The sequence below is a fragment of the Romboutsia timonensis genome, assembly GCF_900106845.1.
Lineage (GTDB): Bacteria > Bacillota > Clostridia > Peptostreptococcales > Peptostreptococcaceae > Romboutsia > Romboutsia timonensis.
Genome location: NZ_LT629850.1, coordinates 33,433 through 91,103 on the forward strand (window position 1 = coordinate 33,433; position 57,671 = coordinate 91,103).

The following is a 57,671-nucleotide window of genomic DNA, read 5'->3' on the forward strand; positions in this document are numbered from 1 at the left end:
TTCTTTTCTTATAGTTAACATATTTATCACCTCATAAAGAGTATTGACAAAAATAAAAGAGCGTAGACTTTGTCTACGCTCTGAAATATTTAAGTAATAAAAGACCACATAAAAGTGGTCTTTTATTACTTAAATATTTGGATTTAAAGAAGCTATTTTAGTAACAGCAACATAAACTCTAGAAATTTCGTACCAAGTTTTAAAATCTACAACGCCTGTTTTTGGAAGACCGAAGATTCCTTGGAAGGTACTAACTGCTTCGGCAGTGCTATTTCCATAAACACCATCTTCTTTTACTTTTGGAATAGCAGGGTAAGAGTTTGATATTGCATTTAATTGATGTTGTATAGTTTTAACATATTTTCCGCTAGATCCAACCTGTAATGTATCTCCAGGGAATGATACAGGTACACCACTTACAACAGGTGCTTCTTCAAAGACTATTTCATCACCATAAAAATATCTTAAAATACTTTTATAATCCATTCCTTGATCTCCTAAGTCCTTACTTCCCCATTGAGTCATTTGATTAGGACATTGAGATTTTTTACCATCACAGTATTGAGCTAAAAGAGGCTGTCTAGCTGTTGGAGGTCTTTTTATAAATGTATTAAAAATATTATCAACAACAACATTTATAGTATCAAAGAAATTTCTATTGTTTATAAATTTATGATCATATGCAGTAGATGATGTTATTGTAAAGTTAAGTCCTTTATTTCTATACCATTCTGTAAAAACTCTATTTAGAGTAAATGATATTATAGCTATTACATTTGCATATATAGTTTGTTCTGGCCAAGTAGAATATATCTCAGATGAAGCTACATTTTTTATATACTCTTTAAATGGAATCCAGTAATTTGGAGCATAACTATCTTCAGGTAAACCATCATGAACAACTACAAATTCGGGAACAACAGGATTGTCTAAGACAACAAATCCTGTTGGTGGTGGTAAAGGCTTTAAATCACTTTCTGGTATTTTAGGAGGATATGTTCCGTACAAAGTATTTTCCTCTATATAATAAACATTCTCATTTTGTCTATAGTAAAAGTGTCTACGTCGTGTTTGAGTATTTAGAGGGACATTTTGTCTAGCCTCTACAGTAGGAAATACTTGAGTTCCATCGATAATAGCTGTTTCATATCCTTCTGAAATTACTTCTACAGTATATTGACTATAAGGTCTAACATCTGAAGGTTGTTGAGAATATTGAATGTCAGGTGCATCTAACGTGATACCAGTAACTTGACCGGAGTTATCAGTTTTTAAATTTTGATATATTTGAGTTTGTCTTTCTCCAGATTCAGGATTTTTATAAATATTTACAGTTGCATTTTCGATAGGCCTATTAGTTGCACTGTCAATAACACTAACTGTTAGGAAACCATCTTGCATATAATCACCTCTTCATATAAATAATACTTTTCTACATTCATACTATGAAGATAGCTATTATTTTGTTAAGGATAAATGGAAATAATATATCTATAAAATATAAAGAGAGGATTAATTTATGAAATTAGATCTATTAATATTGGCTATAGCACCAGTTGCAACAATTATATTATGGATATATTTGAAAGATAAATATGATAAGGAACCAATACGTGTACTAAGTAAGTTTTTTATACTTGGTATCTTAGTAAGTATATTAGCAATTTATGCAGAAGAAATACTTATAAAAATAAATATATTTACAGGAAAAATTAATATTTTTTATATGTCTTTTATAGTTGCAGGGTTAGTTGAAGAAGGATTAAAAGAGTTAGTGCTTATACCAAATTTACTAAAAGAAAAAAGCTTTAATGAAAGGTTAGATGGTATTATATACTCAGTATTTTTATCCTTGGGGTTTGCAACTATTGAAAATATTATATATATATTATTTGAGGATTCAATATCAGCTTTTGAAGTTGGAATCATAAGATCTATAATATCAGTTCCTGCACATATGATGTTTGCTGTAATTATGGGATACTACATTTCAAAATATAGATTTACTAGCTCTAAAGCTAAAAAAAGAAAATATTTAACATTATCTATAGTATTGCCTATTTTATTACATGGAGTTTTTGATTTTATATTGATGATACAATATAGATGGTCTATTATAGTGTTTATAGTTTATATAGTATATTTATGGAAAAGCAGTCTAGATAAACTAGATGAATATACAAATAATTCTAGAAAAAAATTTTTAAAAAGATATAAATTTATTAGGCATAAAAAGAGAAAGGACGATTAAAATTGAAGAAATTACCACAAAGATTTTTAGATGACATGAAAGAACTTCTTATGGATGAATATGATGATTTTATAAAAAGTTATGATGAACCTAAAACAACAGGATTAAGAATCAACACTTTAAAAATAAATAAAGAAGAATTATTAAATTTAAATTTATATAATTTAACACCGATACCTTGGGCAGATGAAGGATTTTATTATGATGAGGAAGTAGATAGACCAGGGAAAAGTCCACTACATGAATCAGGCGCATATTATTTACAAGAACCATCTGCAATGAGTGTAGTACCTCATCTTGATATAAAAGAAGGAGATAAAGTTCTTGATATGTGTGCTGCCCCAGGAGGAAAATCTACATATATATTATCGAAACTAAATGATACAGGATTATTAGTATCAAATGAGATAAATCCTACTAGAATAAGAGCACTAGGAGAAAACTTAGAGCGATTTGGGGCTAGAAATTGTATAATAACAAATACTGATTCTAATAATTTGAGAAAGTTATTTACAGGATATTTTGATAAGGTAGTAATTGATGCGCCTTGTTCAGGACAAGGTATGTTTAGGAAAGATGAAGTTGCCATAACGGATTGGAGTTATGCTAAGGTTTTAGAATGCCAAAGTATTCAAAAAGATATTATAAGAGATGGATATGATATGTTAAAAAATGGTGGAGTATTAGTATATTCTACTTGTACATTTGCAAAAGAAGAGAATGAAGATGTAATAAATGAGTTTATATCTGAATATAAAGATGCTAAATTAATTGAAATGCAAAGAATATGGCCGCATAAAGTAAGTGGAGAAGGTCATTTTGTTGCTAAAATTCAAAAATTAGAGAATGAAGATTGTAATGTAAAATATATAAAAATAAAGAATAACGATAAAGAAGTAAAGGATTATAGAGAGTTTGAAAAAAAATTCTTAAATATATCTATGGAAAGTAGATTTGATATAAGAGGAGAAAATTTATACTTACTACCTGAAGAACATCCGGATACAAAAAAATTAAAAGTATTAAGATATGGTCTGCACTTAGGAATGCTAAAGAAAAATAGATTTGAGCCTTCTCATGCATTATCTCATTATTTTAAAATGGAAGATGTAAAAAATGTAGAAAACTTTAGTATACAAGATAATAAAATTTTAGACTATCTAAGAGGAAATACTATAGAAACAGGAAAAAGTAGAGGATGGGTTTTAGTTTGTGTAGAAGGTATAGGTCTTGGATGGGGAAAAGAATCTAATGGTATATTAAAGAATCATTACCCTAAAGGATTAAGAATAAATTACTAAAATTATTTAATAAAATCTCCAATATAGTTCAATAATAAAATATAAAACTATTTTATGGAGGTAGGTTATGGAGATTTTAAGTGAAAATCAAGAGTATGCTATATCAAAATTTTTACAAAGATATGATTATGATGCAGTATTAGAGATACTAGAAGAAGCCGGAATTATAGATGGAGATTTATATTTTTTAATTGAATCGTGTCAGTACTCTGTTAATTTTGAATTTAAAAGAGCTTTAGAATCTATAGAAAAAATGAGTAGCCAGATGCTAACTAGAAGAGAAATAAAAAAATTGATAACTAATCTTAATAATTTAGAACAGGGGGAACCAGAAGATATATTATCTGAATTAATTGAGAATATAAAAATTCAAATTGTAAATGAAGAATATATAGATTTTTTAGGTAGACTTTATAGATTAAAAGAAGCATTATTTAAGTATATATTTGTAAGTACTAAAGAATCTAAAAGCTATAAAGTATCAATGCATGGATATATGGTATCAAAAAAAAATATACTATATACATTAAAAAAGAAGTATAATATTTATAGTGGGAACCTAATCAAAGGGGTAACTCAGTACATAAATAGACATGTGAAGAAAACTAAAAGAATGGAAAAGGTAGTAGAAATACTAAATAACGATAGGTTAGAAAGTTTGATAAGACTTAGAAATGAAAGCCCTGTAGGACATGGTTTTAAGGGTATAAGCAAAGAGGAAATTGAAAATATTTACGGAAGTCCTATGGAAGTTATGAGAGATTTAGTTAAAGCATGTGAACTTTTGGACTTAGGTATTAGTTCAAATAAATATGATGATATCAATGAGATGGCTGTCCATATGATAGGAAGCTATGAAAATCATTAATTTTAGAGGAGATGGTGTGAGTGAGTGAAAAGTTTAAGAAGGAGCTAATTGAGTGGATAAAAGTAATTGCAACAGCATTAGTATTTGCCTTTATAATAACTCAGTTTATAAGACCTACTTTAGTTAGAGGAGAGTCAATGTATCCAACATTAGTTGAAAATGACTATTTAATAATAAATAGAATGGCTTATAAAATAGGAGAACCAAAAGATGGTGATATAATAGTATTCAAAACTAACCTATTACAAGATGATGGAAAACCAAAAGACTTAGTTAAAAGAGTTATAGCTACAGAAGGACAACATATAAAAATAGAAGATTCTAAAGTATATGTAGATGATAAACTTTTAGATGAGCCATATATACATGATAATTATACTAGTGAAAACATAGATTTGATAGTTCCAGAAGGTGAAGTTTTTGCTATGGGGGACAATAGAGAAAAAAGTTTAGATAGTAGATATGAACAAGTTGGATTAGTTAAGGAAAAAGATATAATGGGAAAAGTTATGATAAGATTATTCCCATTTAATAAAATAGGTACTGTAAGTTAGGTAAGTATATGAGATTAGGTATATCTGCTCTTTTATTTAATTTAGATAAAGCTCTAGAACTTTGTAGAGAAGTTGATAGAATTAATCATATAGAAGTAGGCATAGATAATTTAGATGAATGTATTAAGTTAAGTAAATATAAAGGTGAGTTTGATAAATTAAATTTATCTTTAGGAATACATCTTCCAATGGAGCTTAATTCTTGTGAAAATATAAAATATATAAGAAAATCATGGATAGATTTTATAAATAAATTTGAAGATGGGCTGAAAGATTTAAATATAGAGTACTTTAATATGCATTTAGGTTATGTAATATCTGAAAGATTATATAAAAATAGAATAAAATACTTAGATAATAGTGTTTCATTTTTTGAAGAATTATTAAAAGTAAGTAATAAAAGGTTATCTATAGAGAATACATATTCTAAGAGTGGAGATCTTTCAAATATTGGATATATATGTGATGATTTTGAATATATATTTAATAAAATTAAAAGTCAAAATTTATGTTTTTGCTATGATACAGGTCATAACTTAATAAATAATAGTGACTATATCAGCAATTTAAATGATAGATTAGAGATAATTCATTTAAGTGACAATAATGGTATCGATGATAGTCATTTAGGTATAGGTAGAGGTATTTTGCGTGAAAATGAAATAAAAAGGTTATTAAGTGTTAATGCAAAGTACTTAATATTAGAAATTAATCATAACCATATAAAAGAAACTATAGATATATTAGATAAAATAAAAAAAGGGGTATGATATACCCCTTTTTAATATATTGAAAGAAGGGAGTATATGTTATGAGCATAATAAATATATGCATTAATAATGTGAATAGAGAGTATTACTTAGAAGAAGGCTCTTCAGGTATAGTTTTAGAAAATATAGTAAAAGACATAGAAAGTGAATATAAAGGATATATAACACTTGCAAATATAAATAATAAATTAAGGGAATTAAGCTATAAAGTAAAAGAAGACTGCAATATAAAATTTATAGATACAACAAATGCAGATGGTTCAAGAGTATATTCTAGGACAATGTCTTTTATATTTATAATGGCTTGTAATGAATTATTCGATAAAGCTAGAGTTACGATTGAACATTCTTTATCAAGGGGACTTTATTGTGAAGTTCATACAAATACAAAACTTCAAGATTTTGATTTAAAAAATATTAAAAATAAGATGCAAGATATAATAGATAAAAATTATAAAATAGAAAAAATATCTACAACAAAGTCAAACGCTATTAAGATATTTGAAGAGCATGGAATGTATGAAAAAGCTGAGTTATTAAGATATAAAGAACATGATGATGTAAAAATATATAAATGTAATAATTATATAAATCATTTTTATGGACATATGTTACCTTCAACAGGATATATAAAAACTTTTGATTTAAAACAGTATGAAAATGGGGTAATATTATTAGGTCCGAGTGAATCTGATAAAACAAAAGCTAAAGAGTATGTACCACAACCAAAGCTTGCAAATATTTATAAAGAAGCGGAAGAGTGGGCTAAGGTAATTGATGTAGATAAAGTTATAACTTTAAATAAAATAATAGAAAATAATCAATATGGAGAAGTTATAAGGACGGTTGAAGCTTTACACGAGAAAAAATTATCTCAAATAGCAGATATGATAAAAGAAAAGAAAAAAAGAGTTGTACTTATAGCAGCTCCATCTTCATCTGGAAAAACTAGTTTTGCTAATAGATTATGTATACATCTTAAAGTTAATGGACTAAATCCTGTATCAATCTCACTAGATGATTATTTTTTAAATAGAGAGGATACACCTTTAGATGAATTCGGTAAATATGATTTTGAATCAATATATGCAATAGATTTAGAGAAATTTAATTCAGACTTAAAAAGTTTATTAGATGGAAAAGAAGTAAATCTACCTAAATTTAATTTTAAAACAGGAAAAAGAGAAGAAAATTATAAAAAATTAAAAATAAAAGAAAATCAGCCTATAATACTAGAAGGGATACATGGATTAAATCCAATATTGACATCATCAATACACGATGAAGACAAATTTAAAATATATATTAGTGCTTTGACACAAATAAATTTAGATGATTATAATAGAATACCTACTACAGACTTAAGGCTTATAAGAAGAATGGTAAGAGATCATAACTTTAGAGGATATAGCGCTAAACACACTATTATGAATTGGGATTCTGTAAGAAGGGGAGAAAAGAAAAATATATTTCCATATCAAGAAGAAGCTGATATAATATTTAACTCAGCTTGTGTTTATGAGTTAGCAGTATTAAAAAAATATGCTAAACCATTGCTAGAAGAAATAAAAAGTGATGATGAAGCATATATAGAAGCCAATAGGCTTCTTAAATTCTTACAGTATTTTATTGAATTAGAAGATACATCAGATATACCTTCTACATCTATACTAAGGGAATTTATAGGGGGAAGTAAAATAGTAGATTAATGGGGAAGAGGGGCTATATTAGAATATTTATATATAATAATAATTATTATATATAAATATATTTTGATATACTCCTTTTTATATTACATAATATATTTATAAATATCATTTACTAAGGAGGAACTAATGAATAACTTATTAAAACAAGTAATAGATGAAAATAGAAAGTATACTAATTATGGACAAGTTGCTAGCTATATACCAGAACTAAAAAATGCAAAAAGAAGTGATTTAGGTATATGTATAATTGACAAGGATAATAAAATATACACAGCTGGAAATTATAATACTAAATTTACTATACAAAGTATATCTAAGCCTATAGTTTTAGCTATGGCTTTAATGGATAATGATTGGACAACTGTATTTTCTAAGGTAGGTATGGAGCCAAGTGGAGACCCATTTAACTCGATAATGAAATTAGAAACAAATGATACAAAAAAACCTTCAAATCCTATGATAAATGCAGGTGCAATAGTAACTACTTCACTTATAAAAGGTAGTAGTTTAGAAGAGAAAGAAGAAAGAATGTTACAGTTCTTTAGACGTTTAGCTAATAATGATAGCATTGGGATAAATTATGAAGTTTATAAGTCAGAAAAGCTAACTGGTGATAGAAATAGAGCCATGGCATACTTATTAAAGAATGATGGATTTATAGATGGTGACGTAGAAGAAGTACTAGATTTATATTTTAAACAATGCTCTATAGAAATAGATTGTGTAGATTTAGCAAGAATCGGAATAAATCTTGCAATGTATGGAATAGATATAGAAAGTAAAGAAAGATTAATTAGTGAAAAAGTTTCTAGAATGGTAAAAACATTTATGGTTACTTGTGGAATGTATGATGCATCGGGTGAATTTGCTATAAGAGTTGGCATACCTGCAAAATCTGGTGTTGGGGGAGGTATAATGGCTTCTGTTCCAGACATAATGGGTATAGGAGTTTATGGACCAGCTCTTGATAAAAAAGGAAATAGTATAGCTGGAGTTAAGGTTTTAGAAGATTTATCTGAAAAGTTAGAATTAAATATATTTTAAAATATGGAATTTTTTGACAACTCTAAAGCCTTCTTATATAATTAAAATGTAATTAAAAATATTTCAGGGGGTGGGGGAATGAGAGAAGTGCTTGTACTTAGAGATTTAGAATGTATAAAAGCTATTGCGCATCCGAAAAGAATAGATATTTTAAAAGCATTTAATAACTTACCGCTATCGGCTAAACAGTTATCTCAGATGCTTGATGAACCTCATGCAAAAATAAATTATCATATAAAAACTCTTTATAATGTGGGGATTTTAGAATTAGTAGAAGAGAAGATTAAATCGGGAATTGTAGAAAAATACTATTATCCAAAAGCAAAGAATATAGTTATAGATAAAAATGTAATAAATTTCTCTTTAAGAGAAGATGATGATGAAGCATTTTTATCAAAATTTGATGATATAATAGAATTATTTTATCAAGCTGCGGAAGAACAAGTATTAGAAGAAAAAAATATAGTTGATTATCATAATATATCTCTTACGCAAAATGAACTTATAGAACTTAACAATACTATAAAATATAAAATAGAAGAAATAATACATAAAAGAAAGTCAGAAGATGAAGAGTTACAATATGATATAGTTATGGTTTCGATACCAGTACAAAAAAAAGAAACATGTAATTTATGATAAGTATCAATGTTTATTGATACTTATTTTTTTGGGTATATTAGTAATATAAAAAATTAATTAATAAGGAGAGATTGAAAATGCTTGTAATAGGACCACATATTTCAATATCAAAAGGATTTGGTAAGGCAGCTCAAACAGCAGTAGATATTGGAGCAAATACATTCCAATTCTTTAGTAGAAATCCAAGAGGAGGAAATGCTAAAGAATTTGATGAAAAGGATATAGAAAAATTTCAAAAAATAAGAAAAGAATATAATTTTGGACCACTTTTAGCACATGCACCTTATACTATGAACTTAGGTGGATCAAAGGATGAAGTATATGAATTTGGAAGAAAAGTTATAAAAGAAGATATAGAAAGAATGGATTCTTTAGGAATAGAGTATATGTGTTTTCATCCAGGTAGCCACGTTGGTGGAGGGATAGATTTTGGTATACAAAGAATAGTAGATGCTTTAAATGAAACACTAACAGGAGAAGAAAATATAACTGTTCTTCTTGAAACTATGTCTGGAAAAGGAACTGAAATTGGATTTACTTTTGAACAAATCAAAAGAATAATAGATGGGGTAACTCATAATGAAAAGTTAGGTGTATGTTTAGATACATGCCATATATTTTCAGCAGGATATGATATAGTAAATGATTTAGATGGAGTTTTAGCTGAGTTTGACAGCATAATAGGATTAGATAGACTTAAGGCTGTACATTTAAACGATAGTATGATGCCTTTTGGAGGGAAAAAAGATAGACATGCAGTAATAGGAGAGGGTGAAATTGGTTTAAATGCTATAATAAACTTTATGAGTCATCCTAAATTAAATAAACTGCCTTTCTTCCTAGAGACACCTCTTGAGGATGAAGGTCATAAAAAAGAAATAGCTATGATAAAAGAAATATTGTCTGATAAATAGATTTTGATTATATAATAAAATAACCTTATAATATAATAAGAAAACATATTATAAGGTGGGATATATATGAGATTATTAGGTAAAACTAATATGAAGGTAAATAGGGTCGGTTTTGGTGGAATACCAATTCAAAGGATAACACAAGAAGAAACTAATAAAGTGATAAATGAATTAATTGATAAAAATGTCAATTTTATAGATACTGCAAGAGCTTATACTATAAGTGAAGAGTATATAGGAAATGCTATAGAAGGTAAAAGAGAAAAGTTTTTTATTGCTACTAAAAGTATGGCTAGAGATTATGAATCAATGAAGCAAGATATAGAAATAAGTTTGAAAAACTTAAAAACAGATTATATAGACTTATATCAAATTCATAATCTTAAGCCAGAAGAATATAAAACTATATTTGATGAAAATAAAGCATATAAAGCATTATTAGAAGCAAAAGAAGAAGGTAAAATAAAATATATAGGAATAACTAGCCATAGTTTAGAAACTATAGAAAAGTCAATAGAAGATGAAAAGTTTTCGACTATACAATTTCCATATAATATAATTGAAGATCAAGCGGATGAAGTTTTTAAAAAAGCTAATAAAAAAGATATAGGAATTATAGTAATGAAGCCTTTAGCAGGTGGAGCTATAGATGATGCAAAGTTAGCAATAAAATATATACTTTCAAAAGATTATATAGATGTAGTTATACCTGGTATGGAAAGTATTGAACAAGTTAGAGAGAATGTATCAGTGCTACAAGATACTAATATTACAAAAGATGATGAACTTAAGATACAAGAAATAAGAGATATTATGGGTAAAAGGTTTTGTAGAAGATGTGAATATTGCTTACCATGTCCATTAAAAATAAATATACCTCAAAACTTCTTGTTAGAAGGATACTATGCAAGATATAATTTAAAGGATTGGGCAAAGGAAAGATATAAATCGTTAGAAGTTAAAGCAAGTGCATGTGTAGAATGCGGATTATGCGAAACTAAATGTCCATATGAATTACCTATAAGGGAAATGTTAAAAGAGGTATCATCTAAGCTTGGTTAAAAATATAGAGTATAGATAATAATAAAGAGAACTTAAGTTTTAAGTTCTCTTTTATATATAAATTACTTTTTAGATATAACATAGGATACATCATACTCTGAAACAGGATAAAGTTCTATTTCAACTCTAGGATTATCCTTATCTATAAAGTCAAATAATAATACTGGTTTAAGCTGTTTATCATTTTTTATTATTCCACTTTTTTCTATACCATCACATATACTTTTAGGATAGTTGTGTAAGTCACCCATGCGTTTATTTGGGAAATATAACTTTAGTATAGTTATCAAGTCTTCTTCAATTGTATCACCAAAGTATTGTTGATTTATAAATCCAGCAATCATGTTTTCATAAGCTAAATATTTTGAATGTTTACCTGTTGATGGCATCCATGCCTGCCCATGGACATTGTGGAGTTTAAAGTTTGATTTACTAATAGGTCTACCTGGTATTGTTAATTTAATCAAAATATCACCACCCTTATACTCTAGTTATTATAAAACTAATATTTAATTAATGAAAGGTTTTTTATGAAGAAAGAAGAATTAAAAGATTTTTGTAAATCTATAGGAATAGATTGTGTCGGTATAGCTGGAGTAGGTCCCTACTACGATTTAGAAAAGATAATAAAACAAAGATTATTTAATGGATATACAACTGGTATGGAGGAACCTATTATAGAAAAGAGAGTTAATCCAAAAGAAACGATGGAAAATGTAAAATCTATAATAGTATGTGCATTTCCTTACTATATTGGAAATTTCAATGAAAGTAATTTATCAAAGTATTGTTATGGAGAAGATTATCATATAGTGGTTAAAGATATGTTGCAACAAATATGTAACCACTTATTAGACAATATAGATAATTTTGAGTATAAGATATTTGCAGATAATGGTCCACTAGTAGATAGATATTTGGCTTATTTATCTGGTATAGGATATTTTGGAATAAATAATAATATAATTACAGATGAATATGGTTCGTATGTGTTTATAGGATATATATTGACTAATTATGAGTTTCAAAGTGATACTCCGTTAGAAAAAACATGTATAAAATGTGGAAAATGTGTAAAATATTGTCCGGGAAATGCTCTTTTAGGAAATTATGAAATGAATCCTAAAAGATGTTTATCTTATATAACACAAAAAAAAGGAGATCTTGAAGAGGAAGAGGAAAAAGTATTGAAAGAAAATAAAAAAGTTTTTGGATGTGATATTTGCCAAGATATATGTCCTCACAATAAAAATATTCCAATAACCTCTATAGAAAGATTCAAACAAGATACAATTTTAAAGCTAGATGCTGAAGAAATTAATGATATATCGAATAAGGAATTTAAGAGAAGGTATGGAAATAGGGCATTTAGTTGGAGAGGTAAGAACATAATAAAAAGAAATATAAATATAGTTTCAGAGAAGCCGAATGAGTAAGAAGTCAAAGGCTTCTTTTTTTATTATAAACAATTTAAATGGAAAGATATTTTATATAATGAATAAAATTAGTATTAGATAACTCAACATTTACAAGCTATTAGTCATAGAATATATATATAGATAGAAGGGGGGAGGGTCAATGCTAAAATTTAACAATACATCTGAGATAGAACCTCTAGAAGGCATATTAGGTCAGGAAAGAGCTATAGAAGCTATGGAAATAGGATTAAAAATTGATAATCCAGCGTATAACATGTACTTAGCGGGAGATTCAGGAACAGGTAAAACAACATACGCTATGAATGCTTTAAATAAATACGCAGCTAAAAAAGGGAATCATAAAGATTGGTGCTATGTATATAATTTTGAAAATAACAGAGAACCATTAATAATTGGGCTTGAGAAAGGTCTAGGCAAAATATTCAAAAAAGATATTGAAAAGCTTATAGAAACTTTACTTGATGAACTAAGAGATGCCTTTGAAAGTGAAGATTTTGAAATAGGAAAAAATCAATTAATAGAAGAATATGAAATAGAAAAAGATGCATTACTTAAAAAGATAAAAAAATATGCGGAAGAAAAAGGATTTAAATTAAAAAATAGTAAAGTTGGTATGGTATTTATACCTATAGATGACAATAAAGAAGATGAAGAAGCTGAAGATGATGACTATACAGATGAAGAGTTCTATAAAGTAAAAAGAGAATTAGAAAATGCTGCAATACAAGTAGTATATAAAATTAGAGACTTAGAAGATGCAGCAAAAGAAGCATTATTAGAATTAGAAGAAGAAATTGCTAAATTTGTAATAGACCCTCATATTGAAGGTTTAATAGAGAAATATAATAGTTATGAGAAAGTTAAAGCGTACTTAAATAATATGAGAGATGATATATTAGAATATGTTTATTTATTCTATATGGATGAAGAAGAATTAAAAGATAAATATGATAAAGAACATTTCCTTAAATATAAAGTCAACTTATTTGTTGATAATGGAATTGATAGAGAAAATTCTAAAGCACCGGTAATAGTTGAAATAAATCCAAGTCCATCTAATTTATTTGGAAAAGCAGAGTATGATTACTATAATGGAAATGCAAAAACAGATTTTACAAAATTGATACCAGGAGCGGTTCACAAAGCAAATGGAGGATATTTAGTTTTATATGTTGATCAACTTCTAAGATATCCATTATCTTGGGATATGTTAAAAAGAGCTATTCAATCAAGACAAATAGGTGTAGATACACAAACATCAATAAAACCTGAAAATATGCCTATAGATATTAAAGTTATATTAATAGGAACTAATTATATGTACAATGTGCTTTATAACTACGACTCTGATTTTAGTAAGTATTTTAAAATATTTGTAGATTTTGACAATGAAATGGATAAAAATGAAAATAATGAAGATGGAATTGCTAGATTTATAGCATATCAATGTAACAAAAATAATTTAAAACATTTTACTTACGATGCTGTTGAAGAGGTTATAAAGTTTAGTACTAGAATTTGTGGAGATAAATATAAACTTTCAACTCAATTTAATAAAATAATGGAAATAATAGTTGAAGGTGATGTATGTGCTCAAATTAGAGATGCTGAATATGTAGATAAGTTTGATGTTCAAAAAGCTATATTAGAAAGAAAGAAAAGATTAAATAGAATAGAAAATAAGATGGATGAATCACTAGAAAATGGATTTACACTTATTGAAACTAAGGGAAGTAGAGTTGGTGTTATCAATGGATTGTCTGTACTGAGTACAGGTGAATATTCATTTGGAAGACCTTCTAGAATAACTGTGACAACTAGCCCAGGAAACAAAGGAATAGTTAATATAGAGAGAGAAGTTAATATGAGTGGACCAATACACAATAAAGGTGTTTTAATCTTAGGTGGATATTTAGCAGAGAACTTTGCTCAGGAATTCCCGCTTTCATTAAATGCAAATATATGCTTTGAACAAAATTACGGAGGCGTAGATGGAGATAGCGCAACAGGTGCTGAATTATACGCTTTACTATCATCATTAAGTAAAATACCTTTAAAACAAAGTATAGCTGCAACAGGTTCTATGAATCAAAAAGGTGAAATACAAGTAGTTGGTGGAATAAGTGAAAAAATAGAAGGATTTTATTCTGCTTGTAAAAAACAAGGACTAAATGATAATCAAGGTGTAATAATACCAAAAAATAATAGTAGAAACTTAATTTTATCTGATGAGGTAACAAATGCAATAGAAGAAGGTAAATTTACTATATATACAGTTGAAAGAGTAGAAGAAGCTATAGAAATATTAATGGATGTTAAATTTGATGAAGTAAAAAGACTAGTAATAGAAAGATTAAGAGAATTTAATGAGTTACAAAGTCCATCTAAAAAGTAGTTTTATATAAAATATTAATGGGTAAAATAATAAGGAGGTAGGAGTTATAAACTTTTACCTTCTTATTTTTATATAAATTGAAATATTACAACAAATTTTATTATATACACAATTATAGAATATTAAGACTTTTATTGTTTGTTAAAATTATAAGATTTATTATATAGTAGTCAAGATAGATAATAATAGCATAAATAAGAGGTTTAAGGGAGAATAATATGAAAAATATTAATAAAGTATTAGATATATTAGAAGAAACATATCCAGATGCAAAATGTGAACTAGATTACACTACACCATTTGAACTATTAGTAGCAACTATATTATCGGCTCAATGTACAGATGTAAGGGTAAACAAAGTTACAGGGGAGATGTTTAAAAAATATAATACTCCAATGGATTTTGCAAAACTTAGTATAGATGAAATACAAGAGGAAATAAAAACTTGTGGACTATATAAAAGTAAGGCTGAAAAAATAAAGTCTACATCAGAAAAAATATGTAATGAGTATAATGGAGAGGTTCCGGATAATTTAGAGGATTTAACTAAACTTCCTGGAGTAGGAAGAAAGACTGCTAATGTAGTACTTAGCAATGCTTTTGGACAAGATGCCATGGCAGTTGATACTCATGTATTTAGGGTTTCAAATAGAATTGGTATAGTTGATACTCAAACACCTGAAAAAACAGAGTTTGCTCTTATGGATGCCATACCAAAGAAAAGATGGTCTCACTCTCATCATTTATTAATATTTCATGGAAGAAGAATTTGCAAAGCTAGAAAACCAGAATGTGAAATTTGTCCAATAACGAAATATTGTAAATACTATAAGAACAACTTTTAGAAAGTAAGTTCTTAGAAATATGAATTTCTGATATAATTGTAAAGAAATATAATAGAGTGAAAAATAGGAGGACGAAATGTCAATAAATGTAGTTTTAGTAGAACCAGAAATACCTCAAAATACAGGAAATATAATAAGAACTTGTGCTGCTACAGGTGCAACTTTACATTTAGTAAGACCACTAGGATTTTCATTAGAAGATAAATATTTAAAAAGAAGTGGTCTTGATTACTGGGATATAGCAAATATACAATATTATGATAGTTTCGAAGAAGTTGTTGAAAAAAATCCAAATGGAACATTTTTCTATGCCACAACAAAAGTAGATCAAGCTCATTCTGATGTGAAATATGTTGATAATTCATTTATTGTATTTGGAAAAGAGACCAAAGGTTTACCTGAATCCCTTATAAAAGCAAACTTAGAAACATGTATAAGAATACCTATGTTAAACATTGAAAAAGCTAGATCTTTAAATCTGTCAAATTCAGTGGCTATAGTAGTATATGAAGCATTAAGACAACTAGATTATCCAGGAATGAGATAATTGCATATTTGCATTATAAAATGATACTAAAGGGGAAAATACTTATTGTATATGCCTAGTATCATTTTTTATTACCTGAATTGTATAATTAAATCAGACAAATATATAAACAAAAAAAGACACTTATGATATACTTAGTTAACCTACTAAAATCAACAAAAGGAGTACCAAAAATGTCTTTTAATCATATTAACATAAATCAGCTAACAAATCTAGAAGCAAATTACTATTTAGGCGTGAAAGCAAGAGCTTGCGCTCAAAGAATGAAAATTGGAAAAGATAAAGTTTACAGATATTACAAGCTATTTATGCAAGGACTTACTGTTCAAGAAATATATAATCAATACCTAATAAATAAATCTAGATGTGGAAGAAAGCCCATTGTATTAAGCAAAGAAAAATTAGATGATATCAATAATAAGCTAGAAAATGATTGGTCTTTAGATGCTATCGCAGGAAGAGATAAAATAGATGGAAAAGATGAAAAAATATCAACAAAAACATTATACAAATTAGCAAAACAAGGTGTAATAGATATAAATAAGTTGAGACGTAAGGGTAAAAATAACCCGAAGGGTCATAACGAAACAAGAGGTAAAATTAATACATGTAAAACAATTCATGAAAGAGATGAAAAGTATCCTAATGCTAAAACTAGTATAGAATATGGCCATTTTGAGGGAGATACTATTGTAGGAAAAGCTAGAAAATCAGCTATAGTTACTTTAGTAGAAAAGTATTCAAAATATATTGTATTACTTAAAGCAAGTAGAAAGAGTGAGGATGTTAAAGAAGCAATTTGCAAATGGCTATCATCTTTACATAAGTCGTGTATATCTACTATTACATTTGATAGAGGTAAAGAGTTTTCAAAATGGTCAGACATAGAAAAAGATAGTTCAGTTAATATTGAAATCTACTTTGGAGACCCTGGATCACCAGGTCAAAGAGGGCTAAATGAGAATTCAAATGGAATAGTTAGAAAAGATTTACCTAAGTCTACAGATTTATCTGCATATTCTCAAGAAGAATTAAATATGATTGCGTATAAATGGAATTCTATACCTAGAAAATCACTAGACTATAAAACACCAAATGAGGTTATAAAAGAAGCAACTGGATTTGAAAGCTTACTTACATTTGCTTAGTGATTCATAAGTAATTTGTCTGATTTAAATTGACAATTCAGGTTATAATAGAAAAGATAATATTAGTATAAAGTGTCAAAATCATATCACATAAAACTTAGAAATTATATAATTGCTTTAATAGCGAAGGCATTGTTGGTTAAATAGTATATCACATATATTTAATAAAATACAAAATACAATTAAATTTAATATAAAGTTATATACAAAAATATCAATATATACAATTTTTTTGTAGAAAAAAAGTGTAAAATGGTGTAAAATAAAATTAAATATTATATATTATAAGAATATTAGGAGGATACATATGAAACTTAAAAAGCTTATAGCTTTAGGTTTAGCTACAGTAATGAGTGCTAGTATGTTAGTAGGATGTGGAGCTAAATCAGACTCTAATGCGTCAACAGATAATGGTGACAAAGTATTTAAAGTAGGGATGATAACAGACACTGGTGGGGTAAATGATGAATCATTTAACCAATCAACATGGAAAGGATTCCAAGACGCTCAAGAAAAATTTGGGAAAGATAAATTAGAAATAAAATATTTAGAGTCTAAACAAGATGCAGACTATGTTCAAAATATAGATACATTTGCTGATGAAGAAATGGATTTAATAATAGGTGTTGGATTTAAATTAGAGCAAGCTATAACAGAAGCTGCTAAAAATTATCCAGAACAACAATTTGCATTAATAGATGCAGTTTGTGAAGGAGAACAACCAGAAAACGTAACATCATTATTATTTGAAGATAATGCATCAGCTTACTTAACAGGATTAATAGCTGGTAGAATGACAGAAACAAACAAAGTTGGATTTATAGGTGGTATGGAATCACCAGTTATAAGTAAATTTGATTACGGATTTAGAGCAGGTGTTAAAGCTGCAAATCCAGATGCAGAAGTAATGGTACAATATGCAAATAGTTTCACAGATTCAGCTTTAGGAAAAACTATAGCTAACCAAATGCATTCAAAAAATGCTGATATAATATTCACTTGTGCAGGTGCAGTTGGAATAGGTGCTATAGAAGCAGCTAAAGAAAATGGTAAAAAAGCTATAGGTGTTGACCAAGATCAAAATGCTTTAGCTCCAAAAAATGTAATAACTTCAGCTATGAAAAACATAGATGTTGCAGTAGTAGAATTATTATCTAAAGTAGTTGATGGAAGCTATAAAGGTGGAGAAGTAATAATTAATACATTAGCTATGAATGGTGTTGGCATACCTCAATCAAGTGAAAAGAATGTTCCACCAGATGTATTAAAATATGTTATTGAAGAAGCTGAAAAAGTTAAGTCAGGAGAGGTAAAAGTTCCTGCAACTAAGGAAGAATTTGAGCAATTAAATAAATAATAATAAATTAACTATAAAAAGGACTATCTTCATAAAAAGGATAGTCTTTTTAAATGTATTACATATTTAAAATATTTAAATAGATTTTGGAAATAATAATACAAACTATATTAATATTTTATAAAAAATTATTATAATACAAAAAAAAACAAATTAAAACAAAAATCAAAATAAAAAGTTTGTTATGTTAGTTATATTTTAGTATAATAAAAAGGCTGAGAATTTTAAATAAGGAGGAAAAGAAAGAGCGATGAATAATAGTAATATCAACTACAGTCAAAAAGTCGTAGAAATGAAGAACATAACTAAGAAGTTCGGAAGCTTTGTTGCGAATGATAATATAAACCTGACTGTACATAAAGGTGAAGTACATGCTCTTTTAGGAGAGAACGGTGCAGGAAAATCTACTCTAATGAATATACTGTATGGTTTATATCAGCAAACATCTGGAGAGATATATATTAACGAAAAATTAGTTAATATGGATAATCCTAATGTTGCGATAGCAAATGGAATAGGTATGGTTCATCAGCACTTTATGCTAGTGCAACCTTTTACTGTAGCGCAAAACATAATATTAGGAGTTGAGCCTACAAAAGGTCTTGGATCAATAGATATAAATAAAGCGATAGAAGACGTTAAAGCTATATCAGAAAAATATGGATTATATGTTGATCCTAATGCAAAAATAGAAGATATAAGTGTTGGTATGCAACAAAGAGTAGAAATACTAAAAGCTTTATACAGAGGAGCAGAAATATTAATACTAGATGAGCCTACGGCGGTTCTTACTCCACAAGAAATACAAGAACTTATACAAATTATAAGAAACTTAACTAAAGAAGGTAAATCTGTAATAATAATAACTCATAAGTTAAAAGAAATAAAGGCAGCTGCAGACCATTGTACAATAATTAGAAGAGGTAAGTATATAGACACTGTAAAAGTATCTGATACAACTGAAGATGAATTAGCAGCAATGATGGTTGGTAGAGAAGTTAACTTCAAAGTTGATAAAAAAGAAGCTAGACCAACATCAAATGTACTAGAAATAAAAGATTTACTAGTAAAGGATAGCAGAAAAGTATCTGTAGTAGATGGATTATCACTAGAAGTTAAGGCTGGAGAGATACTAGGTATTGCAGGGATTGATGGAAATGGACAATCAGAGCTAGTAGAGGTATTAACTGGTCTTAGAAAAGCAGAAAGTGGAAGTATAAAAGTAAATTCAAAGGAATTAATCAACAAAAAACCAAAAGAGATATTTGACAACGGAATAAAAAATATTCCAGAAGATAGACATAAAAGAGGATTAATATTAGATTTTACTGTTGCAGAAAATACAGTTTTACAAAACTATAAAGATCCAAGATTCTCTAAAAATGGAATATTAAATAAAGATGCTATAGAAAAGTATGCTGATGAAATAATAGAAAGATTTGACGTAAGACCTACAGATCATACTGTTAAATCAAGAGCTTTATCTGGTGGTAACCAACAAAAGATTATAATAGGTAGAGAAGTTGACAATATAGAAACAGCAAGAAAAGCTACAGGAGAGCCTCAATTACTTATAGCTACTCAGCCAACAAGAGGTCTTGACGTTGGAGCAATAGAATTCGTTCATCAAGCATTAGTAAAGCAAAGAGATGAAGGAAATGCTGTATTATTAGTTTCATTAGAATTAGATGAAGTTATGAATGTATCAGATAGAATAGCGGTTATATATGAAGGTAAAATAGTAGGAATCGTTGACGCAAAAGATGCAGATGAAAATACATTAGGTCTAATGATGGCAGGAGGTGAAGATAATGAGTAGTAAGGCAAGTAAAAAGAAAATTTCTTTAGTTGATAATACTATTTTATTCTCCTTAATATCAATAGTTTTAGGTTTATTAGTTGGAGCAATAGCATTATTAATAGCAGGAAAAGACCCTATACAAGCATATTCAGCTATGATAGAGGGTGTATTTGGTAAGCCTAAGTATATTGCATGGGTTATAATAAGATCAACACCACTTATACTAACAGGTTTATCTATTGCATTTGCATTTAAAACAGGATTATTCAATATAGGTGCAGAAGGTCAGTTTATAATAGGTGCTTTAGTTGCAACTATGGTTGGTTCTGCAATACCATTACCTGCAATAATACATGTACCACTTACTCTTTTAATAGCTTGTTTAGGTGGAGCTATATGGGGTGGATTTGCAGGATGGTTAAAATCTAAGTTTGGAATAAATGAAGTTATAGCAGCTATAATGCTTAACTGGATAGCATTCTACTTAAGTAACTTTACTATAAAAAATACATGGTTAGCTAAGCCAAATAGTGAAGCATCAGTTAGTATACATGATTCAGCAACTATAGGCATAAACTGGTTAACAGATTTAGTAGGACCGGCTACAAAGGTTAACTGGGGTATAGTTATATCAATAATATTTGTTTTAGCAATAGCATTTATATTATTTAAAACTACTCTAGGATATGAATTAAGAGGAGTTGGACACAACAAGTTTGGAGCTGAATATGGTGGAATAGATGTTAATAAATCAATATTAAAATCTATGGCTATAGCAGGTATACTTGCATCTGCAGCAGGTGCTATACAAGTAATGGGTGTATCTCAAAATATTACTATATTAGCGAGTCCAGAAGGATATGGATTTGACGGTATAGCTGTTGCATTAATTGCAAACAGCAATCCTATCGGAGTTATATTCTCAGGATTATTATTTGGAGCATTTAAATACGGTGGAACTAAGATGCAAGCTGTAGGGGCTCCTTCTGAAGTAGTAAATATAGTTATAGGTTCTATAGTATACTTTATAGCTTTAAGCAGTGTATTAAGAATGTTATATATAAAATTCAGAGAGAATAAAAATAAAGGGGGTAATGCATAATGCAAGATATAGCTTTAATTATTAGTACTACTTTAATGTACTCTACACCCCTTATATTTGCGGCATTAGGTGGAGTATTTTCAGAGAATTCAGGTATAGTTAACATAGGTATAGAAGGTATGATGACTATAGGTGCTTTCGCAGGTGCTGCGGCAGGATACATGTTAGGCAATCCATGGTTAGCATTTATAATAGGTGGTTTAGCTGGAGGTTTATTTGCTTTAGTTCATGCATTAGCAACTGTAACTTTCAATGCAGACCATACTATATCAGGGGTTGCAATAAACTTATTAGCTCCTGGAGTTGCGTTATTTGCATCTAAGATAATGTTTGATGGTGCAACTATGACACCAACAATACCAATGGAACAAAAAATACCAAGACCATTAAATGGTTTATTCCCATCGGGAAGTATATTAGATACAATATTCAATGCATATGCTACAGTTTTCATAGCATTTATATTAGTTGCAGTTACATGGTATGTATTATATAAAACTAAATTCGGACTTAGAATAAGAGCAGTTGGAGAGCATCCAGGTGCAGCAGATACATTAGGAATAAGTGTTGCTAAAACTAGATATGCAGCTGTTATAATATCAGGTATATTAGCAGGATTAGGTGGGGCATCAATGAGTTTAGCAGTTGTTTCTTCATTTAGACCTACATTAATATCAGGTCATGGATATATAGCTATGGCTGCTGTAATATTTGGTAAATGGAGACCTCAATGGGCAATGGCTGCATGTTTACTATTTGGTTTCTCAACAGCATTATCTGTATACTTTGGAAATCCAGAATTACCATTTAGCATAAATGAAAACTTATTATCAATGATACCTTATATAATGACATTAATAGTATTAGTACTATTTGTTAAGAGTTCTAAGGCTCCAGCAGCACTTGGAAATCCATATAAAAAAGGTGAAAGATAAAAAAATGATAGCTTTAAGCTATCATTTTTTTTATATATTAAAATACTATAAGATATATAAAATATATATAAGTGATAATTAATTTTATTAAAATTATCAACATTACAGTTGAAACTAAAATTTATATTAAGTTGAATTTTGTTATTGTCTATAAAGGGTAATTGATAAATAGAGAGACTGATTAAGTTGAATTTTTTTAATTAGATATTGAGGTAATAACTAAATGTAGGGTAATGACATTCGGTGTCGTTTATAAAATGAATTAAAACTTTATATAGAGAAATAATAAAAGTAGAAGAAGTTTATTTTTAGGTATTTTAACAAGATGTTAGAAGGGAGTGAGAAAAATGACCAATAAAGATATCTATTTAAGCTTAAACAGACAAGATGAAACATCTGTTAAAAAGTTATTAACCAACCATAAACTTGAAAAAGAATATACATACAATAATGACTATATAGAGGTAGTATTAAAAAATAATAATAAAGATAAAATACATAATGAAGAAATCGTAGATGAAATTGTTAACTTGATAATTGATATAATGGAAAATAAACTTCTTAGAAAGTATGTAATAAAAAAATATAGTTCTGAATCTAGTGAAGAAATTCAAAAGATATATATGTGTGCATTGAATATGTTTAAAGAAAAATATTTTATAATAAAGCAATCTTTATATGAAAAAGTATATAATTATATACTAAATGAAGACTACATAAATATAGAAGGTTTTGTAAAGTTTAGAATGAAAGAATTTAATAATTATATATCAACTATAGTAGACTTAGCATGGGAAGAATATTTCATAAAAAAAGACCAAGATGAGTTTATCAATGTACTTAAGTATTTTGTGGATATACAGCAAGAAAAGTTAGAACTTTTAAGAATACATATAAAAGAAGATAATTCATTTATACTTTACGATAAAGAGGGTAATAAGATTGATAGTATAAATGATGAAGAAATAATGGATATGGTAATAGAAGAAAATTTGAATTATGAAGATTTTTTAATGAGTAATCTTCTTACTCTATGTCCTGGTAAAATAGAAATAATAGATTCTTTAAACAATAATTCTTCTAAAGAAATAATAGAAATAATTAAATCGATATTTGGTGATAAAGTAACCTGTATTAACAGAAATTAACTTCATGCTAAATGAATTCATTATAAAGGAATAAGATATATAGTTAGAAAAATTACTTTTTTAATGGTATATTATATTTATAATTAATTATAAATATATATCGAAAAAAGGAGAATTTAGCATGAATAACATAATTAGGATATTAATCTTAGCTATTATAGGAGGGTTAATAGGATATATAACAAATGTAATAGCTATAAAATTAATATTTAGACCAATAAACCCAATAAAAATACCAATACTTAATATAGAGATAATAGGTATGATACCAAAGAGAAAGACAGAAATTGCTACTAATATAGCAAAGGTAGTGGAAGAGCAATTTATATCTGTTGATGAAATAACGGATAATATAATAACAGAGCAAGATAAACAACATATAATTGATTACATAAAAGTAAGAGTGAAATTAATACTTAGTGAAAAGATGACTCTTATTCCTAGCACAATAAGAAATTTAGTTCAAAATTATGTTTCTGAAATAATCGAAGATGAAATAAGAGAAGGAATAGATGAATTATCTGAAGAAATGATAATTAAAACAAAGAATCGTATAAATATAAAAGAAATTATAGAAGATAAAATCAATGAATTAGATTTATATGAATTGGAGACAATAATATTACAAATTGTAAAAAATGAATTAAGACATATTGAAGTATTAGGACTTATATTAGGATTTTTTATAGGAATAGTTCAAGGAATAATAACAATATTTATATAAAATATTGTTATTGATACTAAATTAAGTATTTGATATAATTAATGTAATAATTAAAAAAATAGCAATGAAAAGGAAGAGTAAAATAGAAACAATTAAACAGAGAGGATAAGTCATAGGCTGGAAACTTATCTTAATATGACTATTTGAAAACTACCTTGGAGCTGAACTTATTAGCATTTATAAAATGTGAAAGTGTTCGGGTGACAACCTTATAGTCATCAAGAGGAAGTATTTAAATACTTCAACTTGGGTGGAACCGCGAATTAATACTCGTCCCAATATATTTATTTGGGACGAGTTTTTTTATTATAAAAAATTAATTAAGGAGGAAATAAGATGATAAAAGTTACTTTAAAAGATGGATCTGTAAGAGAATTCGAAAATGAACTTTCAGTTATGGACATAGCTAAGTCTATAAGTGAAGGTTTAGCTAGAGCAGTAGTTGCTGCATCTGTAAATGGAAAAGTTGTAGGACTAAACCATATAGTAAAAGAAGATTGTGAATTAAACTTATTCAAGTTTGATGATGAAGAAGGAAAAGATGTATTCAGACATACATCAGCTCATATATTAGCTCAAGCTATAAAGAGATTATACCCAGAAGCTAAATTTGCAATAGGACCAACTGTAGAAAATGGATTCTACTATGATATAGACTTAGATCATAGATTAACTAATGAAGATTTAGAAAAATTAGAAAAAGAAATGAAGAAAATAGCTAAGGAAGATATAGCTGTTGAAAGATATGAATTACCAAGAGAAGAAGCTTTAGCATGGGCAAAAGAAAATAATGAAATATATAAAGTAGAACTTATAGAAGATTTACCAGAAGGGGAAGTAATATCTTTCTATAAGCAAGGAGACTTTACTGACTTATGTAGGGGACCTCACTTACCTTCAACAAAAAAAGTTAAAGCAGTTAAATTATTAAGCGTAGCTGGAGCTTATTGGCGTGGAGATGAAAAAAACAAAATGCTTCAAAGAATATATGGTATATCTTTTGAGAAGAACAAAGACTTAGAAGAATACTTACACATGTTAGAAGAAGCTAAGAAAAGAGACCATAGAAAATTAGGTAGAGAATTAGAATTATTCTTTATACCTGAAGAAGGTCCAGGATTCCCATTATTCTTACCAAAAGGTATGGAACTTAAGAACGAATTATTAAAGTTCTGGAGAGAAATACATAGAGAAGATGGATACCAAGAAATAGAGACTCCAATAATACTAAATCAAAAATTATGGGAAACTTCAGGACATTGGTACAATTATAAAGAAAATATGTACACTGTAGATATAGATGAGCAACAATTTGCTATAAAACCAATGAACTGTCCAGGTTCTTTAATATATTACAACGCTAAGCCACATTCATATAAAGAATTCCCTATGAAAGTTGCAGAACTTGGTAGAGTTCATAGACATGAATTATCAGGTGCGTTACATGGACTTATGAGAGTTAGAGCGTTTACTCAAGATGATGCACATATATTCATGTTACCAGAACAAATAAAGGATCAAATAAAAGGTGTTGTAGATTTAATTGATAGAGTTTATAAGACTTTTGGATTTGAATATCACTTAGAATTATCAACTAGACCTGAAAACTCAATAGGTTCAGATGAAGAGTGGGAAGCAGCTGAAAATGGTTTAAGAGAAGCTTTAGAAGAGCTTAATTTACCATATATATTAAATGAAGGTGATGGAGCATTCTATGGTCCTAAGATAGACTTCCACCTAAGAGATTGCTTAGGAAGAACATGGCAATGTGGAACTATACAATTAGATATGCAATTACCTCAAAGATTTGACATAACTTATATAGGTCAAGATGGTGAAAAACATAGACCAGTTATGATACACAGAGTTGCATTTGGAAGTATAGAAAGATTCATAGGTATATTAATAGAGCATTATGCTGGTAAATTCCCAGTTTGGTTAGCTCCAACTCAAGTTAGAATATTACCTATATCAGATAAGTATAATGATTATGCAAATGAAGTTAAAAAAGCTTTATTTGATAGAGGAATAAGAGTTGAAATAGATGATAGAGCAGAAAAGACAGGATTCAAAATAAGAGAAGCTCAACTTCAAAAAATACCTTATATGTTAATAGTTGGTGAAAAGGAAGCTGCTGATAAGACTGTATCTGTAAGATCAAGAGATAACGGTGAAGTAGGAAGCATAAGTTTAGATGAATTTATAACTACTATATCTGAAGAAGTTGAAAGTAGAAAGAATGTAATACAAGACTAATTTATAATAAAAAGAGTAATCTATATTTTAGATTACTCTTTTTGTTTTAACACATTTCTTTTCTTATTAAAGATTTTAATTCTTCATGAGTCATAGTTTCATTTTCAAATAAATGACTTGAAACTATATGTAGGTCATTTATGTTATTTCTTAATATATCTAAAGTTTCGTTATAACAATCTTGTACTATTCTATTAGCCTCATCTTGTATTTTTTCAGATAAAAATGTTTTATTATTTCCATCTAAAGTCATAAATCCTAGATTACTCATTCCATACTCACAAACCATCTGATTAGCTATCTCTGTAACTTTCTTTAAGTCATCCTTTGCGCCAGTAGATTTATGATTGAATATAATTTCTTCTGATGCTTTTCCTGCAAGAAGTATTTTCATTTTTCCAAGAAGTTCTTCTTTAGTATAGATGTATCTATCTTCATCAGGTAATTGTAGAACATAACCTAAAGCCTGTCCTCTTGGAACTATTGATATTTTTTGTATAGGGCAAATTCCTACTAAATCACTAACTAATGCATGTCCAGCCTCGTGATAAGAGACTATTTTCTTTTCTTTCTCGATTAGAGTTGAGTTTTTTGACTCAAGTCCAGCTATAACTCTTTCTAAGGCTTTGTCAAAGTGAACTTCAGTGATTACATCGCTGTTATCTCTTACAGCAAAAATTGCAGCCTCGTTAGCTATATTAGCAAGATGTGCACCGTTAAATCCATGAGTTTTTTTAGCTAAAGTTTCTAAATTTACAGAAGGAGCTATTGGCTTATTGTTAGTGTGAACTTTTAAAATTTCATATCTAGTATGATAGTTAGGAGCACCTATATGAACATGTCTATCAAATCTACCGGGTCTAAGTAAAGCTTCATCAAGTAAGTCAAGTCTATTAGTAGCGCCTATTATTATTACATTTGAATCTTTAGTAAAACCATCCATTTCTACTAAAAGCTGATTTAATGTTTGGTCTTTTTCATTATTACTTTCTAAATGTCTTTTAGCACCTATTGCATCAATTTCATCTATAAAGATTATGCTTGGAGCTTCTTTTCTAGCTTTTTCAAAAAGAGTTCTTACTCTTTTAGCACCTACACCAACATATTTTTCAACAAACTCAGATCCAGTAACATTAAAGAATGAAGAATTTGTTTCACCAGCAACTGCTGATGCAAGTAATGTTTTACCTGTACCAGGAGGACCATAAAATAATACACCTTTTGGTATTTTTGCGCCCATTTTTTTGTATTTATCTGGAAACTTCATAAAGTCTACTATTTCAAATAATTCCTCTTTAACTTCTTCTAATCCAGCAACATCGCAAAATGTAGTCTTAGGTTTAGATGAACTAGAATCTTCACTTGAAATTTCCTTTTCCATCTTAGTTGTTTGGGCAAACACAGGCACTGGTTTATTTATTTTCTTAAAAAAATTTTCCCACATTTTCATAGCCATACACCTCGGATAATAAAAATTGTTTATTTATTTTAGATTTTCCATAGTTTATAAAATTTATTACTTAAATTTTTTTATTTTAATAATAAATTTCTAATATCTTAAAGTATAACCATAAACTGTATATATGATTACTTAATTTAAATTATTTTATAAAAAAAATAAAAAAATACTTGAAAAACTAATTGATAAGTGATATAGTAAATGAAGTAAGATAATAAAGAAAACAAGAAGAAGTCCGCTTCTCACCTTACGATAAGTGTTGTAAGTGTAAATATAAGTTAAGTTTATATATTTTTTTAATATATAAAACTTGTTTAAATGTGTTAACTTATATGCGGATGATTTTAATCATTCGCTTTTATTTTTATAAAAAATTTGGAGGTGTCCTACCATTAGTAAGGAACTAGCAATCAATGAACAAATAAGAGATAAAGAAATAAGAGTTATCTCAGACAATGGAGAGCAACTTGGAGTAATGTCTGCTAAAGAAGCTCAAACAATAGCTAATAATAAAAATCTAGATTTAGTAATGATATCACCTAATGCTAATCCGCCAGTATGTAAGATAATGGACTACGGTAAGTACAAGTATGAACAATCTAGAAAAGAAAAAGAATCTAAGAAAAAACAAAAGGTAGTAAACATAAAAGAAGTTAGATTAAGACCAGGTATAGAAGCTAATGACTTAAATACTAAAGCTAATCAAGCTATAAAGTTCCTTAAAAAAGGAGATAAAGTTAAAGTTGAACTTAGATTTAGAGGTAGAGAATTAGGACATAAAGACATTGGTAAAGAAGTAATGTTAAAGTTTATAGATATAGTAAAAGAGTTTGGAGAACCAACTAAAGCCCCAGCATTTGAGGGAAATAACATGGTTGTAATGATAGATCCAAAGAAATAAATGATTAACTGAGAGGAGGAAATTAACATGCCTAAAATGAAAACTCATAGAGGTGCTGCTAAAAGATTCAAAAAGACTGGAACTGGAAAATTAAAGAGAGCTAAAGCTTTCAGAAGACACATATTAACTAAGAAAGCTGCTAAGACTAAGATGCAATTAAGAAAGTCTGGAATAGTTACAGCAGGAGATGCTAGAAGAATAGCACAATTATTACCATACTAAAAATCGGATAAAAAATAGATAAACAATTAATAACAGAGGAAGACGAAGGAGGTCATAACGATGGCAAGAGTTAAAAAAGCTATGAACGCTCGTAAGAAGCATAAGAAAGTATTAAAACTTGCAAAAGGATTTATAGGATCAAGAAGCAAATTATATAGACCAGCAAATACATTTGTAATGAAGGCGTTAAAGAACGCTTATATAGGAAGAAAGTTAAAGAAGAGAGACTTCAGAAGACTTTGGATACAAAGAATAAACGCTGGAACAAGAGCTCATGGATTATCTTACTCAAGATTCATGAACGGATTAAAATTAGCTGGTGTTGAAGTTAACAGAAAAATGTTAGCTGAAATGGCTATACATGATGCAGAAGGATTTGCTAAGTTAGTAGAAGTTGCTAAATCTAAATTAGCTTAATTATATAGAAAAAGCTTTTGAATTTTATATTCAAGAGCTTTTTTTATTTAAATATATTTTAAGTGATTAGTAAATAAAAAGTCTCTTAAATATATATAATATAATTATATAAATTAAGGTATGTATTGTTGTTTTTAATAGAGTTTTGGAATATAATAAAATAATGATTATTAACTATTTTGAAATTAATCCCAAAATACAAAGGAGGGTTTAAAATAGTGAGAAAAATTGTAAAAAAACTTTCTGATCTAATAAATAAAATGGAACCTACTCAAATAATGGTAATAGGATTTGCTATTATAATATTGATAGGAGCTATTTTACTTAATATGCCAATATCTACTCAAAATGGAGAGAGCATAGGATTCTTAGATGCATTATTTACATCAACTTCGGCAGTATGTGTCACAGGATTAATTGCGGTTGACACATCGACTTATTGGAGTTTTTTTGGACAACTAATAATTATAACCTTAATACAAATTGGTGGATTAGGGTTTATGACTATGACAACATTATTTGCTCTTATAATCAAGAAAAGAATAAACCTAAGGGAAAGACTTTTAATACAAGAATCTTTGAATCAAATAGATTTATCAGGATTAGTTAAGCTAACTAGGTACATATTACTTACAACAGTTTTAATAGAAGGTACAGGAGCATTATTATTATCAACTGTATTCATACCTCAATTTGGGCTCTTAAAAGGGATTTGGTACAGTATATTCCATGCTATATCAGCATTTTGTAATGCAGGCTTTGACTTAATGGGAGTAGTTAGTGGTCCATTTTCATCACTAACATATTATGTAAATAATTTTACTATAACTATAACAGTATCACTATTAATTATTTTAGGTGGTATAGGATTCCCTGTAATCCTTGATTTAATAAGAAATAAGAAGTTATCAAAATTAAATATACATTCTAAAGTTGTACTTTTTACAACTTTTGTTTTAATAGGATTTGGAATGCTATTTATACTAGTATTAGAATATAATAATCCAAAAACACTAGGTCAATTAGGGTTTGGAGGAAAAATATTAGCATCACTATTCCAATCAGTAACACTTAGAACGGCTGGATTTAATACAATAGATTTAGCTGCTATGAGAGAAAATAGTATATTTTTTATGATAATATTAATGTTTATAGGTGCATCTCCGGCATCGACAGGTGGAGGGGTAAAAACTACTACAATAGCTACATTAATATTAACTGTAAAGTCATTTATATTAGAAAAACAAGATATAGAAGTATGTGAAAGAAGGATAAGTGAAACTACTGTAAAAAAATCATTAGGAATATTTTTAATAGGTGTAGCTCTATTTTTAATGGGAACTCTTATTATATCTATAACTGATCCAGATTTTAGCTTACTTGAAGTTGGATTTGAAGTAGTATCTGCTATTGCTACAGTTGGGCTTAGTATAGGTGGAAGTCCAAATCTTAGTATTTTAGGAAAAATATTTATAATGCTATTTATGTTTATGGGAAGAGTTGGATCTTTAACTATATTTATGGCATTGGCATCAAGAGGAGTCAAGAAAAATCCTCTTATTAGGTATCCAGAAGGTAAAATAATAGTTGGATAAATAAAAAATAAATTTATTTAGTATATGGAGAGGTAAAAGTTATGAAACAATATATAGTTATAGGGTGTGGAAGATTTGGATCTTCAGTAGCCACAACTATGCATCTTTTAGGTCATCAAGTAATGGCTATAGATAAAAGTGAAGAAATAATTCAGAACATAGTTGACAAAGTTACTCATGCAGCTATAGTAGATGTTACTGATGAGCAAGCTCTAAGATCAATAGGATTAGGAAACTTTGATGTAGCTATAATAGCAATAGGAGCTGATATAAGAGCATCTATAATGGCAACACTTATAGCTAAAGAAATGGGAGTATCTCAAATTGTATGTAAAGCAAAAGATGAATTACAAGCAAAAGTTCTTTATAAAATAGGAGCTGATAGAGTAGTATTCCCAGAAAGAGATATGGGAGTTAGAGTTGCTCATAATTTAGTTTCAGATAACATATTAGATCATATAGAACTAGATCCAGAGTATTCTATAGTAGAAATAGTTACACCAACTAGCTGGGTAGGAAAAACTCTAGTTGATTTAGAATTAAGAGCAAGATATGAAATAACTGTACTTGCTATAAAAAATGGTAAGAGTATAAATGTAACACCAGCACCAGATGAAGAACTTAAAGCAGGAAGTATATTAGTTGTGATTGGTCAAAGTAGCAATATAAGTAGTATTACTTCTGAAAATAAAGATATAATTAGGAGAAAGTAGTTATGTCTATGATAATAACAGCTAAAGATAATGATAAAATAAAATACACAAAATCTTTATTAAAATCAAAAAATAGAAATAAAGAATCAAAATTTATAATAGAAGGATATAGAATATTAACACTTGCTATAGAATGTAGAGCTAAGTTAGATTACGTATTCATAAATGAAGATTTTGAAAAAAAACAAGAGCATAAAGAATTCTTAGAAATACTTAAGAAAAAGGATATAAGAGTATACAAAACTACTAATAAAATTTTTGAAGATTTGACAGATACTGAAAATACTCAAGGTATAATAGGTGTGGTTAAATTTAAACAAAGGACATTAGAAGAAAATTTAACTGATGATAATAGATTTGTATTAATCTTAGATAGAATACAAGACCCGGGTAACATGGGAACTATAATAAGAACAGCAGATGCAGCTGGAGTAGATGCAATAATTGCATTAAAAGGATGTGTAGATATATACAATCCAAAAGTAATAAGATCAACTATGGGATCTATATTTGATATGAATGTAATTCATGCTACTCAAGAAGAAGCATTAAGAATACTTAAATTAAAGAAATTTGATATAGTATCTAGTTACTTAGATACAAATAATTATTACAATACAGTTGAGTATAATTATAAGACTGCATTAGTAATAGGTAATGAAGCTAATGGAATAAATGAAGAATTAGTATCAAAATCAGATGTATTGGTTAAAATACCTATATATGGCAAGGCAGAATCTTTAAATGCAGCAATAAGTTCTGCTATACTTATGTATGAGATAAAAAAATACTTGGTTTAAAAGTTGTTAATTATACATTTTATATGTTATAATTATATAAAAAAATATATTTTAAAATACAATGAAAGAGAAAAGTATTTTGAATTAACTTAACACAGAGAAAAGTATCAAGGCTGAAAGTACTTTATAAGAATTCAAAAGAAGTTCCCTCTGGAGTATTAAAGCTGAAATTAATAGTAGGCTTTAACGTTAAAACGCGTTAAGTTTATTTGAGGTGGTTTAAAATTTGTAATTTTAGACTACTAGGGTGGTACCGCGAAATAATAGTCTTTCGTCCCTAGGTTGGGATGAAGGGCTTTTTTTATGTGAATAAATAGTGAAAGGGTGATATATAGTGCAAGAAAAATTACTTAATTTACAAGAAGCCGCTTTAAATGAAATTAAAGATACTTCTAGTATAGAAGCTGTAGAAAGCCTAAGAGTTAAGTACTTAGGTAAAAAAGGTGAAATAACTGCTATTCTTAAAGAAATGGGTAAGTTATCAGCAGAAGAAAGACCAGTTATAGGTCAAGTTGCTAACAAAGTAAGAGAATCTATAGAAGGAAGTATATCTTCAAAGAAAGAAGAATTAAAAGATATAGAAAAGCAAAAGAAATTAGCTGAAGAAGTTATAGATGTTACTATGCCAGCTAAAGCTGTTAAAGTAGGAAAGAAACATCCTATATCTCAAATAATAGATGAAGTAAGTGAAATATTTATGGGAATGGGATTCTCTATAGCAGAAGGTCCAGAAGTTGAAACTGTTGAAAATAACTTTGATGCATTAAATGCACCAATAGACCATCCATCAAGAGATATGAGTGATACATTCTATATAAATAGTGAATTATTACTTAGAACACAAACATCTCCGGTTCAAGTTAGAACTATGAAAGGTCAAGAATTACCTATAAAAATAATAGCTCCAGGAAGATGCTTCAGATTTGATGCTCCAGATGCTACACATTCACCAATGTTCCATCAAATAGAAGGATTAGTAGTTGGTAAAGATGTAACTATGGCTCAATTAAAAGGAACATTAGATATGTTTGTTAAGAAGTTATTCGGAGAAAATACGAAAACTAAATTTAGACCACATAACTTCCCATTCACAGAACCAAGTGCAGAAGTAGACGTTACTTGCTTTAAGTGTCAAGGTGCTGGATGTCCAATGTGTAAACAAGAAGGATGGATAGAAATATTAGGTGCAGGTATGGTTCATCCAAACGTACTTAGAAACTGTGGAATAGATCCAGAAGTTTATAGTGGATTTGCTTTCGGTATGGGTGTAGATAGAATAACTATGCTTAAATACGAAATAGATGATATAAGATTATTATTCGAAAATGATATGAGATTTTTAGATCAATTTTAATTAGGAGGGTTTGAATATGTTAGTACCTTTAAAATGGCTTAGAGACTATGTTGACATAGATATAGATACACAAGAATTTGCTGATATGATGACTATGACAGGTTCAAAAGTTGAAAAAGTAGATTTCTTTGGAAAAGAAACAAACGGAGTTGAAGTATGTAAGATACTTGAAATAGAACAACATCCAGATGCAGATAGATTAAAAGTTACAAAGGTTGAAGTTGCAAACGGAGAAATACTTCAAATAGTAACTAATGCTACAAATATAAAAGTAGGAGATTATGTACCAGTTGCTAGAATAGGTGCAGTATTACCTGGAGATTTCAAAATAAAGAAAGGTAAGTTAAGAGGAGTATTATCAGAAGGAATGTTCTGTGGTGCTGAAGAATTAACTATACCATCTGCATTTGTTGAAGATCATAAAAAAGATGGAATATATATACTAGATCATCAAGATTCATTTGAATTAGGAATGGATGTAAGAGATGTTTTAGGAATAAACGATGCATTAATAGAATTTGAAATAACTTCAAACAGACCAGATTGTAGATCAATAATAGGTATAGCTAGAGAAGCTGCTGTTACTTTAGGAAAAGAATTAAAATATCCTGAAATAAAAGTTCAGGCTTGCGATGAAGAAATGTCATTTGAAATAGATATACAAACTGATTTATGTAAGAGATACTGTGGTAGAGTAGTTAAAGATGTTAAAGTAGGGCCATCTCCATACTGGATGCAAAGAAAACTTATAGAAGCAGGAATGAGACCTATAAGTAACATAGTGGATATAACAAACTACGTTATGTTAGAGCTTGGACAACCACTTCATGCATTTGATTTAGATGATATAAAATACAATAAAATGACTGTTAAGATGGCTGAAGAAGGTGAAAAATTCACTACATTAGATGGAGTTGAAAGAACTTTAACATCTGATATGTTAGTTATAGGAAATCAAGATAAGACTTTAGACTTAGCAGGTATAATGGGTGGAGAAAACTCAGAAATAAAAGATACAACAACTTCTATATTTATAGAAGGAGCAAGTTTTGCTAAAGAAAATATAAGAGCTACATCTAAGAAATTAGGTCTTAGAACAGAAGCATCTTCAAGATTTGAAAAAGGAATAGACATAAACTTAGCAGAAGAAGCTGTTAATAGAGCATGTCAATTAATAGAAGAGTTAGGATGTGGTACAGTTCTTAATGGAATGCTTGACTATTATCCACAAAAAGAAGAGGTTCAAAAAGTAACTGTTAACCCTGTTAGAATAAATAAATTATTAGGTGTTAATGTGCCTATGGACCAATTCATAAACATATTAGAAAGCTTAGAATTTAAATGTAATTTAGTATCTTCTGAAGTTTTAGAGTTAGAAGTTCCAACATTTAGATTAGATATAACTGAAGATGCAGATATATTAGAAGAAATAGCTAGAATATATGGATATGACAATATACCATCTGCAAGTTTAGAAGGTAATGCTACCGCAGGTGTAAAAACTGAAAAACAAAAGTTTATAGACAATGTAAAATCTAACTCTATAGCTTGCGGATTAAATGAAATATTAACATATTCATTTGTAAGCCCAAGAGGTGTAGATAAAATAAATCTTCCAGCTGATGATGAAAAGAGAAACTTTGTTAAAATAATGAACCCATTAGGTGAAGAAACTTCTGTAATGAGAACTACTTTAATACCTAATATGTTAGATGTTATATCTACAAATATATCTCATAAAGTTGAAGAAGTATCTGCATTTGAATGTGGAAATACATTTATACCACAAGAAGGATTACCAATAGAGACTAAGAAATACTGTGTAGGAATGTACGGTAAAGAAGTAGATTTCTTCGTGTTAAAAGGAGTTATAGAATCTGTACTTAATAATGTAGGATTAAAAGGTTATGAAATAGAGCCAGAAACTACAAATTTAACATTCCACCCAGGAAGATGTGCAAAAATAGTGTATAATAATATATATATAGGAACTTTTGGAGAATTACATCCAGATGTTATAGAAAACTATAACTTAGGACAAAGAGTATATGTAGCTGAAATAAATATAGATACAGTATTTGAAAACTTAAACTTAACTAAGTCATACAATCCATTACCAAAATATCCATCTACATCTAGAGATATAGCATTAATAGTTAAAGATGAAGTATTTGTTAAACAAATAGAAGATATAATAAAAGCTAATGGTGAAGATTTAGTAGAAAGTTATAAATTATTCGATGTTTACAAAGGTGCTCAAATAGAAGAAGGGCATAAGTCTATAGCATATTCTATAACATATAGAAGTAAAGATAAAACTTTAACTGATGAAGATGTAGCAAAAGTACATGAAAAGATATTAAGTGAGCTAAGTGAGAAATTAAACGCAAACTTAAGATCAAACTAACTAACGTAGGGGGCGTGTTAGTATGAAGGAAATGAATAAAGTTATAGTAAAAATTAATGGTTCTGAATATCCAATGGTAGGAGAGAAATCTGAACAACATATGTTAAATGTAGCAAGATATGTTGATGAAGAAATTAAAAGAATAAGTGAAGCAAATCCTAAATTAAGCACATCAGTATTAGCTATATTATCAGCTGTAAATATAGCTAATGAACTATTTGAATGTGGTGAGGAAAATGACAAACTATCAAAAGAAAACGAAGAACTTAACAAAAAGGTTGGTACTGGTGAAGAAGAATTAAAATTAGAGATGAAGAAATTACAATTATCTCTACAAGGCAAAGCAAAAGAAGAAGAAGACTTAAAGACAAAGATAGATGAGTTGAATAAGTTAATTGAAGAGCAAAAAAGTAAAATTTTTAAATTAGAAAGTGATATTCAATCTAAAGATAAGCAAATTGAAGAGTATAAGGTTGAAGTTAATGAACTTAAAGATTTAACTAAAATTGCTGAAGAAAAAGCTAGAGTTGCTGAGCAAATGTCTTCTAAATTCCAAAATGACGCATATAGAGTACAATTGGAAAAGATAGAGATTGAAAATGAATTAAAATTTTATAAAGCAACTAGATAAAAAATAAATTAAGCCTTCAGGGGAACCTGAAGGTTTTAATTTTAGTATTTAAGGTATATTATATAGGTAGTATAAATATGCCTTGAAGGAGGACAATATGAGAGATGTAGAATTATTAGCACCCGTTGGGTCTTTTGAAGCATTAAAAGCTGCGGTACAAAATGGGGCAAATGCAGTATACCTTGGAGGAAAAGATTTTGGAGCAAGAGCATCTGCAAATAACTTTGATAGAGATGAATTAAAAGAAGCTGTAAAATATGCTCATATAAGAGGTGTACAAGTTTTCGTAACTACAAATACATTAAGAAAAGAAAATGAAATAGAAGATTTCTTAGAATATGCAAAGTTTTTATATGATATAGATGTAGATGCAATAATACTTCAAGATATAGGTATGGCTAGACTTATAAAAAGAGAATTACCTGATTTTGAATTACATGCAAGTACTCAAATGGTTGCACACTCATTAGAAGATGTTAAATATTTAGAAAGTGTAGGATTTGATAGAGTAGTACTTGCGAGAGAAGTTACAGTAGAAGAAATTAAGTATATATGTGACAATTGTAAAGCAGATATAGAAGTTTTTGTTCATGGAGCATTGTGTGTATGCTATTCTGGACAATGTTTAATGAGTTCTATGATAGGAAATCGTTCAGGTAACAGAGGTAGATGTGCACAACCTTGTAGACAAAGATATGAACTGATTGATGTATACACAGGAGAAGTTGTAAATAGCAACGGAGATTATCTACTAAGTCCAAGAGATTTAAATGCAATAGAAGAAATTGATAAAGTAATAGATGCAGGAGTACATTCTCTAAAAATAGAAGGTAGAATGAAAAGACCAGAGTATGTTGCAACTGTTATAGATGGATATAGAAAAACTATAGATGAATATTTAGCTACAAATAAATTAAATGTTTCAGATGAAACAATAAATGATTTATATACAATATTCAATAGAAAGTTCACTAAAGGATTATTACTAGGTGATGTTGGTAAGGATATGATGAACTCACAACTTCCAAACAACCAAGGACTATATGTTGGTACAGTAGTAGATTATAATAAAAAAGCAAAAAGATTAAAAATAAAACTTGCAAATACTCTTAAAAAGGGTGATGGTATAAACCTTGGCGGCGGTACTATAGGTAGAATAATAAAAAATGGAAATATAGAAACTATAGGATACAAAGGTGAAACTATAGAGCTTGACTTTGTTGGCGAAGCAAGAAAAGGACAGATAGTATTTAAAACATCAGATAGTGAACTAATGGATAGAGTTCAAGCTACATTTACACAAGATAAAGAATTTGTAAAAAATATAATTGATGCAAAAATTACTATAAAATTAGGTCAAAAGCCAATACTTACATTAAAAGATAGACATAGTAATGAAGCAACTATAGAAGGTGATAAAATAGTTGAAGAAGCTATGAAGGTTGCTTTAAGTAAGGAAAAAGTAGAAACTCAACTAAGAAAACTTGGAAATACACCTTATGAATTAGACTTATTAGAAATTGAATTAGATGATAATGTTAGTTTACCAATAAGTTTACTAAATCAAATGAGAAGAGATTGTATTGAGCTTTTAGATAAAGAAAGAGTAAGTATAAAAAATAGAAAATATAAAAATAAAACAGTTAAGTATAAGCCAGTATTATATAATAGAAATAAACAACAGGGAATTTCTGTTAAAGTTAAAAACTTAGAACAACTAGAAAGTGCATTAGAATGTGGTGTAGATAGAATATATTATGAAGATACTAACACAATAGATAAAGCTATGAGTTTAGCTATGAAGTATAATAAAAAAGTAATATACTCAGCACCTAGAATAATAAGAAATAAAGAATATAATCATTTAGCAAAAGCTAATAATGCAGGTGTAGAATCTGTACAAGTAGGAAACTACGGTTCAATAGATTACTTTAAAGATAAAAAATTAAACATAGATTACTATTTAAATGCATTTAATAGCGAAACTATAAATTACTATAAAGAAATAGGTGCAGATACTTTATGTATATCTCAAGAGTTAAATATAAATGAGATAAAAGAAACAATAAAGTACACTGATATAAATATAGAATCTGTAGTTTATGGATATACTCCACTTATGATAACAGAATACTGTCCTATGGGAGTAATTGTTCGTGATTGTAAAAAGGATAAAAGAGTTGCTAAATGTAAAGAAAGTATATATGCATTAAGAAATTCTAAAGGTGATGAATTTAGAGTTTCACAAGATATATTCTGTAGGAGTACAATATATAATTCAAATGTAACTTGTATGCTAGACAACTTATATGAATTACATGAAATAGGTATAAATGTACTTAGATTAGACTTTACATTAGAAGATAAAGGTACTGTTAAAGAAGTTATAGAAGCCTATCAAGAAGTTTTATCTAATGATTATAAATTAGGAACAAAAGCTACTAAACTTTATAATAAATTAGATGAAAAAGGTACAACAGCAGGTCATTACTACAAAGGTGTAGAATAATAAATCATATTCTAGTGCTATAATATGTAAAATTGACTATATTAAGCAAATATGATAATATTACAAAATAATAAAAGTTAAATAATGCTCTGGGTATAAAATTATCCAGAGCATTAATAATTTAAAAATGAAGAAATTTAAAAAATGACATTTTGAAATGTTTCGCCCACGCAGTGGCTCAAGCAACGGATGTGACCGAAATGCTTCGCCAACACGTTGATCAAAGTGGTAGCGAGTGTCATATCGTTGGCGATATGAGCATAGCGAATTTTTTATTAAAATAAATTCTATAAACAATGAAAGAGAGACTTAAATATGAGCAAAAAAGCATTTATAGGAAGAAAATTAAGAGAAGCTAGAATGTATAGAGGTAAAACAATAGATGTATTAGCTAAAGAAACTAATATAAATAAAAAAGATATAATTGCATTTGAAGAAGATAAATATAAACCAACATTAGAAAATGAAATGAAGCTATCAAATGCACTAGGATTTCCAAGAGAATTCTTTAAATATGCAGACAATATAAAAATGACTATAGATTCTACACATATAAGACCAGAATGTACAATACCAAAAGTAGAGCAAATAGCTTTTAAAGAAAAATTAGCTATGACTCATAGGATATTAACATTTTTAGAAGGGTATATCCAATTCCCACAAATGAATATACCAACTGATTTAAATAAAAATGAAGATATAGAAGAGTTAGCAACTAAGGTAAGAAGATACTGGAATTTAGGGGATGGCATTATAGGTAACATGCTAACCTTACTTGAGATAAATGGAATAATAGTATCTGATGCTAATATAAACAAAAAAGGAGCCTTATCATTTAGTCAAAAACAAACTGTAAATGGAAATAGTAGATACTTTGTATCTTTAGGTAATGATAAAAAATCAGCATGTACAAGAAACTATGATTTAGCATATGAATTAGCATATATAGTAGCAACAGAAGCAAACATACAATCAAAAAAATTCTCTAAGGATGAATTTGCTTGTGCATTTTTAATGCCTAAAGAAACTTTTATACAAGATTTAAAAATGGTAAATGACTTAGAAGATTATGTTGAATTAAAGAAAAAGTGGATAGTTCCAATATCAGCTATAATATTAAGAGCATATCAATTAGGTGAAATAAGTTACAAAAAATATATGTACTTAATGAATGAAATGGATAAAAAGGGATGGTTAAAGAAAGAACCACTAGAAGAAAATATAAAAGCTACAAGTCCGATGCTATTAAAAAAATCTATAGATGTATTAATAGATAATAATATAATGAGTAAGGCTAGTTTAGTAATGAATTTATCAAATTGGGGATTACACTTAAATCAAGATGAAGTAGAAGTATTATTAGGATTTAAAGAAGGAAAGTTAACTACAGAAAGAAATACTATAAATAACAAAAAATCAAAGGTTACAAAAGTTAACTTTAAATCTAAAAAAAGATAATTAAACACTTATATAGTAGTAAGAGTTTTTTATGAATAAAAAAATTATAGGCATAAGTTTATTTATATTAATAATAACTTCATCTATATTTGGTTGCAGTAAATTTCAAGAAAATAATGATACTAATTTAAATAGTATAGATAAAGATAGCATAAATCCTATATCAAAAGATACAGCTATAAATATATTAAAGGCAGAGTATGGAGATAATATATTAGTTGAAGATAAGGATATAAAATTAATAGGAGATTTATATTTCATAGATGTTTATGTTGAAGTAGTAGATAGTGATGATGGAAGTCATGAAACACATACACATAGACAAAGCCTAGGAAATATAAAGATAGATAAATATACTGGAGAGATTATAACAGAATAGATATAAATTATATAAAAATAAATGAGCTATTTGCAAATTAAATTTGCAGATAGCTCATTGTTATGTTTAACGAGAAACGTATATATTAATATTGATTCATACCTTTTAATATAGCAACTAAATAATCCCAAGTACGTTTAGTAGAAGATATATTTAAATGCTCATTAGGCGTATGAACTTCAAACATATCAGGTCCAAGAGATATAGCTTGTGCATGAGGCATTTTATCTAATAATAATCCACATTCAAGACCAGCATGTATAGCCATTATAATTGGCTTTTTACCAGTTAATTTTTCGTAAGTTTCAACACATATTTTTTCTAATTTAGAACCTTTAGCATACTCCCAAGCTGGATAATCACTATCTAAAATTAATTTTCCATTTAAGTTTGTAGAAAGTAGATCCATTTTATTAGTTATATCATCTTTTAATGTTTTTACAGAACTTCTAACAGCACATTCAAATGTAACTGAATTTTCAGTGGTATGAACAACACCTAAGTTTGTTGAACTTTCAACAAGACCTTCTATATCCATACTCATAGTTTGTATTCCATTAGGTATTAAGTTTAGTAAACTAATTACATTTGTTTTTGTTTTATCATCAAATACTTTATCAACAGTAGTTTCAGTACATTCTATATTTATGCCTGGGTCAGAAGTACTGAATTCATGTTTAAATGTATTCATTATTTCATTTATACAATTTTTAGTTTTTTCAACATCATTTTTATCTACAACTATTATAGCTTCACACTCACGAGGGATTGCATTGTTTTTAGAACCACCTTGAATTTTAGATAAGTCGTAATCAATACATAATAAATTTAAAAGTCTTCCCATTAATCTATTAGAATTGGCTCTTTGTTTTATTATATCCATTCCAGAGTGTCCACCAAGTAATCCTTTTATTTCTACTAATAAAGCTTGTTTATTAGAATCAACATTAGTATACTCAGCATTTAGTTCAGATAATGCAGTAACTCCACCAGCACAACTAACTAGTAAATATCCTTCTTCTTCAGAGTCAAGATTTATTATGTATTGACCTTTTAATAGAGAGCCATCTAAAGCCATAGCGCCACTCATTCCAGCTTCTTCATCAGTCGTTATTAAAACTTCTATAGCAGGGTGTTCTAAGTTATTAGATGCAAGTACTGCCATTCCCATAGCTACAGCTATACCATTGTCAGCACCTAGAGTAGTTCCAGTTGCATATATCATATCATCTTCAACTCTTAATTTTATAGGATCAGTAACAAAGTTATGGTCGGTATCTTTATTCTTTTCACAAACCATATCCATATGTCCTTGAAGTATTACACCAGGACAATTTTCATACCCTTTTGTAGCAGGTTTTCTTATTATTATATTAAGAGTATCATCTTGTATAGTTTCAAGACCTAAATCCTCACCGAACTTTTTTAGATAATCACTTATAGCTTTTTCATTTCCAGAACCACGAGGTATTTGAGATATTTCTTCAAAATATTTGAAAACAAGTTCAGGCTGTAATCCATTTAAAACATTTTCCATAAAAACAACTCCTTTTAGATTAAGTTAAGATAGATATTTTAAAAATAGTAAATAATATTTTTATATCACAAATAAAGTATCATTATGTATAATATAAAATAGCCATATAAATAGTATAATACAAAATGTGTAAAATACACATAGTAAAATAGAAATAAAAAAATTAAAATTTAAGGAGGCATTATGAACCAAAAATCGCTGAGAGTTTTAGAATTCAATAAAATAATTGAATTATTGAAAAGTAAAGCTTCATCTTCGTTAGGTTTAAAATATATAGAAGAGTTAGTTCCAAGTTCAGATTATGAAGAAGTTAAGTATATGCAGCAAGAAACAAGTGAAACGCAATCAATACTTACTAAAAGAGGATATGTTGGATTACAAGGAATACATGATATAGAAGATAAAGTAAAAAGAGCTGGGGTAGGAGCAAGTCTTGATCCAGGGAGTTTAATAATGATAGCAGATACTTTAAGAGCTGCTAGAACATTAAGAAATAGTCTATCAGGTAGTGATGAAGAAGATTTTAATTATCCAATAATACAATCTTTATCAAATGGATTATATGCATATAGAGAGATAGAAGATGCAATATATAATGCAATAATAAGTGAATTAGAAATATCAGATAATGCATCATCAACACTTAGAGATATTAGAAGAAGAATAGTTCAAAAGAATCAATCTATAAGATCTAAATTGAACTCTATAATATCATCAACTACATATCAAAAATATTTACAGGATGCAATAATATCAGTAAGAGGAGATAGATTTGTCGTTCCTGTAAAAGCTGAATATAGATCTCAAGTTGCAGGGATAGTTCATGATCAATCTTCATCAGGAGCCACATTATTCATAGAACCTATGAGTATAGTTGATATGAACAATGAACTTAGACAATTAAGACTTAGTGAACAAGAAGAAATAGAAAGAATACTTCAAGAATTATCAGGTATGGTTGGTGAAGTAAGTGAAGATTTAATATCAAATCAGGAGATACTAGGTAGACTTGATTTTGCATTTGCAAAAGGAAAATTATCAATGCAAATGAGAGGTGTAGAACCTACATTAAATAAAGATAAGTTTATAAATATAAAAAATGGTAGACACCCATTATTAGATAGAAAAACTGTAGTACCTAATAGTGTGTATTTAGGAAGAGATTTTCATACTTTAGTTATAACTGGGCCAAATACAGGTGGTAAAACTGTAACAATAAAAACTGTTGGATTATTTGCTCTTATGACTCAAAGTGGGCTTCATATATCCGCAGATTATGGAAGTAGCATGTGTGTATATGACAACATATTTGCAGATATAGGTGATGAACAAAGTATAGAACAGAGTTTATCAACATTCTCATCTCATATGACAAATATTGTGTCTATATTAAAAGATGTAACTGAAAATTCTTTAGTTATATTTGATGAATTAGGTGCAGGTACAGATCCTATAGAAGGTGCAGCACTTGCTATAGCAATACTTGAAGATGTAGCTATGGCTGGAGCTAGATGTATAGCTACAACTCACTACACTGAAATAAAAAATTATGCACTTACTAAAGATGGTGTAGAAAATGCTGCAGTTGAGTTTGATTTAGATACATTAAGTCCTACTTATAAATTATTAATAGGTGTTCCAGGTAAATCAAATGCCTTTGAAATATCTAAAAAATTAGGACTTAGTGATTATATAATAACTAGAGCTAAGGAATTTATAGATACTGATAATATAGAATTAGAAGACATATTACAAAGTGCAGAAAAAAATAGAATAAAAGCTGAAGAAGAAAGAATAAAAGCTGAGAAACTAAGAGAAAGTATAGAAAAACTAAAGATAGAATATGATGAGAAACTTGAAAAGTTTGCAAATCAAAAAGAAAAAATGCTTGAGCAAGCAAGACAAGAAGCATTTAGAATTACTAGACAAGCAAAAGAAGAAGTAGATAATATTATAAAAGAATTAAGAAGATTAGAAGAAGAAAGAGCATCAAAAGAAAAGAACCAACAAATAGAAGCTCTTAGAAAAGAATTAACAAGTACTATGGGAAGTTTACAGCCTACGGTTAAGAGCATGATAGTCCCTAAAGTTGCAAGTAAAGAAATAACTGATTTGAAGGCAGGAGAAGATGTAAGAGTAATAACTTTAAATCAAGAAGGTACTGTTGTTTCTGTTGATAAGAATAAAAAAGAAGCTGTAGTGCAAATTGGTATAATGAAAATGACACTACCATTTAAATCATTACAAAAGGTTAAAAAAGATGTTAAGAAAACTGTAACAAAATCAACTAGAAATATAATAAAATCTAAATCTGGTAACGTAAAGAGTGAAGTAGATTTAAGAGGTATGAATTTAGAAGAAGCAATTATGGAAGTTGAAAAATACCTAGATGATGCATATGTTGCAGGTCTAGAAAATGTAACAATAATACATGGTATAGGTACGGGAGTTTTAAAATCAGGCCTTCAAGATATATTAAGAAGAAACAGACATGTAAAATCACAAAGAGCTGGTCAATACGGTGAAGGTGGTGCAGGTGTAACTATAGTTACACTAAAATAAATTAATACTAATAAGGTGATAGATGTGATACTTGTATCAGCATGTTTACTTGGAATAAATTGTAAATATAATGGTGATAATAATAAAAATGAAAAAGTAGCAGAATATCTTAAAGATAAACAATTTATAATGGTTTGCCCGGAACAATTAGGAGGACTATCAACACCACGTGATCCATCAGAGATTATAAGGCTAGATGGTAATGCTGTTATAGAAGGAAAAACCAGTGTAATAAACAATAAAAGACTAGATGTAACAAAGAAATTTAAACAAGGTGCTATGGAAACTTTAAAAATAGCTGATTTATATGGATGTAAAAAAGCTATATTAAAAGAGGGTAGCCCTTCATGTGGATCGAGTTTAATATATGATGGAACTTTTACAGGTAAAAAAGTATCTGGAGTAGGAGTAACAACAGCGTTGCTTAGACAAAATGGGATAGAAGTTATTAGCGAAAAGGATATAATGTAGATATATAATAGTAAATAGTGTCAAATACCTTGAAAAAACTTAGAATTTGATTTACCATAAAATAATAACAAAGAGAGAGGAGCAATATAATGCAAGACTTTAAAGTAGCAGTAGCAACATGTTTAAAAGAACATATAGAAGAATTGACTTTAGAAGAAATAACAGCACTTATAGAAGTGCCACCAAATAAAGATATGGGAGATTTTGCATTCCCATGTTTTAAATTAGCGAAAGTATTTAGAAAAGCACCTAACATGATAGCGGCTGAGTTATCAGAAAAAATAGAAGCTAAAGGAGTTATATCTAATGTTACTCCATTAGGTGGTTATATAAACTTCTTTGTTAATAAATCTCAATTAGCAGAAACAGTTATAAAAGATGTATTAACAAAGAAAGAAAAGTACGGTCATAGCGATTTAGGAAAAGATAAAACTATAGTAATAGATTTCTCATCTCCTAATATAGCAAAGCCATTCCATATAGGTCATATAAGAACTACAGTTATAGGGAATGCTTTATACAAAATATATGATTCTCAAGGATACAATACAGTTAGAATAAATCATTTAGGGGACTATGGAACTCAATTTGGTAAGCTTATAGTAGCTTTCAAATTATGGGGTAATAAAGAAGCTGTAGAAGCTAATCCAATACCAGAGTTATTAAAATTATACATACAATTCCACGATGAAGCTGAAAAGCACCCAGAAATGGAAGATGAGGCAAGAGCTTGGTTTACTAAGTTAGAAAATGGAGATAAAGAAGCAAAAGAATTATGGCAATGGTTCAGAGATGAAAGTTTAAAAGAATTTGCTAGAGTTTATGACTTATTAGATATAGAATTTGATTCATACAACGGAGAAAGTTTCTATTCAGATAAAATGGATAGAGTTATAGATATAATAAAAGATAAAGGATTACTTCAAGAATCTCAAGGAACTAATATAGTAGACTTAGAAGAATACAATATGCCACCAGCACTTATAACTAAGAATGATGGATCTACATTATATATGACAAGAGATTTAGCTGCAGCATTATACAGAAAAGAAAATTATGATTTTGAAAAATGTATATATGTAGTTGGTTCACAACAAAGCTTACACTTCCAACAATTATTCAAAGTTTTAGAACTTGTTGGATTTGAATGGGCTAAGGATATGGTACACGTTCCATTTGGTATGGTAGCATTAGAAGAAGGTACTATGTCTACAAGAAAAGGTAGAGTAGTATTCTTAGAAGATGTTTTAAAACAAGCTATAGAAAAGACAAAAGAAACTATGCTTGCTAAAAACCCAAATGCTTTAAATGTTGATGAAATAGCTAAACAAGTTGGGGTTGGAGCAGTAGTATTCCAAGAATTATCTAACAGTAGAATAAAAGATTACACATTCTCATGGTCAAGAACACTAAGCTTTGAAGGAGAAACAGGTCCTTACGTTCAATATACTCATGCTAGATGTTGTGCAGTTTTAAGAAAAGCTGAAGAAGAAGTTACAACAGATATTAACTATGAATTATTAAATGATGTAGATAGTGCGGAAGTTTTAAAAGTTATAGCATCATTCAATAAAACTATACTTAATGCTATGAGAAAGAACGAGCCACATATAATAACAAGATTTGTCCTAGATTTAGCACAAGCATTCAATAAATTCTACCATGATAACTCTATATTAGTAGAAGATGCTGAGTTAAGAAAAGCTAGACTTGCTTTAGTTTGTGCTACTAGACAAGCATTAGAAAATGGTCTTAAATTATTAGGAATGCAAGCACCAGAAAGAATGTAATTTATATAAGTGTACAGGGATGTCGAAAATCGATACTTTACATCTGAAAATGTAATATTGTATAATAATAGCAAGTAATATAGTAGTATACACTCGTTTGTACACTACTATTCCCCTGTATAAACGACAGCTTATAAGCTGTCTCTTTTTTTTGATTCGTATAGGTTATAATATAGTATATTAAACTAATTACTTGATAAAAATAATAATTATAAAATATTACAAGGAAAATAATATTCATGAAAGATAATTTAATAAAAAAAGCGTATATATCAGCATTTGATATAGAGGATAAGTATTTAAAAGATTTAATTGTAATTAACACAAAATGTTTAGTAGATGATAATATACAAAGACGTGTATACATAGATAACAAGAGATTAAGAGATGAATTAATATATTATAAGTTTTATGGAGAAAGACCAAATTATAATAATATACTTAACCTTTTATTACCTGTAATAATTTCTAATACTAATATTAAGAAAAGTGAAGATGAAGTACTTGAATTAATTCAAAAGTATGTTAAATACTTTAAAAAGGAAGAATACTTATTTGAATACATATTATCTTCTGTTTTATACAACTCAATTATTCATAATATAATAGAAGATAACACAATAGAGTATAAAGACTTGCTTCAAAAAATAAAGGAACAAATTATAGGATTTACTATTCCATTAGATAAAGCAAGTACTATAAAGTTTCATATGGCAAGAATAAATTCGATACAGCAAATAGATAAGTATATAGATTTAAAAGTACAAGATTATGACGATGAGAAAATTTTAGGTAGTTTATTAAATATATTATATGATATATATATTGAAGATAGAGAAGTTAAAGATTTTGGAAGTAAAAGTATAAAAAAATCTATACTATCTATATTAGGAGATGATGAAAATCACAATATAGACAATATAGACTTTATTTTATCGATGTCAGAATATATAGTTAAATTAAGACAGTATAAAATTAATAAAAAAGTATACGATAAAAACTCAGATCCTAGATACTTAATAAATCTTAATGAAGGGGATACGTATAATGATCCTATATTCAATCAGATAAAAATTATATCTAAGAACTTTAATAATAATATACTAAATATAAATATTAAATCTAAATCTGGCTTATATGTATTGAAATTTAAAAAGGCTTAGAATTTACTTACTTGACTCTAAGTAGTTTATAAAGTCTTCTTCTGTTGTTTCAGTTAAAAAACAGATTTCTTTAACTATATTATTTCTAAGATCGATAAAATCTTCAAGACCTGTATTTTCATTAGTGTATTCTAATGCTTTTAAAATAAGTAATAAGTCTCTCTTTGATAAAGCGTTGATAGATACTTGGTCAATTAATTCCATAAAAAACTCCTTTTCTAACTTATATAATTATAATACTAATATTCTACAAAATATATGTAAAAACCTTCTATTAAAAAATATTTAGATAATGTTTTACACATATTATTTTAACCTAAAAATAGCATAAAAATATACAATAATCTTAATAAAGAGGTGAAATAATTGAAAATTTTATTAACAACATTAAATTCTAAGTTTATACATACAAATTTAGCTATAAGATATTTAAAATCATATACTAAAGATTTAGTTGATGCAGATATAAGAGAATATACAATTAATAATGATTTAGACTATATATTAAAAGATATATACAAAAATGATTATGATGTAATATTATTCTCAACATATATTTGGAATGTATTAGATATAGTAAAGCTTTGTGAAAATATAAAAAAAGTAAAACCAAACACAATCATAGGCTTAGGTGGACCGGAAGTAACTTATGATAGTGAAAATGCTATGGAAAAATATCCATTTGTAGACTATATATTATGTGGTGAAGGTGAATTAGTATTTAGAGATTTAGTTATGTACCTTCAAGGTAATAAAAATATAGAAGATGTAGAAGGAATAGTATATAGAAATAATGGAGAAATAGTGGTAAATAGACCTAAGGAATTATTACAAAACTTAGATGAAATACCAAGTCCGTATGAAAATCTAGATCCTAAAGAATATGAAAACAGAATTGTTTATTATGAAACATCAAGAGGATGTCCTTTTAATTGTCAATATTGTTTATCATCTACACTTAAAGGATTAAGATATTTCAGTATAGATAGAGTAAAAAAAGATTTAAAAGCTTTAATTGATGCAAGGGTATCACAAATTAAGTTTATAGATAGAACGTTTAATGCAAATAAGAAGTTTGCAAAAGAGATAATGAATTTCCTTATGGAAAATGATAATGATTATACTACATATCACTTTGAGGTAACGGCGCATTTATTAGATGATGATATGTTAGAATTTTTATCTAATTGTAAAGAGGGATTATTCCAATTTGAAATAGGTGTCCAAACTACTAATCAAAAAGTACTAGATGCTGTTGGAAGAAGAGATGACTTTACTAAATTATCTAAAGTTGTTAAGAAGATAGCTTCATATAGAAACATACATCAACATCTAGATTTAATAGCAGGACTTCCTTATGAAGATTATGCTAGCTTTGAAAATTCATTTAATGATGTATTTAATTTAGGAATAGAACATTTACAATTAGGATTTCTAAAGATGATAAAAGGAACAGGAGTAAGAAATATTGCAGAGGAGCATGGATATAAATATAAAGATTATCCACCATATGAAGTTCTATATAATGATTATATTTCTTATTCTCAAATTTTAAAATTAAAAGATATAGAAGAAATACTAGAAAAATATTACAATTCTAAGAACTTTGTATTATCTATGAGGTATATAATATTTAATTATTATAAAGAAAGTCCATTTAAATTCTTTGAGGAATTTGCAACTTATTTTGATAAGAATGGATACTTTGATGTTGCTCAAGGTAAAAATCAACTTTACAAAATACTGTTAGATTTTTATAATGAATCAATAAATAAAAATAATGACTTATTTAATGATATACTAAAATATGATTATATATCACTAGGTAAAACATCAAATATACCACAGTTCTTTAATAAACTTGATATGGAAGATTTCAAGAATAGATGTCATGTATTTTTACAAGATGAAAGTAATATATCAAAATATTTACCTAATTTCGAAAATAAGCCAGCTAAACATATTATAAAATATGTTCACTTTGAGCCATTTAAATTTGATATACTAGAGCTTAAAAAAGATATAAATAAAAATATAGATAAAGAAGACAATGTAGTAATGTTTGTATATGATGATAAAAAGATATTTGAGAAATCAAAGGCTTATAGAGTTAGTATCTAGGAGGTTAGTATGAAATTTAAGATAGAAAAACATATATTAAAAAAGGCTGAAGAGTTATCTTTTATAACTATAAAGCATGATAGTGAATTTAAAGTAGAGGGATATACTATACCAAAAGAAGGGTTACAAGTACCTATAAAAAATGAAGTATTAGTAAAAGGTATAAAAGAAAAAACTGCTCAAGATAATATAAATGCAATGTCTATTGCTGATGCAATGATATATATAATAGGTATAGATAGCCAATTTAGATATAATGAAGAATATAAAAAATTCTTAAATGCATTTAAAAATAAAGTAAACTTAGATTTAAATGCATATATGGGATATATGTCTAGAAAGTATTTTGATATTGGAGAATATACGGATTCTTTAATATACTTAAAAGCGCTTATAACTATGAATAATAATGATATAAATGGGTTATACCATTATGCTATAGTATGTCAGGAAGTTGCTAAGAAGTATCAAAAGGATAATGATGATAAGGCTATGAATGACTTCTTATTAGAAGCATTAAATAAGTTAGAAATGGTAATAGATTTAGATCCAGAATTTGCCTTAGGATATTATCACCTAGGATATCATTATTATAATCAAGGTCAATATGTAAAATCTAAAGTAATATGGGAAGAAGCATTAAAATTAGGATTAGATGAAGATACAACATCTGAAGTTCAAGAAAATATAGGTAAAATGGACTTTAAGGTTCAATACGAAGAAGGGTATAATCTAGTATTCCAAGGAAGAAATGAAGAAGGTCTAGAAAAATTATTACCTTTAGAAGAAGATAATTCAGATTGGTGGAATTTATTGTTCATGATAGGTTTAGCTTATAAAAATATGAATGAGATAGAGACAGCTAAAAGATATTTTGAAAAAATATTAGTAATAAAGCCACATCAAGTTGATACTATGGTTGAACTTGGTCTTTGTGAAGCAAGTACTTTTAATATGGAAAAAGCTATAGAACATTTTGAAACTGCAGCTAAAATAAAAGAAGACCCAGAAATACTATGTAACCTAGGAATGGCATATTTAAATAATGGAGATTTAGATGATGCTGTATATTACATAGAGAGGGCTTATGAACTAGACCCGCAAGATGAAATAACTATAGCATGTTTAAGAGAGTTAGATAAATATAGGTAAAAAAATAAAGATAAATGTTAAAACTTCTATTTTAAATATAGAAGTTTTTTTATACAAAGTGTTATTATTAATTATATAAAAGGAGGTGTTAATTTGGTAAAAAAATTAAAAGAGATATTTGATATACTTAAAGGTGAAGAGAAATTAATTCTTTCTGTAGCTGCAGCAGAAGATAAAGAAGTTTTAAAGGCTGTAAAAGATGCAGTAGAAAAACAAATAATAGAACCTATATTAGTGGGAGATTGTGATAAAATAAAGTTGATTTCAGAAAAAATAAACTTTGATTTAACTGGAATAGAAATATTAAATTCTAATAATATAGAAGAGAGTGCTAAAATAGCTGTTGAATTAGTAGCGACTAAGAATGCAGATTTTGTAATGAAAGGTATTTTAGATACTTCAATTCTTTTAAAATCTGTGTTAAATAAAGAGTATGGACTTAGAACTGAGAGTCTCCTTAGCCATGTCGTAGCATATCAAATGGAAAATTATCATAAATTATTATTAATAACAGATGGAGGTATGAATATTTCACCTAATTATGAACAAAAAGAGATGATACTTAAAAATGCTATACAAGCAGCTAAAGCATTAGGTATAGATACTATAAAAGTGGCATGCCTTGCTGCTAAGGAGAAAGTGAATCCTAAAATGCAAGCTACTGTTGATGGACACTTATTACAAGAAGCATCTATAAATGGTAAATTTGGTAGAAATGTTATAGTCGAGGGTCCATTATCATTTGATATAGCCTTATCAAAGGAGGCTAGTGATATGAAAGGTTTTAAAAGTGAAGTATCAGGAGATATTGATATTTTATTAGTACCTAATATAGAAGTCGGTAATGGAATAGGCAAATCATTTACATATATGGCAAATGCAAAATCAGCAGGAGTTATTATGGGAGCCAAAGCACCTATAGTATTAGTTTCTAGATCAGATAGTGCAGAATCGAAGTTATATTCTATAGCATATGGAGCACTTATAGCTAAAGATATTAAGAAAATTATATAAAATACACACATTTATTTTAAACAATTAAATTGTTAGAATACTATTAAAAATAACACAAATTTAAACTGAATTAGTATATAATCAAATTAGGTAATACAGAGCATTAATTTTTAATTGACATATCTTTTATTCATCCTAGGATTTATAAATCGAGATAGAGGGGGATATAGGCATATGGATAAAAAAATGATGACTATTGATTTAAATAGTAAAGTATTATTAGATAAGGCTGAAAGAGACGGCGTAGAAACAATGTATGACCGAAAGCAAAATTTTAAGGCTCAATGTGGTTTTGGTCTTCAGGGGAATTGCTGTAGAATATGTGGAATGGGTCCATGTAGAATAACACCTAAAACACCAAGAGGTCTATGTGGTGCCGATGAACATGTTATAGTAGGAAGAAACTTTGCAAGGATGGTTGCAGGTGGTACTGCAGCTCACTCTGACCACGCAAGAGATATAGCTCATACAATGGCCTTAGCAAGTAGAAATGGAAACTATACAATAAAAGATGAATCAAAACTAATAACATTAGCAAAAGAGTGGGATGTAGAAACAGAGGGTAGAGATATATATGATATAGCTCACGAAGTTGCAGATGTTGCATTAATGGAATTTGGTAAACCTTACGGAGTAGCAAGATTTTTAAAGAATGCTCCAGTAAAAAGACAAAAAGTATGGAAAGAACTTGGAATAGAACCAAGAGCGATAGATAGAGAAGTTGCTACCATAATGCACTCAACTCATATAGGATGTACAGCAGACATAGATAGTTTAATACATATGTCACTTAGAACATCTCTAGCAGATGGATGGGCTGGATCTATGATAGGAACTAGATTTAGTGATATATTATTTGGAACTCCAACAGTGAGAGAAACGGAAGCAAACTTAGGAGTTTTAGAAGAGAATAAAGTAAATATAATATTACATGGACATGAGCCTTCATTATCTGAAATGATAGTTTTAGCGTCTGAAGATCCAGAATTAGTTGAATTAGCTAAAGAAGTTGGAGCAGATGGAATAAACTTAGCAGGAATGTGCTGTACAGGTAATGAAGTTACAATGAGACATGGTGTAAAAACTGCAGGAGACTTCCACCAACAAGAACTTGCAATAGTTACAGGTGCAGTGGAAGCAATGATAGTTGACGTTCAATGTATATTCCCAGCATTAGCAAAGGTTGCAAAATGCTATCACACAAAATTCATAACAACATTTCCAAAGGCTAAAATAGCCGAGTCAACATATATGGAATTCTCAGAAGAAACTGCATATGAAGATGCACGTAGAATAGTTAGAGAAGCAATATTAAACTTTAAAAATAGAGACAAATCAAAAGTACTTATACCAGAATTAAAATCAAGCGCAACAGTAGGATATAGTCTAGATGCAATACTTGGGCAACTAGATAGAGTTGTAAATTCACAAATAGACCCAACAGGTACTCTAAAACCATTAGCAGATTGTTTAAAATCTGGAGTATTAAGAGGAGCTGTAGGTGTAGTTGGATGTAATAATGCTAAAGGGGTTTCTAATAAAGCGCATATAACAATAATGAAAGAATTAATTAAAAATGACATACTTGTTGTTACTACTGGATGTGGAGCATCAGCTGCAGCTAAATTTGGTTTAATGACTAAAGAGGCTAGAAAGCTAGCAGGTAAAGGATTAGCAACAGTTTGTGAACTTGTTGATATACCGCCAGTTTTACACCTAGGTTCTTGTGTTGATTGTAGCCGTATATTAGAGATAGTAAGCGAAACTGCTAAAACTTTAGATATGGATATATGTGATCTTCCAGTAGCTGGTGTGGCACCAGAGTGGATGTCTGAAAAAGCAGTTGCTATAGGTACTTATGTTGTAGCTTCAGGTATAGACACATACTTAGGAATAATGCCACCAGTAAAAGGTTCATCAAGAGCAGTAGAAATATTATGTGATGAATTACAAGATATAGTAGGAGCTAAATTTACAGTTAATGAAAATCCAGAAGAATTAGCACAAATAATAATATCTGACATAGAAAAGAAACGTGTTCACTTTGAAAAATTAGTTGAAGAAAAAATGAAGCAAGTAGTCGAAGTAGAAGTTTAATAATATGAAAATAAAACTTTTTTGAACACAGTATTTATTAATGTTTATAGATAAACGTATAAAAGGATAAATAATTTAGATGAACATACATATCATTATATGGTTCATCTATTACAAAAGGTGGTATAATATGAAAATAGCGATAACAGGTAAAGGTGGAGTAGGAAAGACAACTTTTTCTTCTATGTTGTCTAGAATGTTTGCAGATGATGGATACAGAGTAGTTGCTGTTGATGCAGATCCTGATGCTAATCTAGGTTTAGCATTAGGATTTCCAAAAGAAGTATATGATTCTATTGTTCCAATATCAGAAATGAGAAAATTAATTTCAGAAAGAACTGCTGCAGAAACAGGAACTTTTAACAAAATGTTTAAATTAAATCCTAAGGTTGATGATATACCTGAAAATTATTGTAAAGAATACAATGGTGTTAGATTACTTACTTTAGGTACTGTAGATTTTGGTGGTTCAGGATGTGTTTGTCCAGAACATGTATTATTAAAAAGACTTTGCTCGCATCTAATATTACAAAATAAAGATGTAGTAGTAATGGATATGGAAGCAGGAATTGAACACTTAGGTAGAGGAACTGCACAAGGTGTAGATGCTTTTATAGTGGTAGTTGAACCAGGTGAAAGAAGTCTACAAACTTATAGAAAAGTTAAATCTTTAGGTAAAGATATAGGTATTAAACAAGTATTTGTTGTAGGCAACAAAATTAGAAATAAAGAAGATGAAGAATTTATAATGTCTAATATAGAGGATGGAGAAGCTTTAGGCTTTATATACTACAATCAAGATGTCATAAATTCGGATAGAAGTAATAAATCTCCATATGACACTAGCCAAGAAACTAGAGAACAAATTGAAGCAATAAAAAATAAGTTGATGGGATTAAGTGTGTCCTGTAATTAAAATGCTAAAAAATGGTCATTATTATATAGATTATTTGCTAAAGATAAATAATTTATACATAGCGAAATTAAATATTTAAATTATAGGGGAGGATACTAATTATGGGATTTAAATCAGATATTGAAATAGCTCAAGAAGCTAAACCACAAGATATAAGAGAGATAGCTAAAAAGTTAGGTCTAGGAGAAGATGATATAGAATTATACGGTAAGTATAAAGCTAAAGTAGACTACAATTTATTAAAGAGAGGCAATGGCGGTAAAAAGTCAAAGTTAATATTAACTACAGCTATAAACCCAACTCCAGCAGGAGAAGGAAAAACTACTACTACTATAGGAGTTGCAGATGGATTAGCTAAATTAGGTGAAAATGTATTAGTTGCATTAAGAGAACCTTCGTTAGGACCTGTATTTGGTATTAAAGGTGGAGCAGCAGGTGGAGGATATGCACAAGTTGTTCCAATGGAAGATATAAATTTACATTTCACAGGAGATTTTCATGCTATAGGTGCTGCAAATAACTTATTAGCTGCTATGCTAGATAACCATATTCATCAAGGAAATGAATTAGGAATAGACTCTAGAAGTATAACTTGGAGAAGATGTGTTGATATGAACGATAGACAACTAAGAAATGTTGTTGATGGTTTGGGATCAAGAGCAGATGGTGTAGCTAGAGAAGATGGATTCGATATAACAGTTGCTTCAGAAGTAATGGCTGCTTTCTGTTTAGCAAGTGATATAGTTGATTTAAAAGCTAGATTAGGAAGAATAATAGTAGGATACAATTTCCAAGGTGACCCTGTAACTGCAGAGCAATTAAAATCTAATGGAGCTATGGCTGCATTATTAAAAGATGCATTAAAGCCAAATTTAGTTCAAACATTAGAAGGAACACCTGCATTTGTTCATGGTGGACCATTTGCAAATATAGCTCATGGATGTAACTCTGTTATAGCTACAAGAATGGCTATGCACTTTGCTGATTATGTAGTAACTGAAGGTGGATTTGGTGCTGATTTAGGTGCTGAAAAATTCCTAGATATAAAATGTAGAATGGCTGATTTAAAGCCTGATGCAGTTATAATAGTTGCTACAGTAAGAGCGTTAAAATACAATGGTGGAGTACCAAAAGATGAGTTAAACAATGAAAACTTAGAAGCTTTAGAAGCTGGTCTTCCAAATTTATTAA

General features: G+C 28.4%; 49 protein-coding genes and 2 other annotated features (1 of these 51 running past the window's edge). Of the genes, 44 read left to right on the plus strand and 5 right to left on the minus strand.

Translation table 11 applies throughout. The annotated features are described in order from the left end of the window. Window positions 1-129 precede the first annotated feature (129 nt). Window positions 130-1,401 (minus strand): spore cortex-lytic germination protein SleC, encoded by a 1,272-nt coding sequence (gene sleC, locus BN7997_RS02825; protein ID WP_071119374.1) that lies wholly within the window; start codon window positions 1,399-1,401, stop codon window positions 130-132. A 118-nt stretch (window positions 1,402-1,519) separates the two neighbouring features. Here sleC and BN7997_RS02830 point away from each other — a divergent pair, with 118 nt between their 5' ends. The 10 genes from BN7997_RS02830 (at window position 1,520) to BN7997_RS02875 (ending at window position 11,115) form a co-directional block, all read left to right on the plus strand. After that, entirely contained in the window at window positions 1,520-2,251 is a 732-nt protein-coding gene (locus tag BN7997_RS02830; protein ID WP_071119375.1) for a PrsW family intramembrane metalloprotease, read from the plus strand. 2 nt (window positions 2,252-2,253) lie between these two features. Then, window positions 2,254-3,552 (plus strand): RsmF rRNA methyltransferase first C-terminal domain-containing protein, encoded by a 1,299-nt coding sequence (locus BN7997_RS02835; RefSeq protein ID WP_074010950.1) that lies wholly within the window; start codon window positions 2,254-2,256, stop codon window positions 3,550-3,552. A gap of 67 nt (window positions 3,553-3,619) precedes the next feature. Further along, on the plus strand, window positions 3,620-4,420 hold the full coding sequence (locus BN7997_RS02840; RefSeq protein WP_071119376.1) for a hypothetical protein: 801 nt from the start codon (window positions 3,620-3,622) through the stop codon (window positions 4,418-4,420). A gap of 20 nt (window positions 4,421-4,440) precedes the next feature. Further along, a complete protein-coding gene (gene lepB, locus BN7997_RS02845; RefSeq protein ID WP_071119377.1) occupies window positions 4,441-4,974 on the plus strand; it encodes a signal peptidase I in 534 nt (177 codons plus the stop codon). Window positions 4,975-4,982: 8 nt separating this feature from the next. Then, window positions 4,983-5,744, plus strand: a complete 762-nt coding sequence (locus BN7997_RS02850; RefSeq protein ID WP_071119378.1) for a sugar phosphate isomerase/epimerase family protein — start codon at window positions 4,983-4,985, stop codon at window positions 5,742-5,744. Window positions 5,745-5,785: 41 nt separating this feature from the next. After that, entirely contained in the window at window positions 5,786-7,453 is a 1,668-nt protein-coding gene (locus tag BN7997_RS02855; protein WP_071119379.1) for a nucleoside kinase, read from the plus strand. 126 nt (window positions 7,454-7,579) lie between these two features. Beyond that, complete coding sequence (glsA, locus tag BN7997_RS02860) at window positions 7,580-8,497, plus strand: glutaminase A (protein WP_071119380.1); 918 nt, start codon at window positions 7,580-7,582, stop codon at window positions 8,495-8,497. A 78-nt stretch (window positions 8,498-8,575) separates the two neighbouring features. Further along, window positions 8,576-9,136 (plus strand): ArsR/SmtB family transcription factor, encoded by a 561-nt coding sequence (locus BN7997_RS02865; protein WP_071119381.1) that lies wholly within the window; start codon window positions 8,576-8,578, stop codon window positions 9,134-9,136. Window positions 9,137-9,216: 80 nt separating this feature from the next. After that, complete coding sequence (locus BN7997_RS02870) at window positions 9,217-10,053, plus strand: deoxyribonuclease IV (protein ID WP_071119382.1); 837 nt, start codon at window positions 9,217-9,219, stop codon at window positions 10,051-10,053. A 66-nt stretch (window positions 10,054-10,119) separates the two neighbouring features. Next, window positions 10,120-11,115 carry an aldo/keto reductase gene (locus BN7997_RS02875; RefSeq protein ID WP_071119383.1) on the plus strand — a complete coding sequence of 332 codons (996 nt, stop codon included), beginning with the start codon at window positions 10,120-10,122 and terminating at the stop codon, window positions 11,113-11,115. A 62-nt stretch (window positions 11,116-11,177) separates the two neighbouring features. Here BN7997_RS02875 and BN7997_RS02880 read toward each other — a convergent pair whose 3' ends face one another. Next, window positions 11,178-11,582, minus strand: a complete 405-nt coding sequence (locus tag BN7997_RS02880) for a RusA family crossover junction endodeoxyribonuclease (RefSeq protein WP_071119384.1) — start codon at window positions 11,580-11,582, stop codon at window positions 11,178-11,180. Between the two features lie 63 nt (window positions 11,583-11,645). Between BN7997_RS02880 and queG the strand changes: the two genes are divergently transcribed. The 12 genes from queG (at window position 11,646) to thrS (ending at window position 26,812) form a co-directional block, all read left to right on the plus strand. Further along, window positions 11,646-12,551 (plus strand): tRNA epoxyqueuosine(34) reductase QueG, encoded by a 906-nt coding sequence (gene queG / locus BN7997_RS02885; RefSeq protein WP_071119385.1) that lies wholly within the window; start codon window positions 11,646-11,648, stop codon window positions 12,549-12,551. Between the two features lie 142 nt (window positions 12,552-12,693). Beyond that, entirely contained in the window at window positions 12,694-14,949 is a 2,256-nt protein-coding gene (locus BN7997_RS02890) for a Lon protease family protein (RefSeq protein WP_071119386.1), read from the plus strand. A 218-nt stretch (window positions 14,950-15,167) separates the two neighbouring features. Then, entirely contained in the window at window positions 15,168-15,794 is a 627-nt protein-coding gene (nth, locus tag BN7997_RS02895; RefSeq protein WP_071119387.1) for an endonuclease III, read from the plus strand. 76 nt (window positions 15,795-15,870) lie between these two features. Further along, on the plus strand, window positions 15,871-16,341 hold the full coding sequence (trmL, locus tag BN7997_RS02900; RefSeq protein ID WP_071119388.1) for a tRNA (uridine(34)/cytosine(34)/5-carboxymethylaminomethyluridine(34)-2'-O)-methyltransferase TrmL: 471 nt from the start codon (window positions 15,871-15,873) through the stop codon (window positions 16,339-16,341). A 173-nt stretch (window positions 16,342-16,514) separates the two neighbouring features. Continuing rightward, window positions 16,515-17,489 (plus strand): IS30 family transposase, encoded by a 975-nt coding sequence (locus BN7997_RS02905; protein WP_071119190.1) that lies wholly within the window; start codon window positions 16,515-16,517, stop codon window positions 17,487-17,489. 307 nt (window positions 17,490-17,796) lie between these two features. Next, window positions 17,797-18,846, plus strand: coding sequence for a BMP family lipoprotein (locus BN7997_RS02910; protein WP_071119389.1), 1,050 nt, complete (start codon window positions 17,797-17,799; stop codon window positions 18,844-18,846). A 250-nt stretch (window positions 18,847-19,096) separates the two neighbouring features. Beyond that, window positions 19,097-20,665: an ABC transporter ATP-binding protein gene (locus BN7997_RS02915; protein ID WP_071119390.1), complete on the plus strand. Its 1,569-nt coding sequence runs from the start codon at window positions 19,097-19,099 to the stop codon at window positions 20,663-20,665. Beyond that, on the plus strand, window positions 20,658-21,749 hold the full coding sequence (locus BN7997_RS02920) for an ABC transporter permease (RefSeq protein ID WP_071119391.1): 1,092 nt from the start codon (window positions 20,658-20,660) through the stop codon (window positions 21,747-21,749). The genes BN7997_RS02915 and BN7997_RS02920 overlap by 8 nt, the downstream gene beginning before the upstream one ends. After that, window positions 21,749-22,684 carry an ABC transporter permease gene (locus tag BN7997_RS02925; RefSeq protein ID WP_071119392.1) on the plus strand — a complete coding sequence of 312 codons (936 nt, stop codon included), beginning with the start codon at window positions 21,749-21,751 and terminating at the stop codon, window positions 22,682-22,684. The genes BN7997_RS02920 and BN7997_RS02925 overlap by 1 nt, the downstream gene beginning before the upstream one ends. Before the next feature lie 347 nt (window positions 22,685-23,031). Further along, window positions 23,032-23,832 (plus strand): putative sporulation protein YtxC, encoded by an 801-nt coding sequence (gene ytxC / locus BN7997_RS02930; RefSeq protein ID WP_071119393.1) that lies wholly within the window; start codon window positions 23,032-23,034, stop codon window positions 23,830-23,832. Window positions 23,833-23,953: 121 nt separating this feature from the next. Beyond that, a complete protein-coding gene (locus tag BN7997_RS02935; RefSeq protein WP_071119394.1) occupies window positions 23,954-24,556 on the plus strand; it encodes a DUF445 domain-containing protein in 603 nt (200 codons plus the stop codon). A gap of 55 nt (window positions 24,557-24,611) precedes the next feature. Then, window positions 24,612-24,837, plus strand: a binding site (T-box leader). 55 nt (window positions 24,838-24,892) lie between these two features. Then, complete coding sequence (gene thrS, locus BN7997_RS02940; protein ID WP_071119395.1) at window positions 24,893-26,812, plus strand: threonine--tRNA ligase; 1,920 nt, start codon at window positions 24,893-24,895, stop codon at window positions 26,810-26,812. 46 nt (window positions 26,813-26,858) lie between these two features. Here thrS and BN7997_RS02945 read toward each other — a convergent pair whose 3' ends face one another. Next, entirely contained in the window at window positions 26,859-28,262 is a 1,404-nt protein-coding gene (locus tag BN7997_RS02945; protein WP_071119396.1) for an ATP-dependent metallopeptidase FtsH/Yme1/Tma family protein, read from the minus strand. 418 nt (window positions 28,263-28,680) lie between these two features. Here BN7997_RS02945 and infC point away from each other — a divergent pair, with 418 nt between their 5' ends. The 12 genes from infC to BN7997_RS03005 all read left to right on the plus strand — a co-directional run bounded on the left by infC (window position 28,681) and on the right by BN7997_RS03005 (window position 41,657). Next, window positions 28,681-29,172 (plus strand): translation initiation factor IF-3, encoded by a 492-nt coding sequence (infC, locus tag BN7997_RS02950; protein ID WP_330385885.1) that lies wholly within the window; start codon window positions 28,681-28,683, stop codon window positions 29,170-29,172. Window positions 29,173-29,199: 27 nt separating this feature from the next. Further along, window positions 29,200-29,394 (plus strand): 50S ribosomal protein L35, encoded by a 195-nt coding sequence (gene rpmI / locus BN7997_RS02955; protein ID WP_071119398.1) that lies wholly within the window; start codon window positions 29,200-29,202, stop codon window positions 29,392-29,394. A gap of 60 nt (window positions 29,395-29,454) precedes the next feature. Next, entirely contained in the window at window positions 29,455-29,811 is a 357-nt protein-coding gene (gene rplT / locus BN7997_RS02960) for a 50S ribosomal protein L20 (protein ID WP_071119399.1), read from the plus strand. 218 nt (window positions 29,812-30,029) lie between these two features. After that, entirely contained in the window at window positions 30,030-31,406 is a 1,377-nt protein-coding gene (locus tag BN7997_RS02965) for a TrkH family potassium uptake protein (RefSeq protein WP_242873377.1), read from the plus strand. Window positions 31,407-31,447: 41 nt separating this feature from the next. Then, on the plus strand, window positions 31,448-32,119 hold the full coding sequence (locus BN7997_RS02970; protein WP_071119400.1) for a potassium channel family protein: 672 nt from the start codon (window positions 31,448-31,450) through the stop codon (window positions 32,117-32,119). A gap of 2 nt (window positions 32,120-32,121) precedes the next feature. Continuing rightward, window positions 32,122-32,919 (plus strand): TrmH family RNA methyltransferase, encoded by a 798-nt coding sequence (locus BN7997_RS02975; RefSeq protein ID WP_083334992.1) that lies wholly within the window; start codon window positions 32,122-32,124, stop codon window positions 32,917-32,919. A gap of 52 nt (window positions 32,920-32,971) precedes the next feature. After that, window positions 32,972-33,201 (plus strand) — a binding site (T-box leader). Between the two features lie 52 nt (window positions 33,202-33,253). Then, window positions 33,254-34,273: a phenylalanine--tRNA ligase subunit alpha gene (pheS, locus tag BN7997_RS02980; protein ID WP_071119401.1), complete on the plus strand. Its 1,020-nt coding sequence runs from the start codon at window positions 33,254-33,256 to the stop codon at window positions 34,271-34,273. Between the two features lie 16 nt (window positions 34,274-34,289). Further along, entirely contained in the window at window positions 34,290-36,680 is a 2,391-nt protein-coding gene (gene pheT / locus BN7997_RS02985) for a phenylalanine--tRNA ligase subunit beta (RefSeq protein ID WP_071119402.1), read from the plus strand. 22 nt (window positions 36,681-36,702) lie between these two features. Further along, complete coding sequence (gene zapA, locus BN7997_RS02990; protein WP_083334993.1) at window positions 36,703-37,311, plus strand: cell division protein ZapA; 609 nt, start codon at window positions 36,703-36,705, stop codon at window positions 37,309-37,311. A gap of 97 nt (window positions 37,312-37,408) precedes the next feature. Then, the gene (locus tag BN7997_RS02995) at window positions 37,409-39,820 is read left to right on the plus strand and encodes a U32 family peptidase (protein ID WP_071119403.1); all 2,412 of its coding nucleotides are present in this window, start codon (window positions 37,409-37,411) and stop codon (window positions 39,818-39,820) included. Between the two features lie 315 nt (window positions 39,821-40,135). Further along, window positions 40,136-41,278: a helix-turn-helix domain-containing protein gene (locus BN7997_RS03000; RefSeq protein ID WP_071119404.1), complete on the plus strand. Its 1,143-nt coding sequence runs from the start codon at window positions 40,136-40,138 to the stop codon at window positions 41,276-41,278. 31 nt (window positions 41,279-41,309) lie between these two features. After that, complete coding sequence (locus tag BN7997_RS03005) at window positions 41,310-41,657, plus strand: PepSY domain-containing protein (RefSeq protein ID WP_071119405.1); 348 nt, start codon at window positions 41,310-41,312, stop codon at window positions 41,655-41,657. An 85-nt stretch (window positions 41,658-41,742) separates the two neighbouring features. Here BN7997_RS03005 and BN7997_RS03010 read toward each other — a convergent pair whose 3' ends face one another. Beyond that, a complete protein-coding gene (locus BN7997_RS03010; RefSeq protein ID WP_071119406.1) occupies window positions 41,743-43,194 on the minus strand; it encodes an aminoacyl-histidine dipeptidase in 1,452 nt (483 codons plus the stop codon). Window positions 43,195-43,377: 183 nt separating this feature from the next. On the opposite strand from BN7997_RS03010, the gene BN7997_RS03015 reads away from it, so the two are divergent. From BN7997_RS03015 to BN7997_RS03030, 4 genes are all read left to right on the plus strand, one after another. After that, on the plus strand, window positions 43,378-45,756 hold the full coding sequence (locus BN7997_RS03015) for an endonuclease MutS2 (RefSeq protein ID WP_071119407.1): 2,379 nt from the start codon (window positions 43,378-43,380) through the stop codon (window positions 45,754-45,756). Window positions 45,757-45,780: 24 nt separating this feature from the next. Further along, on the plus strand, window positions 45,781-46,227 hold the full coding sequence (locus tag BN7997_RS03020) for a 2-thiouracil desulfurase family protein (RefSeq protein ID WP_071119408.1): 447 nt from the start codon (window positions 45,781-45,783) through the stop codon (window positions 46,225-46,227). A gap of 89 nt (window positions 46,228-46,316) precedes the next feature. Further along, window positions 46,317-48,017 carry an arginine--tRNA ligase gene (gene argS, locus BN7997_RS03025; RefSeq protein ID WP_071119409.1) on the plus strand — a complete coding sequence of 567 codons (1,701 nt, stop codon included), beginning with the start codon at window positions 46,317-46,319 and terminating at the stop codon, window positions 48,015-48,017. A gap of 239 nt (window positions 48,018-48,256) precedes the next feature. Then, the gene (locus BN7997_RS03030; protein WP_071119410.1) at window positions 48,257-49,180 is read left to right on the plus strand and encodes a hypothetical protein; all 924 of its coding nucleotides are present in this window, start codon (window positions 48,257-48,259) and stop codon (window positions 49,178-49,180) included. Between the two features lie 3 nt (window positions 49,181-49,183). Here BN7997_RS03030 and BN7997_RS03035 read toward each other — a convergent pair whose 3' ends face one another. Beyond that, window positions 49,184-49,384, minus strand: coding sequence for a hypothetical protein (locus BN7997_RS03035; RefSeq protein ID WP_071119411.1), 201 nt, complete (start codon window positions 49,382-49,384; stop codon window positions 49,184-49,186). Between the two features lie 162 nt (window positions 49,385-49,546). Here BN7997_RS03035 and BN7997_RS03040 point away from each other — a divergent pair, with 162 nt between their 5' ends. From BN7997_RS03040 to BN7997_RS03065, 6 genes are all read left to right on the plus strand, one after another. After that, complete coding sequence (locus tag BN7997_RS03040; protein WP_071119412.1) at window positions 49,547-51,301, plus strand: B12-binding domain-containing radical SAM protein; 1,755 nt, start codon at window positions 49,547-49,549, stop codon at window positions 51,299-51,301. A gap of 9 nt (window positions 51,302-51,310) precedes the next feature. Then, on the plus strand, window positions 51,311-52,453 hold the full coding sequence (locus BN7997_RS03045; RefSeq protein WP_071119413.1) for a tetratricopeptide repeat protein: 1,143 nt from the start codon (window positions 51,311-51,313) through the stop codon (window positions 52,451-52,453). A gap of 93 nt (window positions 52,454-52,546) precedes the next feature. Then, window positions 52,547-53,467, plus strand: a complete 921-nt coding sequence (locus BN7997_RS03050; RefSeq protein WP_071119414.1) for a bifunctional enoyl-CoA hydratase/phosphate acetyltransferase — start codon at window positions 52,547-52,549, stop codon at window positions 53,465-53,467. A 174-nt stretch (window positions 53,468-53,641) separates the two neighbouring features. Further along, the gene (gene cooS, locus BN7997_RS03055) at window positions 53,642-55,564 is read left to right on the plus strand and encodes an anaerobic carbon-monoxide dehydrogenase catalytic subunit (RefSeq protein ID WP_071119415.1); all 1,923 of its coding nucleotides are present in this window, start codon (window positions 53,642-53,644) and stop codon (window positions 55,562-55,564) included. 130 nt (window positions 55,565-55,694) lie between these two features. After that, entirely contained in the window at window positions 55,695-56,480 is a 786-nt protein-coding gene (locus BN7997_RS03060) for an ATP-binding protein (RefSeq protein ID WP_071119416.1), read from the plus strand. Window positions 56,481-56,581: 101 nt separating this feature from the next. Next, on the plus strand, window positions 56,582-57,671 hold the 5' portion of the coding sequence (locus tag BN7997_RS03065) for a formate--tetrahydrofolate ligase (RefSeq protein ID WP_071119417.1). It continues 587 nt past the right edge of the window; only the first 1,090 of its 1,677 coding nucleotides appear in the window; the start codon lies at window positions 56,582-56,584; its stop codon lies off the right edge, out of view.

What these genes read in the sequence shown, in the direction of transcription:
- sleC (WP_071119374.1), bottom strand. Translation starts at nt 1,401, where the DNA reads ATGCAAGATGGTTTCCTAACAGTTAGTGTTATTGACAGTGCAACTAAT.
- BN7997_RS02830 (WP_071119375.1), top strand. Translation starts at nt 1,520, where the DNA reads ATGAAATTAGATCTATTAATATTGGCTATAGCACCAGTTGCAACAATT.
- BN7997_RS02840 (WP_071119376.1), top strand. Translation starts at nt 3,620, where the DNA reads ATGGAGATTTTAAGTGAAAATCAAGAGTATGCTATATCAAAATTTTTA.
- BN7997_RS02850 (WP_071119378.1), top strand. Translation starts at nt 4,983, where the DNA reads ATGAGATTAGGTATATCTGCTCTTTTATTTAATTTAGATAAAGCTCTA.
- BN7997_RS02855 (WP_071119379.1), top strand. Translation starts at nt 5,786, where the DNA reads ATGAGCATAATAAATATATGCATTAATAATGTGAATAGAGAGTATTAC.
- glsA (WP_071119380.1), top strand. Translation starts at nt 7,580, where the DNA reads ATGAATAACTTATTAAAACAAGTAATAGATGAAAATAGAAAGTATACT.
- BN7997_RS02865 (WP_071119381.1), top strand. Translation starts at nt 8,576, where the DNA reads ATGAGAGAAGTGCTTGTACTTAGAGATTTAGAATGTATAAAAGCTATT.
- BN7997_RS02870 (WP_071119382.1), top strand. Translation starts at nt 9,217, where the DNA reads ATGCTTGTAATAGGACCACATATTTCAATATCAAAAGGATTTGGTAAG.
- BN7997_RS02875 (WP_071119383.1), top strand. Translation starts at nt 10,120, where the DNA reads ATGAGATTATTAGGTAAAACTAATATGAAGGTAAATAGGGTCGGTTTT.
- queG (WP_071119385.1), top strand. Translation starts at nt 11,646, where the DNA reads ATGAAGAAAGAAGAATTAAAAGATTTTTGTAAATCTATAGGAATAGAT.
- BN7997_RS02890 (WP_071119386.1), top strand. Translation starts at nt 12,694, where the DNA reads ATGCTAAAATTTAACAATACATCTGAGATAGAACCTCTAGAAGGCATA.
- nth (WP_071119387.1), top strand. Translation starts at nt 15,168, where the DNA reads ATGAAAAATATTAATAAAGTATTAGATATATTAGAAGAAACATATCCA.
- trmL (WP_071119388.1), top strand. Translation starts at nt 15,871, where the DNA reads ATGTCAATAAATGTAGTTTTAGTAGAACCAGAAATACCTCAAAATACA.
- BN7997_RS02905 (WP_071119190.1), top strand. Translation starts at nt 16,515, where the DNA reads ATGTCTTTTAATCATATTAACATAAATCAGCTAACAAATCTAGAAGCA.
- BN7997_RS02910 (WP_071119389.1), top strand. Translation starts at nt 17,797, where the DNA reads ATGAAACTTAAAAAGCTTATAGCTTTAGGTTTAGCTACAGTAATGAGT.
- BN7997_RS02915 (WP_071119390.1), top strand. Translation starts at nt 19,097, where the DNA reads ATGAATAATAGTAATATCAACTACAGTCAAAAAGTCGTAGAAATGAAG.
- BN7997_RS02920 (WP_071119391.1), top strand. Translation starts at nt 20,658, where the DNA reads ATGAGTAGTAAGGCAAGTAAAAAGAAAATTTCTTTAGTTGATAATACT.
- BN7997_RS02925 (WP_071119392.1), top strand. Translation starts at nt 21,749, where the DNA reads ATGCAAGATATAGCTTTAATTATTAGTACTACTTTAATGTACTCTACA.
- ytxC (WP_071119393.1), top strand. Translation starts at nt 23,032, where the DNA reads ATGACCAATAAAGATATCTATTTAAGCTTAAACAGACAAGATGAAACA.
- BN7997_RS02935 (WP_071119394.1), top strand. Translation starts at nt 23,954, where the DNA reads ATGAATAACATAATTAGGATATTAATCTTAGCTATTATAGGAGGGTTA.
- thrS (WP_071119395.1), top strand. Translation starts at nt 24,893, where the DNA reads ATGATAAAAGTTACTTTAAAAGATGGATCTGTAAGAGAATTCGAAAAT.
- BN7997_RS02945 (WP_071119396.1), bottom strand. Translation starts at nt 28,262, where the DNA reads ATGAAAATGTGGGAAAATTTTTTTAAGAAAATAAATAAACCAGTGCCT.
- rpmI (WP_071119398.1), top strand. Translation starts at nt 29,200, where the DNA reads ATGCCTAAAATGAAAACTCATAGAGGTGCTGCTAAAAGATTCAAAAAG.
- rplT (WP_071119399.1), top strand. Translation starts at nt 29,455, where the DNA reads ATGGCAAGAGTTAAAAAAGCTATGAACGCTCGTAAGAAGCATAAGAAA.
- BN7997_RS02970 (WP_071119400.1), top strand. Translation starts at nt 31,448, where the DNA reads ATGAAACAATATATAGTTATAGGGTGTGGAAGATTTGGATCTTCAGTA.
- BN7997_RS02975 (WP_083334992.1), top strand. Translation starts at nt 32,122, where the DNA reads ATGTCTATGATAATAACAGCTAAAGATAATGATAAAATAAAATACACA.
- pheT (WP_071119402.1), top strand. Translation starts at nt 34,290, where the DNA reads ATGTTAGTACCTTTAAAATGGCTTAGAGACTATGTTGACATAGATATA.
- zapA (WP_083334993.1), top strand. Translation starts at nt 36,703, where the DNA reads ATGAAGGAAATGAATAAAGTTATAGTAAAAATTAATGGTTCTGAATAT.
- BN7997_RS02995 (WP_071119403.1), top strand. Translation starts at nt 37,409, where the DNA reads ATGAGAGATGTAGAATTATTAGCACCCGTTGGGTCTTTTGAAGCATTA.
- BN7997_RS03000 (WP_071119404.1), top strand. Translation starts at nt 40,136, where the DNA reads ATGAGCAAAAAAGCATTTATAGGAAGAAAATTAAGAGAAGCTAGAATG.
- BN7997_RS03005 (WP_071119405.1), top strand. Translation starts at nt 41,310, where the DNA reads ATGAATAAAAAAATTATAGGCATAAGTTTATTTATATTAATAATAACT.
- BN7997_RS03010 (WP_071119406.1), bottom strand. Translation starts at nt 43,194, where the DNA reads ATGGAAAATGTTTTAAATGGATTACAGCCTGAACTTGTTTTCAAATAT.
- BN7997_RS03015 (WP_071119407.1), top strand. Translation starts at nt 43,378, where the DNA reads ATGAACCAAAAATCGCTGAGAGTTTTAGAATTCAATAAAATAATTGAA.
- argS (WP_071119409.1), top strand. Translation starts at nt 46,317, where the DNA reads ATGCAAGACTTTAAAGTAGCAGTAGCAACATGTTTAAAAGAACATATA.
- BN7997_RS03030 (WP_071119410.1), top strand. Translation starts at nt 48,257, where the DNA reads ATGAAAGATAATTTAATAAAAAAAGCGTATATATCAGCATTTGATATA.
- BN7997_RS03035 (WP_071119411.1), bottom strand. Translation starts at nt 49,384, where the DNA reads ATGGAATTAATTGACCAAGTATCTATCAACGCTTTATCAAAGAGAGAC.
- BN7997_RS03045 (WP_071119413.1), top strand. Translation starts at nt 51,311, where the DNA reads ATGAAATTTAAGATAGAAAAACATATATTAAAAAAGGCTGAAGAGTTA.
- cooS (WP_071119415.1), top strand. Translation starts at nt 53,642, where the DNA reads ATGGATAAAAAAATGATGACTATTGATTTAAATAGTAAAGTATTATTA.
- BN7997_RS03060 (WP_071119416.1), top strand. Translation starts at nt 55,695, where the DNA reads ATGAAAATAGCGATAACAGGTAAAGGTGGAGTAGGAAAGACAACTTTT.